Source organism: Microcoleus sp. S13_B4 (genome assembly GCF_036700885.1).
Lineage (GTDB): Bacteria > Cyanobacteriota > Cyanobacteriia > Cyanobacteriales > Microcoleaceae > Microcoleus.
In genome coordinates this window covers 1-57,671 of the sequence record NZ_JAUBPU010000017.1, presented here as the reverse complement: position 1 = coordinate 57,671, position 57,671 = coordinate 1, and the positions used below count along the sequence as shown (strand labels likewise).

Here is a 57,671-nt window from a genome sequence, read left to right as displayed (position 1 = left end):
CAGTCGCCCGCCAACTCTCCGCCGCATCCGTGCAAGCTTTGCGAGGCGGAGTCTACAAACCCCGCACATCTCCCTATTCTTTCCAAGGGATGGGAATTGAGGGACTCGAAATTTTAGCCGATGTCAGCCGGCGTTACGGTTTACCCGTGGTGACAGAGGTAATGTCGATCGCCCAAATCGCACCGGTTGTCACCTATGCTGATATGCTGCAAATAGGTAGTCGCAATATGCAAAACTTCGAGTTACTAAAGGCGATCGGTCAAGCCGGAAAACCAGTCCTGCTAAAACGCGGCTTGTCAGCCACAATCGAAGAATTTGTGATGGCCGCCGAATACATTGTCAGTCACGGAAATCCTGATGTAGTTATGTGCGAAAGAGGCATCCGCAGCTTCGACAACTACACGCGAAATGTATTAGATTTGGGTGCAGTCGTAGCGCTGAAACAGTTAACTCATTTGCCAGTAATTGTAGACCCTTCTCACGCCGTCGGCAAGCGAGAATTAGTCGCACCACTAGCCAAAGCAGCGGTTGCTTGCGGTGCAGACGGGTTAATTATTGAGTGTCACCCGCAACCAGAAAAATCGGTTTCTGACGCGCGGCAAGCTCTTTCTTTGGCAGATATGGTAGATTTAGTTGCGAGTTTGCGGGCTGTAGCCGCCGCCGTTGGGCGGTGCCTACCTGAGATTAATTTGCCGACCCAGGTATTAAGTTTGAACTGATATTCGTACCAGATAATGTATAACTTTTAACGTCAAACTCTACAGTCGGTTTTAACCGAATTGAGCTTTGAGGCAGGGGTTTAAACCCCTGCCGAAATCGGGAAAAGCGCGTGTTTCACGAATTTAGATTAAAATAAAAAATAATACTGTCATCTACGAAATCTTGCTTAATTATGGCAATACTACTTAACGTTCCTTCGATCGTCTGCTCTGGCTGCGCTGATACAATTACCAAAGCCATCAAAACTGTTGACTCCGGTGCTACTGTCAATGTGGATGTCGCAGCTAAGACTGTTACAGTAGAAGCTCAAGCTTCTGAAGAGTCAATTTCACAGGCGGTTGTTGCTACGGGCCACACCGTCGAAGATTGATATTGAGTTTACAGCAGGCAGCCAGAAACCGGGTTTGATGGGCGAGAATACTTCCTTACAGCCTGTAGATACGACAAAAAACCCGGTTATGAAGGTTTACACCAGGAAGGGGCGGGTTAGAAAATAGCTTCGAGGCGAGCGATATTAGTCAACCTGCCCCATGCTCAAAAGCTCATTCTGCTTCGTCTAAGTGTTCGGCGACTGCTTGGTAAAGTTCCAAAACGTGGCGATCGAGTAAACTATAAAAAACTTGTCTCCCAACCTTGCGGTAGCTTACCAACCGCATCGCCCGCAATGCCCGCAACTGGTGCGATACTGCTGATTCGCTCATACTCAACGCCGCAGCCAAGTCGCACACGCACAGTTCTTGTTTTGCCAAAACTGACAGCAGCCGCAGGCGATTCGCATCTCCCAAAAGACTGAAAAACTCTGCCATCCGCTGGGCTTTTGCGGTGTTGAGAACTTGTGTTTGGATGTCCCCGGCTCGCCAACAGTCAACTAGGTGCGATGAATCGCACGTTGGTGTATCGTTTTCTTGGTGAGGCTGACTTATCGCTCCATTAACAGCAGAGTTGGGTGACATCTTTTCCCGGCTAGTTTTAATTCTCATTTTCATTTTAGTGCGATCGGCAAACCTTTTGTTACAAAAGTTTTACATTCCCTTGACTAATGTCTGAATATGTGTTCAGATATTAGTAGAGACAAACAACCCCACCAGGAGAATCTAAAGTATGACTACCGCCACCCAAACAAAATGTGCCTGTCCTTCATGCGTGTGTGTTGTTAGCCTCAGTTCCCCCATAGAAAAAGACGGCAAACAATACTGTTCCAGTGCTTGCGCTGACGGCCACCCCAACGGCCAAGGCTGCGGCCACGCCGGCTGCGAGTGCCACAAGTAAATATTGGGCTTCACCAAAGATTAATCAACCACTCTAAAACCTATCTAAAGGGAGATGCGAACAGCGCATTTCCCAATTTTTGTGCTTTTAGGTTAAAGAAAAGTTAAAATAAAGCTAACTTAAGGTTAAGACTGCATTAATAGACTAAATACAGAGCGAAAAAGCACAATTGCTACTTACGCAATACAATAGAAGCAAGTTAGCGCCGCGATACTGAGTACCCATAGTGCTATTAAAAGCAGAGACCGAACCAAAAGTTGAATACCAAAAGTTTAATTAGGAGGGGGCAATGAAAGAGCGGGAAGATTTTTTACATCCTCGCAATCGCTACTACGGTGATTTCACGCCAGAAAACTTGGCGTTTAACGCCAACTTGCAGGAGTTTGCTCAAAAAATAACTTATATTTGCTCGCTGGAAACTGGGGGGAAAATTAGCGCTGAGAAAGCCTATAAAGATATTAAGATGCTTTGGAAAGACTTAAAATCCTCTAAGAAGCAATTGGGAATTGGTCAAAAACCCCCCAGTACCGACGAGCCAAATTCACCTTAAAGTCATCGCAGCAAACGCAGCGTTTGCAATCGAAAACCCCTGCGATTGCGAGCGCTGCGTTTTGCTGCGTACCCAACAAATATAAGGCAATACGCTTGGGTTAAAACTATTTATTCCTCGGAGATTCCCCTCGCATCCCCCTGGTTGTTGGGGGACTTTGAGTAAGTTCTTGTCCCCCCCTTAAAAAGGGGTGCGCCAGGGAGAGCGAGCTTAACTGAACCGTATTGAAATGTAAAGTGCTTGGTAGGCGCACTTTAGGAACTCTATGGTTTGGGATTTGGTGCAGTTTCTCCTGCAAAGGCAGTACAATTACCACCGAGGCCAGAAGTAATCGTGCAAGTATTAGTTTTCAGCATTCCCTGATATGTATCAGCACCAGTGCCGGGACCACCCAACTCGTCGCTGTAGAGTTCCTTGTCGGAAATTTTGACATTTGCCTCCCTCGCCACAGTCTGCATCAACTTCGGATTAGTTGTAGTTTCGGCAAAAATTGTCGGCACTCCTGCGGTCTTAATTTCTGAGGACAATTCGGCAATTCTTGCTGCTGTGGGCTGTTCCTCTGTCGTCACACCTTGCAAAGCTCCAGCAATCTCCAAACCGTAAGCATCGGCATAGTAAGTCAGAGCATCGTGAGTTGTTACTAATTTGCGTTTTTGGGCGGGAATTGTCGCAATCTGAACTTTTATCCAAGTATCTATTTTTTGCAAATTATCTGTTAAGATTGCTGCATTTTTTGTATAAAGTTGAGCATTACTGGGAGCGATTTTTTTCAATTCATCGCGAATAATTTCTACCATACGGATGCCATTTTGAGGGTTATGCCAAACGTGAGGGTCAGGGACTTTTTCGCCTTCTGCATCGGGTTTGTTTTCCGCTTTCTCTTCACCTTGTTCGTGCTCATGTTTGCCCATCAACGGTTTGGGAACAGCGAGTTCGTGGACGGCGATTTTGGGCGCGGAATTACTGCTAGATTCAATTAGCTTAATGATGCTGGGTTCGTGGTTGTAGCCACCGTATAAAATCAAATTGCCCGTTTCAATCGCTTTGCGGTCTTCCGGCTTGGTTTGGTAGGCGTGGGGGTCGTCTCCCGGCTTGATTAGACAGGTGGTGTCGATCGAACTTTGAGCAATTTCTTTAGTTATGTCGCAAATAACGCCAGTTGTGGCGACGACTTTGGGCAAGTTGGCGGCCCGACTGGCTTGAGTTTGAGTGGCGGCGGGACTCTCGGGCGTCCGATTGCTGGCGTTCTGTCCTCCACTGCACCCAACCACTCCGCAGCCAATTGCCAAAACAGTCGCACCCCACAATCTGGCGGTTTTTCCAGGCAACTTCTTTAACATTTTCACCTTTGGAACGATAATCGTTATTGCTTTTTCGAGTTATCCTATTCTAGTAGCTACGAACAAGAATCGTTCTCAAAATCTCTAATTATGCTAGAAGTGCAAGACTTGGCTGTCAATTATCGCGGAGTTTCGGCCCTCAACAGCGTGAATTTCCATTTAGAATCGGGGCAATTAACTGGTGTGTTCGGCCCCAACGGCGCGGGGAAAAGCACGATGGTGAAAGCCATGTTGGGATTGATCCCGGCCTGTCGGGGTTTGGTAAAATATCAGGGGCGGTTGTTGAAAACACAGTTGTCGCGGGTGGCTTATGTGCCGCAGCGATCGCAAATTGACTGGGATTATCCGATTACGGTGTGGAATGCGGTGATGATGGCGCGAACCGTTCAGACTGGTTGGTTTCGCAGCCCCTCGAAGCAGTCGCAAGAATTGGTCAAAGCTGCTTTGCTGCGGGTGGGAATGTGGGATTTGCGCGATCGGCAAATTGGCGAACTGTCTGGCGGGCAGCAGCAGCGGATTTTCTTAGCAAGGTCGATCGCCCAACAAGCCGATTTATTCTTCTTCGACGAACCTTTTAACGCGATCGACAAAGCAACAGAAGAAATTATTTTCGATATTTTTGCCGAACTAAAATCTGAAAATAAAACCTTGCTAGTAATCAGCCACGATTTAGGCGAAACTTTAAAACAGTACGACAATTTATTATTGCTAAATAAGCAGTTAATTGCAACTGGTTCCTGCCTGGAAGTCCTCACCGCAGCCAATATTCAAAAAGCCTATGGATACGATTTAAGTTTAGTTTCAGCGTAAGCAAAAAAAGATTTATCTTTAAAATTGATTCTGGCACAGGCGTCCCGCCTGTGCAGTTGATGGCGGGACGGGCGTCCCGCCTGTGCAGTTGATTGTGGCACGGGCGTCCCGCCTGTGCAGTTGATTGTAGTTGAAAAAATCCTATTATTGACCTAATTCAATGTTAAACCTACTAATTGAGCCACTCAACTTCGAGTTCATGCGAAATGCGATCGCCGTCGGCATTTTGCTAGGAATTCTCTGCGCGGTTGTCGGCTCCTACTTGATTGTACAGCAAATGGGAATGATGGTTGACATGATTGCCCATTCAGTATTAGCAGGATTGCCAGTAGCTTTTTCTTTAGGTTTCAATATTTCGATCGGCGCGTTTATATCGGGAATTATCAGCGCGGTAATTATGGCGTGGATTCAATCCCAATCTCGTTTAAAAATTGATGCTGTGATGGCATTAATTTTATCTACTTTCTTAGCAATTAGCGTCACGCTAATTAGCCTGTTGCGGACAACCAAATTAGATTTAGACGGGTTTTTGTTCGGGAATATCTTGTCAGTTGCACCTGCTGACGTGCAGCAGACTTTTGTCATAACTTTGATTATTTTGGTAGCGGTTAAACTCCTTTACAAAGAACTGCTATTCTATACTTTTGACCCGCTGGGGGCGCAAGCGTCCGGTTTGCCTGTAAACTGGATTTATTTGGGGATGATTTCGGCGATTACGCTGACGATTGTTGCGAGTTTGCAAACTGTGGGGGCGCTGTTAGTAATTTCTCTGTTAATCGGGCCGGGAATAACGGCGTATTTGTTGGTAAAAGAGCTACATTTAATGATGGGATTGGGAGCTATTATTGGGATTACAGCTAGCGTGACGGGTATGTATCTCAGCTATTATTTTAATATGCCGTCTGGGGCGGCAATTGTATTAGTTATTTTTGGGTTATTTTTAGGGGCCTTGCTGTTCAGTCCCAGTCAAGGAATTTTGACAAGAAAGAGAGGATAACAGTCCTGGACGCACTCTATCTGTTGTGCGATTGCTCGGTCGAGTTTATTTACTTCGTTTCAAATTTGGTAGAACGGGTGTTTCAGCAGGTGGTTTTGGTCGAGAATACTGTAGAGTTGTTCGAGAAATTGCTGTTGGGTGGTAATTGTCGATCGCCTTTGAGGATAGTGCAGTCACTAAAATGTTATTGTAATTTAGCATTTTGTCAAGACCAAGTTTTTAATTTTTATGTTTTGGTCAAACTGGTGCGATCGCCCTGCTACAAACTTAGCACCCCCTGAACTCTTTGTCGTCCATAGATTGTGACCAAACAAGCAATTCACCTCCACAGCCGCCCGCGGCGAGAAACTGGCCTGCGGGATGCCATGCGAGACAGGAAAAACCGCCCTCTGCACCTTCTAGAATTTGCAGCAATTGTTCTGCTTCAGACCACACACAAACTTGACCGTCTGCGGCTGCGGAAGCTAATAAAAATGTGTTAGGTTGAAAGGCGATCGCATTTACCACATTTTCATGCACTTCTAACGCCCAAGAATGCCAACCGACACTTTCATCAGCGTGTTTTTCCCAGACGGAAATGCCTTGAGAACTCGAAGCGGCTAACAAAGGTGCACCCAAAGAATTAGTTTTATCCGACCAAGCTAACTCCCGAACTTTCCCCGGAAAACCCTGCATTACCCAGGGTTCAAAATTGCCCCATTCATTAACAATTAAAGTATTGTCCATATTGCCACAAGCTAAATATTCCCCTTGTGGCGACCAAGCAATTGCACCGGTTGCAGAAGGTACTGATAAAATTTCCGGGTCTTCGTGCCAGTCTTCGCCATGCCAAACTTTGACACCTTGATAGCCGCTAACTGCCAGATATTGAACCATAGGATGCCATGCTAAATCGAGGATAGATGATGAGTCGAAATTCAGCGTTACTTCAACAACATTATCCTCAGCATTCCAGACTTGAACGTAGCGGCCCATGCTGAAAGCTAACTGATTGCAGTTGGGACTCCAAGCTAACTTGTCAACCCAGACGCGCTGGTTGTCCAAATCAGCAATTAATTCCCTAGAATTAACGCGCCAAATTCGTACTTTTCCATCTTGTCCGCCAGCAGCTAGGAAATTACTGTCGCGAGAAAAAGACAAGCAATCGGCTGATTTACCCGTGGCAGTTTGTAGCGTTTGCAAGGACAATTCATGAATTGCCCCTACTTTCGCCAGCATCACTTCGCCCGCAGCAGAACAAACTGCTAAAGTTGTGCCATCGGGCGACCAAGTAACAGCAGTTACGTAGTCAGACAGCATTGCTTTGGCATGAATTTCCAGGGTTTGTTCACTTTTCTTTGTCTTTTCTTTACCCATATTTATTGAATCTGAGATGTTGCACTATTCTTAAGAACTGGCAAGATGCCCGTTCCACAAGGAATGAATTTTATTCTTGTGGAACAGGCATCTTTCCAGTTCCTAAAAGGCTTATTAAAAATGGTTCAATATGTCAGTTAAACCAGACATTTATGAAAATCCTCTCGCAATTGATTTTCATTTAAATTGCGACCGATGAACACGAGTTCATTTTTCGGAGTTTCTGTAGCTTTCCAAGGTCTATCCAGCCGGCCATCGAACACCATGTGTACTCCTTGGAAAACAAATCGCTGGTTTTCTCCGGCGATATTCAAAATGCCTTTTGTCCGAAAGATATTCGGGCCTTGAGTTCGCAACAATTCCGCAATCCAATCGCTAAATTTGTTGCGGTCAAGGGCGCCGGATTCTACTATGGCTACTGAGGTAACTGTTTCGTCGTGTTCGTGAGTGTGTTCGCCCAAAAAGTCTGGTTCGATTTCTAATGCCCGGTTCAAATCAAACGCTTTAACGCCCAACAAAGCATCCATTGCTAATTCAGCGTTGCGGGTGCGGTGGATTTTGGCCATTGCATTCATTGCACGAATTCGCTTTTCTAATTCTGCCAATTCGTCGTCACTCACTAAATCAGTTTTGTTGAGTAAAACTACATCTGCAAAGGCAATTTGTTCTTGAGCTTCGTCTGCGTCCCAGTGCTGCCAGATGTGCTTGGCATCTACTACGGTGACAACTGCATCTAGCAGTAATTTTTGCCGCATATCTTCGTCTACAAAAAAGGTTTGAATTACGGGTGCGGGGTCGGCTAAACCTGTGGTTTCGATGACTATGTGGTCGAATTTGTCTCGCCGCTTCATTAAGTTACCGATAATCCGAATTAAATCACCTCGGACTGTACAGCAAATGCAGCCGTTGTTCATCTCAAAAATTTCTTCGTCGGCATCAATTATCAGTTGGTTGTCGATGCCTACTTCGCCAAATTCGTTGACGATGACTGCAACTTTTTTTCCGTGTTCTTGTGTTAAAATGCGGTTCAGTAGCGTAGTTTTGCCTGCGCCGAGATAACCCGTGAGAACGGTAACAGGAACTGATTCGATCGCCCCAGCAGTCACCATACTTGACCTCACTTATTGTACAATGATAACCATTATCGCTATTCTACACCAGACCTGCTGGCAGCGCCCACAATATTAAAGAATGTTAATAAATTGTTCGTGAGAGCTTGTAGGGGCGAGTTTTACCAATAATATTTGCTGCAATTCAAAATATCGATATACCCGCCCCTCTCAAATGACAATTAGTTGTTAATTATAGCTGCAATTCGATCGCGCTCTAACTCTCGACCGATCAGCACCAGTTTGGTTTGGCGGATCTCGGAAGGTTGCCAAGGACGATCGTAAAAATATTCTATCCGCGAACCCACACCTTGCAACACCATCCTCATCGGTTTCTTGGGAACCGCCACAAACCCTTTAATCCGATAGATTTCCTCCTGCTGCATCAAGGATTGCAGTTTTTTCACCAATGCTTCAGGTTCAAATTCGCGATCGGCAATAAAGAAAGTCGAGTTAATATCATCATCATGTTCGTGTTCCTCCTCAGTGTCGTGGTGACTCGGGCGAGACTCCAAATCATCCTCAACCGCCGCATTAAATCCCAATAGCACATCAGGGTTAATTTCGCCACCTTTGCAAGGCACAATTTTCACACTTGGACGCAACTCTTGTTGCAACCAGCTTTGGACTTTCTGGTGAGTTTCCGCATCTACGCGATCGACCTTCGTTAAAAGTACCATATCGGCACAGGCTAACTGGTCTTCAAACAATTCCTCGATCGGAGTTTCGTGATCCAAACTAGAATCAGCTTGTCGCTGTGCCATCAAAGCATCAATATCACCGACAAAAGTACCGCTAGCAATAGCTTCGCAATCGACAACAGCAACAACACCGTCTACAGTAGCACCCGTGCGAATTTCTGGCCAGCGGAAAGCTTGAATCAAAGGTTTAGGAAGTGCCAGGCCCGAAGTCTCAATTAAAATACAATCAATTTGTTCTCTGCGCTTCAACAATTCCTGCATAGTAGGCAAGAATTCCTCTTGAACAGTGCAGCAAAGACAACCATTTGTTAGTTCAACAATATTGCTGCTAGCATTTTCTTCTTCGTCGCAAACTTGGCAATCGCGCAGCAGTTCTCCATCAATTCCGATTTCGCCAAATTCGTTCACCAGAACAGCAATGCGGCGACCTTGATTATTTTGCAATAAGTGGCGAATTAAAGTAGTTTTGCCGCTACCGAGAAAACCAGTGATGACAGTAACAGGAATTTTGTGCATTGATAATTTTGTGCTTATTTGGTGGTGGGATATCTTGTTCCGAGGCTAGGCGTTCCCAGGCCGAGAGCGTAGGTGACAACTTAAGACTGAAATCTACAATAAAAGTCGCTTAAAAGCGAAGTCTAGATCCCCCTAAATCCCCCTTAAGAAGGGGGACTTTGAGAATATTTCTTTTCCCCCCCCTTATTAAGGGGGGTTAGGGGGGATCTAGATGTCGATAAAAACAAGAGAGACGATCGGTTTGACGTTAAGTTGTCACCAATGGGCCGAGCAGGGTAAGGAGAAAGGCTTTAATTTGGTAGTGGCGGAATCTTTGCTAAAACGCCTTTTTTCAGAGCTTGAGGACGCTCAGACCAAGGCAACAAACCGTCCGATTTAGCATAGTATTGACCCGCGCATTCGAGTACAGCCTCGACGCTTTCCGACTCATTTGCTGGTAAATCGCCAAACAGATAAGTGTACTTTCCAACAGCAGCAAAAGACACCGCACAAGAGTGACTGCAAGCACTCATGCACTCAACCTCTTGAATCTCAAACTTATCAGAAAACTCCCAATCTTTAGCGAGTTGCGACAAATTTTCCATAAATTGTTGACCGCCGCTTTTGCCTTCGCGCTTGCCGTTTTTCCAAACACTAGCGCAAGCAGTGCAAACAAATAGACTGTGCTTTGTGCGTACAGCCGTCTTAATTCCATCTATCATCCGTACCTCGCAGATGCATTCAAAAGTGAGTTAGATATCGGCGGGCATTCTGACTTGAGAAACCACAACAGTTTCATTACAGTTGCGGGACAGCGCCGGACTTGCACCGAACTTTCCCCGTTTCCTCTAACGGCTGCTCCCCGCTAGAACCGATCGCGAAATCACATCATACCGCACTTGCCGCCTTTTTGGAAAAAAGTTATGTTGGTAATCTCGATCCATCCAAAAAAAAATAACTCTTTGTGGAACAGGCATCTTGCCTGTTGCTGACAGGATAGAAACCCACGCCAAAAAATAACTCTTTGTGTAACAGGCATCTTGCCTGTTGCCGACAGGATAGAAACCCATTCAAAAAAAATTCACTGTTTGTGTAACAGGCATCTTGCCTGTTAATGACGGGCTAGAATCCCCTCCCACAAGAACATTACTACAAACTATATGAACGCCTTCCCCGATTTTTCCACTCACGGCTATCAGATTGAAAAAGAACTCGGACACAACAGTATCGGTGGCAGAGTTACATACTTAGCGAAAAATACGAATACTAAAAAATTAATTGTAATTAAGCAATTTCAATTTGCCCAATTAGGTGCTAGCTGGACAGAATACGAAGCTTACGAACAAGAAATTAAAGTTTTGCAAAATCTGGATTTTCCGGGCATTCCCCGCTATCTCGATTCTTTTCAAACTGACAGCGGTTTCTGCATGGTGCAGGAATACAAAAATGCCGAATCTGCTGTCGCGCGGACTTTTTCGCCGCCAGATATCAAGCAAATTGCGATCGCAACTTTAGAGATTTTAGTTGACCTGCAATCTCAGAAACCGCCGATAATTCACCGCGACATTAAGCCAGAAAACTTGTTAATAGATGACGAACTCAATGTTTATTTAGTAGACTTCGGTTTTGCTCGGATAGGAGGTGGAAATATCGCCGCTAGCAGCGTCGTCAAAGGCACGATGGGATTCATGCCGCCCGAGCAAATGTTCAACCGCCAACTGACAGAAGCATCCGACCTTTACGGTTTGGGAGCGACGCTGATTTGCTTATTAACTGGTATAAAATCGGGGGAAATAGGCAACTTAATTGATGAGAATTATAGCATTCATTTCCGGCATTTAGTCCCGCCGTTACAGCGTGGTTGGATGAACTGGCTGGAAAGGATGGTAGCGCCGAGAATTCAAGATAGATATCAGTCGGCTGCTGATGCTTTAGCTGCACTAGAATCTTTGGATGTCAGCAGCTTGCCGAAAGTGAGAATTGAGCGCGATACGCTGGAATTTGCCGCTACAGAATATGGAGAAACAATAACACAAACCATCGCAATTAGCAACCCAATTCCCGATACAATGCTTTGTGGCAGATGGGAAGTCGCGCCGCATCCGAATGATCCGCCGCATACACCTTACGATCACCCTTGGATCTCGTTTGAGCCGCAGAAATTTGAGAGCAATAATTTTGATGTCAAAATCCTAGTTGATACCAAACAATTGTTGGCAAGTCAAGCTTATGAGCGCTATATAATCTTCCATACAAATTCCGAACCCGACACTTATCAACTCAAAATTAAAGTCACAACAGCTCTCCTTCCTATACCAAAACTAACTACTTTATTGTCTAAGGGCAACCTGATTTTGATCTGCTGGTTGGTGTTATTCGGCTTTCTATTTAGTATGGGCAGCAACTATGACATTGCTTTGGGTATTATTATGAGCTTAGTCTATGGATTTGCAGTTGCTGAAATCACACTCTTAGCAGAATCACATGGAAATAAAAAAACTTGGGTAGGAGGAGTATTAGGATCGCTAATAGGATTAATTTTATATTTTTTCGTTTTGTCTGTTGTTACTGAAGTTATTCGTAATTTACCCCTATCGAACAATACAATTCTATCAATTGCTGCCTCGATAGGGATGGTAATTGCGCTGATATTCTTTAGTTTATGTGGAGCTGCACTTGGAAGTATGATGAATAGGAATTTGGCTATGATTATTGCTATTATCGGGCAATTTTTATTATTTGCATTGTTTGCATTGTTTTCTTTCGTGGCAATGATATTCGATGAGGCTTTCAATGCAGCATTTTTTATTTTCCTAAGCAATTTATGTTGCATGATAGTTTATTTGTGTTGCATGATAGTTTATAGGATTTTTCATAATCGGATTGACGAGCAGACTACCCTCAGAAGAATAATTAACATTTATAATGACAAAATAGCTTTTCTTACGACCGGATTTTGTACTAGCTTGGTAGTAGCATTTCGACTGTTTTTAAACGTTGTCGCCCAACGAGAATGGGTTGAACCAATGGAAATAGTAGCTGTAGGAGGAGCTATAATCGCCTCTTTAGCTGTCACTGGTATTCCATTACTTGAGATGAGTGTTTTTAAACCAAATAGAATCCTTGCTAAGTATCGCAAATTACAAGCAAGTTTAATTAAACCTTAAACAATTGCTCGCTTGTTTTACTCAGTTATTGAGGACTAAAGTCCTTACTAAAAACCTTTTTGTGACAGAACTTATCATTACGAACCTATGAATGATTTCCCTGATTTTTCCAACTACGGCTATCAAGTAACTCGCGAACTCGGACACAACCGCGCGGGCGGTAGAGTTACCTATCTCGCTACTGAAATTAATACAAAACGTTCCGTTGTTGTCAAACAATTTCAATTTGCCCAGACAGGTGCTAATTGGACCGAATATCAAGCTTATGAAAAAGAAATTCAGATTTTGCGAGAACTCGATAACCCCAACATTCCCCGTTATTTAGATTCTTTCCAAACTGCATCGGGTTTTTGCATGGTGCAGGAATACAAAAATGCTAATTCTCTCGCAAATTCCCGCCAGCAAACACCGCAAAAAACTAAGCAAATTGCTATTTCTGTGTTAGAAATACTCAAATACCTGCAAAATCGGGTGCCGCCTGTTATTCACAGAGATTTAAAACCCGAAAATATCTTAGTTGATGACAGGATGAATGTCAGCCTGGTCGATTTCGGATTTGCTAGAATCGGGGGGGGAGAAGTGGCTGCCAGCAGCGTTGTCAAAGGCACTTTGGGCTTTATGCCGCCCGAACAAATGTTCAACCGCCAGCTAACAGTCGCATCCGATTTATACAGTCTCGGCGCCACGCTAATTTGCTTGCTAATCGGCATCAATTCTACCGAAGTTGGCAGCTTGATGGACGAGACAGGGCGGATTAATTTTAAACATCGCTTGCCGCAGCTAACTCCAGAATTTCTTGACTGGCTGCAAAAAATGGTGGAACCAAATTTTAAACACCGCTATGCTTCCGCAGATGCGGCCCTCAACGCTTTGATTCCCCTCAATGTAGTTCGCCCGCCTAAAAAATCAAAACTTGCACTGATATCAGTCGGATTGTTGACAGCAAGTGCTGCTATTTTACTCCCATTTATTTGGAAATCTCAGGAACCTCAACAAGTAGTTAAATCCCAACCAGAAACCAGCAAACCGAAGTTAAAACCTGTGACTCAAGTGATGTTAACTAGCGAACTAAAATCGGATAAAATTATAGATTTTGTGTCTTTAAAAAAAACACATAAAGTCTATTTTGCTGTCAGTGTTACTAACTTTTCACCGGGAGAATATTACGGTACTTGTCGCGTATTTGACTCTCAAGGAAAATTGGCAGCCGACGGTCGATCTCATTTAAGAACAACGGCAGATAGACTAAATACTTGGTGCGGGTACAATTTTACAAAGGATGACAAGCCTGGGAATTGGAAGTTTGAATTTTATTTAGACAATCAAAGAATGACACAAAATAGTTTAAAGGTATTACCTTAAAATATTTGTACCGGGCGGGCAGTGAATTTCTGTGCCGTCAAAAGTTGGCTGTATCAGATTGAATTGATCCACCTCCTTTTCCGGCTCGCTTTCGCAGATTGCCGAAATAGTTATTAGTTGATTGCTAACATCTTTTTTGAAAGCAAATACTGCTCCTATATATACTGGATCGTAGTCTTTTTCGCTAACGGAATCCAGCTTTTTAGAAAATGCGATCGCGCTTTCAAATTGTGCTGGTTCGCGCTTATTCTCCAACGTTTGAACTGGGTTTATTAATAATGAGTCAATGTGGTAATAATATTGAGCTTTGCTGAGACCTTGTATAGCCAACCCTTCCAGGGAATCACTAAATTTGTTATTTTTTGCATAGTAATCTTCCTGCGCTTTATTGATCGAAGCCAGATCTGCTTGTAGTGCCGGAGATTTCGGACTACTTGAGATGACAATAGTATTGAGTTTGAAATTGTAAAAAGATGCTAGTATACCAGCCATAAAACCGCTGTAAATTACAGTCCGTACCAGCAAACTGGATAGTGAAACGCTGTATGTTTTACTTTTTTTATCTATATCTGCTGACATTTTTTTAGTGCCCTAAAATCTTGCTAAGTCTGTAGAGTGCGCGCCGCACACCCTACAGACTAGAAATTAAGCAGTTTCGTGCTGTTTGTGCCATGCGGGATGCCACAGCAATTCAGCAGTCGATCGCTTCTCGACCATTTCAGGAGTAATCATACAGTTAGCCACATCCTTGCGAGAAGGCAACTCGTACATGACATCGAGCATTAACTCCTCTAAAATGCTGCGGAGAGCTCTCGCGCCAGTTTTGCGACGATAGGCCTCCTGGGCGATCGCCCGTAGCGCTTCCGGCTGGAATTCCAACTCCACGCTGTCCATCTTCAACAGCTTTTGATACTGCTTCACCAGCGCATTTCGGGGCTCGGTCAATATCTGCATCAAAGCTGCCTCATCCAGCGGCGAAATCACCGTTACCACCGGAATCCGCCCCACAAACTCAGGAATCAAACCAAACTTGACTAAATCGTCCGGCTGTACCTGCTGCAAAATATCAGCGGCCCGCTTGTCTTTCGCCGGCAAAGTTGAGTTGCTATCGGTTTCTGTTGGCTGAATAAAGCCCAAGGATTTTTTACCCAAACGCTGTTCAACTATTTTTTCCAAACCGACAAAAGCACCGCCACAAATAAATAGAATTTTGCTAGTGTCAACTTGAATAAAATCTTGGTAAGGATGTTTGCGGCCGCCTTGCGGGGGCACATTAACCACCGTTCCTTCCAACATTTTTAGCAGCGCTTGCTGCACTCCTTCTCCCGATACATCCCTGGTGATCGAAGTGTTTTCGCTTTTGCGAGCAATCTTGTCAATTTCATCAATATAAATAATGCCACGCTGTGCCGATTCGACATCAAAATCGGACATTTGCAAAAGCCGCAGCAAGATATTTTCTACATCGTCGCCCACATATCCAGCTTCTGTCAGCGTCGTTGCATCGGCTACCGCAAAGGGGACTTCGAGCATTTGCGCCAAACTTTGTGCTAACAAAGTTTTGCCACAACCTGTGGGGCCAACTAGGAGGATGTTGGATTTTTGCAGTTCCACATCGCTGTCGGGGGAAGGCTTGTCGTTATCTTTAGCTTGGTCAACGCTCAAGCGCTTGTAGTGGTTGTAAACTGCGACAGAAAGAACTTTTTTTGCTGAATGCTGGCCGATGACGTGGTTGTCTAAATGCTGCTTAATTTCTGTGGGTTTCGGAATTTGAGCTAAAACGATTTTCGATTTATTCGATCGACCCGGGCGCCGCGTTCCTTGTCCCTGAGACTCTCGCACCTCTGATTGGGGAATCTGTTGACCAATTGTTTTACTGGAGTCAAAGAACTCCTCCTCTAAAATTTCATTGCAGAGTTCCACGCATTCATCGCAAATGTAGACGCCGGGCCCAGCTATTAACTTGCGGACGTACTCTTGCGACTTGCCGCAAAAGGAGCATCTGAGATGGGAGTCATATTTTGACATATTTGCCTCTTACTTTACGGTTGCGGTTGCTTGTTTCGACTTGGGAAGTTGCGGCGGGAGCGACCTTAGCTTTGCCCTAGAAGGGTTTCCCGATCGGACACCCAAGCCAGTCAAGCTTCGCGATCTCTATTTCTAAGTTAACACTTTTGAGGCTTTAGTCATTAGTTACGAGTCATTCGAGCAAATTTGAATTTTTCATTTTCACTTGAAAATAAAGCTGCACGGCCTTACCATTTTTTGTATTCCAAAAATTTTCCCGACATAATTATTTTCACTCGATCGCCTTTTGGGTCTGCTTCTTTCTCGACATCCAAAGTAAAGTCGATCGCGCTCATAATCCCGTCACCAAATTTTTCCTGAATCACTGCTTTGAGCGGCATCCCGTAAACCTTCATTATTTCATAGAATCGATAAAGCAGAGGGTCAACTGGAACCGAGGCATCCAAAGAACCTTTTAACGGAGGTTCACAGAGAACCGCAGCCGTCTCGCTATCTAGCCCCAAAGCCGAGACAATTTTCTCGGCTTCATCTGCTGATGCGGTAGCTTGACGGTAAATAACCGCGGCAATCCAAACTTCGTCACGCCCCAAAACTTTTTCCAAATCTGCAAAACTAATTCCTTGAGCTTTTTTAGCAGCCAAAAGCTTTTCTGTAATTCCTGAAATTGCCATTAAATACTCTTCCCTTCACTTCAGTGTCAGATGTGAATTTTATTTCATGTTTTGGTAATTTTGTCAATACCAAGTTGAGAAAAAAATCGAATTGATAGCTGCTCGGAACTTCAGCAAAAGCTGGTCTCGTCAACCCACAACTCATACAATTTGAGATTTGAGATGTTAGATGGGCACTGACTGATGACTATCAGGGTTTGGAGCTAGTCAACAGTTGCATTCGTTTTTTCCAACTGGTCTCACAACTGGTAAATCCTAAAATAACTCATAACTGCCCTGTGGCAATGGTACAGTTGGCAGTATATGTAATAAAAGTTACACACGCAAAGGCCTTCGGCATTCGGCAAACGGCTGAATTTTGATCGTGCTAGCCTGAAGCTCAATCCTCGCTCACGCAGCCAAAGCCCCTTTACCACTCAAAACCGGCAACTGACAAAAGTATGGAGATTCAGACCAAAGATTACACGCTCCAGTACGATCGCGCTACCCAAACAGTCACCTGTAGCGGCTCGTTCCGACTCAGCCAGGTGGAAGAATACGCACCGATCGTCGATGTGCTCAACGAAGTGGCTGACTCCTGCCCAAACATCGTTACTCTAGACTTGCGAAAGCTAGAATTTTTAAATAGTTCTGGAATTAATATTGTCTCAAAATTTGTGATCAAAGTGCGGCAGCAAAAAAATATTCAAATGGTCATCAAAGGTTCTAAACAGATCCCCTGGCAGATAAAATCCCTGAAGAACTTGCAGCGGCTGATGCCTTCCTTGCACTTAGAATTTGAATAGTAACGAAAAAGGTAAAGATGAATCCCCGGCTAAGTCGGGGAACCAGGAGGAGGGTGGCTGAAGTTAATCGGAATAAGTCATAGTTAAACTAGCACAAAACCCTAAAAAACTTCAGAACAGACTAAAAATTACCAATTTTCAATTGCTATGCAGGAAGAACCATCGACAGAACAGCTACTTTTCGACGTTCAGCGGCTGAGTGCGGAACTTGAAAACTTGAAGCGCGAAAAGGTTGACCTAGAACTTTTGCTGGAGACGACCACCGAACATTCAGATACGATGGAAGCTCACTTGCTGAGCAAAGCTCAGTTGGCGCTGCGTTCAAGCGAAGAGCAGTTTCGGGCGATCGCCTCGGCAACTCCCGTACCGGTATTAGTTTCTCGCCTCTGTGACGGCTTAATTCTGTATGCGAACGCTCAATTGGCTTCTCTCCTGAACATACCCCTAGAAAAATTGATCGGCTGCAGCACTCCAGACTTTTACTTCAACCCCGTCGATCGCCCAAAGGTACTTGAGGCACTTGCTAAAGAGGGATACCTGCAAAACTACGAACTCCACTGTAAAAAATCAGACGGCACCGCTTTCTGGGCGATGCTCTCGGTTCAGTCGCTGATGTTTAACGGGCAGGCGACGGCATTGTGCGCCTTGTACGACCTCACCCAGCGCAAGGAAGCAGAACAAACCCTTCAAGAGAGCGAAAAGCGTCTCCGCCGCCAGAGTTTGGCTTTGTTGCAGCTAGGTCGGCAGAGGACTCTCAATAGCGGTGCGCTGAATGTGGGAATTCGCGAAATTACCGAGGCTGCAGCCCGGACTTTGGATGTGGAAAAAGTCAGCGTCTGGCTTTACAACCATGGAAGATTTGGAACTCCCTACCCGACAGATCCCCAGCTAAATTTTACCGAGAGAGTGCTCGCCCAGAACCAAACAGAGCCACTCGATACAGAGGCCGCTGCCCCAGAGCAAGGCGAGGGGGTTAATCATTCTAAGTTTAAAATCCCCAACCTCAAATTAGTTTGTCTCGACTTGTACGATCGCACCCAGGAGAATCATTTGAGTCGGGAGTCCATATCGGCAAGCGATTTAAATTTATCAATTTTAGATGTTGAAGGCGACGCACGGGGCGAAAATTTGCGATCGGACAATGCTTTAGAACCTACGACAAAGACTCAAAAATCTCTACAAACAGATTTGTCCCACTCATCTTCGCTAGTCGAACATTCCGCGGTGCTGCCCAATGCCAGCAAACCTAATTCATCCATATTAAATGTAGCAATTAGGCTCGGTGGGCAGATCGTGGGTATCCTCTCTCTCGAACATATCGGCGCGCCCCGCCAGTGGGCTCTGGAGGAGCGCACCTTCGCTGATTCTTTGGCAAATTTGGTAGCGCTGGCGATCGAAGGATTTGAGCGCCAGCGGGCTCAGGAAGCACTCTCCAAAGCCAAAGCGCAGCTAGAAATGACCGTCGATCAGCGCACCACTCAACTCACCACCGCCAATAAACTGCTCCGCATCGAAATTGCCGAGCGCAAAAGAGCCGAAATAGCCTTGCAAGAAGCCTTACACAAAGCTGAAGCAGCTTCGAGAGCTAAAAGCACTTTTTTAGCCAATATGAGCCACGAGCTGCGGACGCCGCTCAACGCGATTATCGGTTACAGCGAAATGCTACAAGAAGAAGCACGGGAATCGGGACTCGAAGACATCATTCCCGATACCCAAAAAATTTATAACGCTGGCAAACACTTGCTGACTTTAATTAACGATATTCTAGACCTTTCTAAGATAGAAGCCGGTCGGATGGAGCTTTATCTAGAAAAATTTGACCTCAGCAATTTAATAGAAGAAGTCGTTGCAACTTTGCACCCTTTGGTCGAAAAAAATCACAATCAATTGCAAGTTTCTTGCTCTGAAAATTTGGGAGTGATGTATGCAGATTTGACTAAAGTTCGGCAAATTCTGTTTAATTTGCTTTCCAATGCCCTGAAGTTTACCGAAGGTGGAACGGTACTGTTGAGCGCGACTCGCGAACCAGCAGGCGGCAGCGATTGGGTTTATTTGCAGGTATCTGATACGGGGATTGGAATGTCGGCAGAACAGCAGCAGGGTTTGTTTCAACCTTTTATTCAAGGGGACGCTTCGACTACTCGCAAGTACGGCGGCACCGGTTTAGGATTGGCCATTAGTCGCTTGTTTTGCCAGATGATGGGCGGCGATATCATTGTTGAGAGTCAGTTGGATGTGGGCTCTACTTTTACTGTTCATTTAAAGACAAAAGTTGATATTAGTTAGAAGCAAGTTGGGCAACTAGCAATCTAGGGGATTTAAGGGATTTAACGGGTGGGGGTTTTGCCAGGAATTGTGTACCGGATTTAACGGATTTAACGGATGGCAAAAGATGGAATAATTCCCCCCTTCCCAATTTTCCCATTACCAATTACTCATTACCAATTACCAATTCGCTTTTTAATTGTGACACCGATCGCGATCAACCTCTGTTGTCGATCACACAGTAGCATTTTTTTTCAGCCTAAAATACCTATATTATCCAAAAATTGTCCTGCAGGCACGATCGGGCGCCTCGCTGCATTTACAAATCCCACCTCAACCTAATTAAGGGGGTGGGGGGTTGCTTCCAGACAGGCAATTTGGTAAAAGTAATGCTATGGTCGCGAAGCAGTAGAAGGCAAAAGTTAACAGGAAATCAGGAAGTTTCAAAAGTCTCTGGACGCAGAAACACAATTCTGCTTTTTGCCTTCATACTGCTTCTACTGGCGAGATAGCACTGCTGCTGAAAGCAATGCACAATTTCTCAGAATCAAAGGAGTGCATCTACATGATTAAACCTTGCAGTCAACCGCTAAAAATAAATCCTTTTACTTGTTATCGCGATCCGGCTACAGGCAGGTGGACTACTGTAGTTACAAGTGTTCCAAACACTTGCGAAACAGACTCTAGTTTAAAAGCAGAAGCCGAAGGCGAAAAGGAAGGTAAAGCAGAAACGATCCTTTCTGCTTCGCCTGCTGTATCGGGGTCGAGAAAAGTCCTTTCTTTCTCCTTGCCTCAGTTTAAACACCGTGCCAAAAAATCTGCTGTTAGTGTCAGCAGGTAGCTATCGCAGGGGTCTAATCTAGTTTCCACGGTTAGTCCCCGGCGCTCGCCAAATCAAACAAAACAAACTTATCCATAGCCTCAACTGCCAAAAAGTGATATACTGGCAGCAAACTTTCTCCTTCAATATCCGTGAAGTATTTGCTCGATCGCGCCGTCCAATTTGTATGGACAGACCGACCACTTCGCCAACGGGGAACAGTCATCGTTGCTATCCCCGTGATTTGTCTGTTTGCTTCGCTGATAGCAATTGCAGGCCTGCGGAATAGTAACCTACAGATAAGAAAGCGATCCGATACTAATAAGGCAATACTTCAGGAAACTAACCGCTTGTTAACAATGATGGTGGATGCCGAAACAGGCATTCGGGGTTACGGGTTGACGAAGCGCCGCGAATTTCTATCACCCTACTTAGAAGCCAAGAAGAGTTTGCCTCCGCTGCTGGCTAAACTCAAGGTTGCGGTTCGAGGCAATCCACTGCAAGCTCAGCGATTTGAAGAAATTAAAAAAAGTACCGAAGAGCAAATAAATTTCTTGCAAAACACTTTGAATAAGCTCGACAGTTCGGCAACAAGCGTGCAGTCGCCGGAAATAATTCAGGTGTTCGGTCAAGGTAGGTTGCAGATGGATAACCTGCGCGAAAAATTTAATGCGTTTGTTGATGTAGGCGAAGCCTACCAGAAAGCAGTAGATCGGCAAATACGGGAGTTGATAGATTTCACTAATTTTGTGCAAGTTGCTGGGTTGCTTTTCGGCTGTTTGGGTGGAGGGGCTTCCTGGTATTTATTTGATAGTTTAGAGAAGGAATTGAGGAAGCGGGAAGCTGGCTTGGAAGAAAGTAAAAGTCGTATTCAAGCTGTGGTAGACAATGCGGCTGACGGTATTATTACTTTGGACGCATGGGGAAATATTGAGTCTTTTAATAGGGCAGCAGAAAATATTTTTGGCGAGAAAGCCGATCGCGTAATTGGCTCGAACCTGCGGCGACTGATAGCTCAACCGCAGCCTTACAACACCGCAGGGGATTATTCTATCGAATATTTTGTGTTAAATCCCGATACTAAGCTGAAGACTTACCAGCAAGAAACAGTTGGAGTTCGCAGGGACGGAACTAAGTTTCCGATGGAGTTGGCTGTCAGCGAAATGCGTCTGGCAAATCAACAGTTGTTTATTGCGATTTGCCGCGATGCCAGAGGACGGAAACAAGCCGAGGAAACTCTGCGAAAGCAAGCGCAAATGCTGGATTTGGCGAACGATACGATCGCCGTACTAGACTTGAATGGGGCAATTTCTTATTGGAATTTGGGGGCCAAGTGGCTCTACGGGTGGCGGAAGTCGGAAGCAATAGAAAAAAATATTCACAAGCTTTTACAAACAGAATGGACTCAACCTTTGGAGGTAATTCAAAAAGTGTTTTTCGAGCAGGGTTCTTGGCAAGGAGAACTGGTGCGAACCAAGAAAGACGGCACAAAAATAACGGTGGCAAGCCGCTGGACTTTGCAGTACGACGATCAAGATCAACCCGTGGCTATTTTGGAAATTAGCAACGATATTAGCGATCGCAAACGCTCAGAAATTGCTTTAGCCCAAAGCGCGCAGCGGTTTCGCGCTACTTTTGAGCAGGCGGCAGTCGGCATGGTTCAAGCGAGTGTGGAAGGGAAATTTCTGTTAGTCAATCAAAAACTTTGCGAAATTTTGGGCTACAGCCGGCAAGAATTGGTGGAGAAAAGATTTCAGGAGATTACGTGGCCTGGAGATTTGGCAAGCGAACTGGAACTTTTGCGCCAATTGTTAGCAGCAGAAATTGAAAACTTCTCTCTGGAAAAGCGCTACATCCGCAAAGACGGAGAGTTGGTGTGGGCAAACTTGACGGTTTCGCTGCTGCGAGAACAAAATGGCACTCAATTTCTGATGGGTGTGGTAGAAGATATTAGGGATCGCAAACAAGCGGAGGAATCGCTGCGGTTGCGCGCTCAAGAATTGAGGTTGACAGCCCAAAACCTGGCTCAAACGACAAATGTTTTAAAAAAGCGGAATCAAGAATTAGACCAGTTTGCTTATGTAGTTTCTCACGATTTGAAAGCGCCACTCAGGGCGATCGCAAATCTCAGCAGTTGGATAGAAGAAGACCTCAGCGAGTCGATGACAGAGGATACTCTGCACCAAATGAACCTGCTGCGCGGCAGAGTTCACAGGATGGAAGGTTTGATTGAGGGACTGCTGCAATATTCCCGCGTCGGGCGCATTGAAGTAGCTTCAGAAAAGGTAAAAGTTGAGAATTTATTAGCAGAAATTATTGATTCGTTGGCGCCACCGTCTGAATTTGAGGTGAAAGTTGAACCGGGAATGCCAACTTTTGTGACCGAAAAATTGCCGCTACAGCAGGTTTTTTCTAATTTAATTAGCAACGCAATCAAGCACAACCGAGCTGAATCTGGTCACGTAACAATATCTGTTAAAGAGTTAGATGATTTTTACGAATTTTCTGTAAAGGATGACGGGCCGGGGATTGATCCTCAATATCACGAGAAAGTTTTTGTAATTTTTCAGACCTTGGAAGCTCGCGATAAAGTAGAAAATACTGGGATTGGTTTGTCGCTGGTGAAGAAAATTGTCGAAGGTCAAGGGGGCAGTATTTCCCTAGAATCTGCCGAAGGTGAGGGAGCAACTTTTCGGTTTACTTGGCCGAAGCAACCTATTAGCAAAGACGGCAAGTGAAAGAACTCTAAATGTAGGGTGTGCACCGATCACCGAGAACCCGAGAGCGACTGTTTAAACTGCATCACAACGGATTTCGATGATAAATCCATCAGGATCGTAAAAGTAAATGCCGCGTCCTGTAGCCCGAGTGACGGGGCCGCTGTCGATCGCAATTTGATTTGACTGTAGCACTTCCAGAGCGCGATCGAACAAAGTCGGCTCGATATCGAAGGCTAAGTGGTTGGCGCGAGTAAAAGCTTTCTCCGGGTCTGGGTTTGGCGGTTCCAAGTCGGGCTGCCAAAATAAGTCAATAACAGTGCCGTCTGGAGTGACGAAATTAGCGACTTTACCAGCGGCTACCATTTCTGTTAAAGTTGCGGGAATTTCTGCACCTGTTAGTTCGTGCAGGCCGAGAATTGTACCGTAGAAGTGGCGGGAAGCTTTCATGTCGCGCACGTTTAAAGCGATATGGTGAACGCGGCGCAAATTCCCCGGCCCGAGGGCAATTTTGACGTTGTTTTCGGTAGTTTGCATGATTGTCAAGGGCGAATGTTCAAATTGAATGCTGTTAGATTTATTCAGATTCTGTCCTGTAAAATAACCGTTTTAACTGGGTACTGAAAACTTAAGTCTTCAGATTTCTATGAGGACTTAAGTTTTCACTACAAGCACTTTTCTTAGGGTCGTGCCATCCCGCATACTATCCATTAGTATTATTATTTTTCTTTAGGAAAGGATGCCATGCCTACAAATAACATGACTAGACCGCCTGCAAGAATTGCGAAGGCAAGTACACCTACAACTAAATCTAATCCCGATGTATTCTCCATTAAATTAAACCCTTCTCCCCTTAAATAATAACATCATCGGTAATTGTTAATTGCTGAGGGCTGACAAACAATGGGAAGAGAAGAAAAAAATAAGCTCTCCAATTATTAGAAAAAAATCATATTAAGTTCTTCCCTTTTCCCTAAACATCCCTCGGTTAAATCCGTTAAATCCTGTACGCTGCTGCCTTGGCGAACTTCTTATTTTGCCAATTCTCGATCGATCGCAGCGATTAGTTCTGGCGAATCGGGGCCCACGCTGCTGCGGAATCTGGCAACCACTTCACCCTGTTTGCTAACTAAGAATTTCTCAAAATTCCAGGAAACCTCACCCTTGGGATCGACTGCACTCGTAAGCTTAGCGTACAGCGGGTGCTGCTGAGTGCCTTTAGCGCGTACTTTGTCAAATAATTCAAAGGTGACGCCGTATTTGGTAGTACAAAAATTGACGATTTCTGGATTACTTCCGGGTTCTTGAGCTCCGAAGTCGTTACAGGGAAATCCTAAAACACGGAGTCCAGCCGCGCTGTACTTTTGGCTCAATTCTTCGAGCCCTTTGTATTGAGGTGTATAGCCACATTTGGAAGCTACGTTAACTATCAAGAGTACCTTGCCCGCGTACTCTCCTAGCTGCTTGTCTTCGCCTGCGATCGTTTTTACTTTAATGTCGGAGATGGTGTTAGGCATTTTCCCATACTTTTAAATTTGACCACCAAAAGTTTACCGCAATTCGGTACAAATTTGTCGAGAGGCCCATCGCTAAAAATTTAAATATCCCGGTCGGGGCGGGTTTACGGATCTCAGGCTTATATAATAGATGTTCGTGAACCCGCCCCTACCAAAATTACGGTTAATTTACTGAACATGATCTTAGTAGATGGCGGTGAACTTTCTCCCTACCACGACTCGCCACAGTCCGCTCTTAGATTTAAGTTTCTTGCTAATAGCTAAAATCTAGAGCGAAAAGGACGAATATTTTAACTCTCTGAGTGGTGTTCCGTCATCCATTTTTGGTAAGTTTCCTCCAGTTGCTTGTCTTCCAAAACCAGTTCTAGGCGGACTTTAACGCAACCGTGGCGGGGTTGAGAGGCGATCGAATTTAAGATTTTGCTAGCTTTCTGGACAGAGGTAAATTCAGCCTTAACTGTCGGTTCCTGGCGATCGCTCTTAATCTCTGTCAAATCTATACCGGTGATGCTTCCCTCGCCCAAATCTATTTCGGCCAACACCTTCGGATCGTCGCCGACTTGTTCGACAATCAGCTTTTCCCACTGGATGGGTACTTGTACCATCCGAGTTTCAATTTCTTTACGCACTATGACTTCGCCAACTTTGCGCTTGCTACGATTAATCACCAATCGTTCTTCTAGGAGGCGAATTACTTCTTGATCGACAATATCTAAATTTTCCTCATCCTCATCTGTCTCCAAACTTTCATCGGTGCGATCGGCATCTGTTAGATTTGACATAACTTTTGAGGGCTTGGTTAACTCGGTGTTGTTAAATTCACTATGCGGTTCTGCTGAGGCATTTTCTAAATACGGACGCCCGCTATTGGTCGAAATTCCCGGCAGCAGTTCGACTTGCGCCGAATTTATACTTACAAAGAGGGATTTTTCGTGATAATCGACTTTTTTTAGCAGCTTAATACTTAATAAGAAAAGACGGGTATTTTCGCTGCCTAGCCCGGCTACCACAAAGTTTAACTGACCGTTATCATCAAAATAGACATCTTTAACTTTGCCTACCAAGTGACCTTGATTGTCTTTGACTGTAAAACTTTTTAGCTTAGTCCTGACTTTCTCGGGTACCCGGTTGAGAGGGGTAATTGATTTAGCAGTTGCTATCTTTTCGGCTGATGCTTGACCGTTCATTTTTTAAACTTTCCTGCTTAGGGATTTTTATTATGAATTGGTAAGGGCAAATGGGTAAAGGCGGGGAAAGTGCATAAACGTTGCCAAAACCAGACAAGTTTTGTACCCCCCCGCCCCTCACTTAGGAATTGCGCGATCGCTACCAATCCAATCAAACCTGCGCGGTGACAGAATTATGTCATTAAGGCGCAATTCCTATGCAATAGCTGTTGCGGTTGGTTTAGATCTTTGGATTTTTATTATCTACAACCGCAGTTCCATCAGTCTTAACGTCTAATTCTTCACGACGCAAGGTTTCTTCGCCCTCAACCGTGGTGCGAACAACTTCTTTTCTGACGTTGACTTCTTCCCGGACGAAAGCTTCCTTGTGAATGTCGGCCGTTTCTTCGTAGACTTCCATGCGTGCAACTTCCCCTGATTGGAAGTCAGCGTCACCGACTGAAACTACTCGACCAGCTTCTACCGGGGTTACTCGCTCGATTACAACTCGTTCTTTTTCAATAGGTACTGAAGCTCGCGCTGTTTCAGTTTCCACGCGCTTGCCAACTGCTACTTCGCCTGTTTTGGCGCGGTTTTTGTTGGCAATCAAGCGTTCTTCATAAAGCTTGAGATTTTGGTGCTGCTGTTCGTTGGTTTCGTAGAGGGGGCGGTCGATATCGTAGTTGTAGCTGCTGCGATCGTAGCTAGCAGGAGTTGCAGTGCTTGCAGCGGCAGTTCCTTGATTGCGGTAAACGCCTCTTACCTGTTCTTCGCGATCGTAATCTACTGATTCTAATTCATTGTAAGCAGGCAATTGTTCTGCTTGAGCTTTGTTGCGAAGGCCTGTTGCGTGGACGCGACGGGCTCCGTAGTCGAAGCGGGCCGAGCCGATTGGCAACAATACTTTTTTGCCAAAAATCCAAATACCGGTATCAATTACCAGATAGCGGAAACGACCCGTGTCATCAACCAAAGCATCATAAACCGTCCCTACTTTTTCATCAGAGTCGCCAGCATAAACATCAAATCCCTTGATGTCGTCTCCAGCAAAGATTTCTTCCTGATAGTTAGGATAAAATTCTGCTAATCTTTGAAGTGCCATGTGTTTTTTCCTCTTTGCTCTACTTAAGTTAATAGTAGAAATTAATTTGTTGACTTCCCTCTCCCTAAAGTCAGAAGTGTATAATTTAGGTTGTTTAATACTATAGGAATACTACGGCATCTCTTCTTCTGTGCTAGCTGACTCAGCTATTTTCAAGATTGTAAAACTCTACAATCGTCAATCTTATAACAAGTATTAAAACTCAAAGCCAACCGTAGAGACGCGGCATTGCTGTGTCCTACTCCCCCTGCAAAACACTCCTTTGCGCTCTGCCTACTGTTAATAATTGTTAACTAGGTGGTGAAAAATCAACATTACATAGTAATACCTAAATATTAAAGCCCCTCATTTTGCAGGAGAGGGGCTTCCGGAAAGCTAGAAAATTTAAGTTCAGAGTTGATTGAATTGAGTTCTGATAGCTTCTATCCGACTGCGGTTAACCCCCAAATCCGACTCTCCTAGACGCGAAGCCGATCGCACATGGATGACTTTTGCTCCATCATCTACCAAAAATTCAACGTCATCAACAAACCCCATCAAAGCACTGCTGAACTCCGCATATAGGTAATTATCAGTTGCCGTGATAATTTTAGTTTTTCCATAGGACTCGATCGCCCCTTTGAGCTTTGCCATCGCTTCACTCTGGGACGAAGTGTATGCCAAAGGCTCAATTTGGTGTTCGGCATCTTGACTGAAGCTGCTGACGCAGTTGGCGGAACTCGGGCACGCTGCGAGTTTTCCGGACACAATGCCGATATTGGCAGGTCTTTTTCCAGCAAACATTGTTTTTTCTCCGGGAATTGCGATAAAAGTAGCGATCGACAGTACCGCTACTGCTAGCAGCGATATTAAAATAGCCAGGACTTTTTTCAATGCTGTCGGCGATTTTGTTTCAACTGTTTGCAAAGGATTAGCCTCCTGAAAGTGGAAATTCTGTCTAATTTTAATATTAATTGAAATTTACATCAAAAATTTAAAAATATTTACTTTGTTCTTCAATCAACCAGTAAGTCAGCATTCTTCCTTTACCTTTAACCAAAATATGACCCCGTTCTTCAAGAACAAACTGCTCTTTCAAACGCTGGTAAGTCGGTACCGTCACTTGAATTTTGCCAGGCAATCCGTTCGACTCCATGCGCGAAGCAACATTAACAGTATCCCCCCACAAATCATAGCTAAATTTGCTAATCCCAATAATTCCCGCCACCACCGAACCGCTGTGAATTCCGATCCGCAATTGAAAATTTTCTCCTATTTTGGCATTAAACCTCCTCAAAGCTGCCTGCATCTCCAAAGCTAAAAGTGCGATCGCCGAGGAGTGATCCTCCCGCGCTGTCGGCAAACCCCCAACCACCATGTAAGCATCCCCAATCGTCTTAATCTTTTCCAACCCGTGCAACTCAGACAACCTATCGAACTCCGAGAAAATTCCGTTCAAAATTTCTACCAACTGCGTCGGACTTTTGTGAGCAGAAAACTCTGTAAAACCGACCAAGTCAGCAAACAATACGCTCACCTCATCAAAATGATCTGCTATCAACTTTTGCTCTTTTTGCAAGCGTTCGGCAATAGGTTTCGGTAAAATATTCAGCAGCAATTTCTCTGTTTGCTCTTGCTGCAATTTCAGCGCTGCCTCAGCTTGTTTCCGCTGAATCAGCGAACCGAGCTGCGTAGCAACCGCACTCACTAATTCCAACAAGCGCGGCTGACATTTCAGAACTTTCTCGCGATAAAAAATCAAAATAGCTAACACTTGGTTGTCTGCCAAGATAGGCACTCCAAAAGCCGCTTTCAATCCCACAGCCGCCGCAATTTCCGAGCGCAAAAAAACTTGTTTTGGTGCAGTAGAAACATCCTCGATCCATTCAGACTGCTGCGACTGCCAAACCCTCCCCGATAGCCCCACACCGGGAGCAAAAGTTAACTGCCAACTTGTTTGTCGGAATTGGGCAAAACTCAAGTCGCTAACGTACCGGCCTGTAGCGCATTTTAAAACGCCATCATTGCTAGGAATCCAAGCTTCGCCCAAATTCCATTCAATAGTTTTGCAAATTAAACCTAAAATCACATCTATAGCCGACTCAAAATCCTCCGACTTGCTAATAGCTTGAGTGGCCTTCAGCAGCAAGCTTGTTTCCATTTCAACCTGGCGGCGTTCGGCGATTTCCTGGTGCAACTGGACGTTTTGATCTGTCAATTTTTGATTTTTTTCTTGCAATTGCAGTTGCAATGAACGCACAGTAAGTTGATTGCTCACTCGCGCCAATACTTCTTTCACCTGAAAAGGTTTTGTGATATAATCTGATCCGCCCACTTCAAAAGCTTTTGCCTTATTTATTCCTTCTTCTAACGCACTGAGAAAAATGATGGGAATTTCCCTATATTGCGGTTCTGATTTTAATTTTTTACAAAGTTCGTAGCCGTCAATATCCGGCATCATAATATCGAGTAAAATCAAATCAGGTGCGCTAGACTGAATGGCATCTAACGCTGAAAAACCATTAGTAACAGGTCGAACTTTATAGCCATTTTTTTGCAAAATTCTAATCAACAGACGCAGATTATCTGGCGTATCGTCAACTACTAAAATATCTGCTTGATAGTCTTCAGTTTGTTCCGCCTTGAGCTGCATTATCTGATTCCTCCGCCTCGGCAATTAAATTGAGTATTTTCTGGTAATCAAAATTATCGAGATGACCCTGGAGGATTTCGGCAAATTCAGGATGAGCATCCCTTATTTCCTCGATTGTCCTGACAATTAAGTCAAAATCTGCACTGCGTATTACCTGCTTCATGTTGTCTATCCATTCTGCGGGAAGTTTGGGCAAACAAGCAAGCCCAGCATTAAAGTGGGTGGCAGATAGATTATTTCGCTCGCCTATTGAGATAAAGTCCCTTGAGTTAGAGTAGAGATACTTCACCCCCAAATGTTTGTTGAGGGTATCAAATATATCTGTTTTGCGGAAAGGTTTGCTAATAAAATCGTCGCAGCCGACCAATAAAGCAAACGCTTGCCTCCCTTCAATTGTACTAGCGGTCAAAGCAATAATCTTCGGAATCGGGGAGTTGGGATGGGAAATATTCATTTCCTCGTTTCCTTGCTGCTTTTGCTCTCTCTGCTTTATTCTGGTCTTAATTTGTTTAGTAGCTTCGTAGCCGTCCATCACTGGCATTCGCACATCCATCAAAATTAAGTGCGGATGCCAATTTTCCCACATTTCTATTGCTTCCTGACCGTTGGTGGCTTCTTGGAGTCCGAAACCCAAGGGAGAAAGCATTTTGAGTAAAAGTTGCCTGTTGTCTTCGCGATCGTCCACAATTAAAATTCGGTAGCACGGTTGATTTGGTTCCAACCCCGTAACTTCGCGGTGAATTTGCGGAGCTGGAATATCAGCAGCATAAACCGCACCGACTGGAATTTCAAATTTAAAAGTTGTTCCGAGTTCCAGTTGACTTTCTACTACAATTTCTCCTCCCATTAGGCGGACAAATTGACGGCTAATATTCAATCCTAAACCCGTGCCTTTCTGGATTTTTTGACCGGAAGCTGTTTGCACAAAAGCCTTAAAAATATTCTCCAATTCTTCCGGAGAAATGCCTACTCCTGTATCTTCAATTTCAAACAGAAGGAAAAACCCCCCAACAGTTAAATCCTCAACCTCTTCTTTCACTTCTAGGCGGGCCAAGTTAGTGCTACTTGTCGAAAATTCCCGAATACTTCTTGTGGTATCAAAGCAAGATGTGGGACTGTCCAATAAATCCATAAATCCCGATTTGTCTAACTTTATAACTCTTAAGATGATTTCTCCTCTTTGCGTAAACTTAATCGCATTACTCAAAAGATTAATCAGCACTTGTCGCAGTTTAATATCATCGGTTCGCACATACTGAGGAACCTCCGCATCGCGCTCGAAACGCAACTGCAATTCTTGAGTTTGTACCCGCAGTTGAAACATATCTTGTAAATCGTCAAGCAAGCGGTAGATGTCGAAGTTTTTCGGGTTGAGGGTCATCCGCCCCGCTTCGATTTTTGATAAGTCTAAGACTTCATTGATCAAGGTCAGCAAGTGTTCGCCACTGCGGCGAATAATTCTCATATTTTCTCGGTTTTCGACAGTAAGATTCGGGCTGGGTTCCATGATTTGTGCAAATCCGAGTATGGAATTGAGAGGGGTACGCAACTCGTGGCTCATATTGGCAAGAAACGTACTTTTAGCTTGGTTTGCTGCTTCAGCAGCTAATGCGGCTTGTTGCAGTTGTTCTGTGCGTTCGTAAATTTGGGCTTCTAAGGTTTGCTGGTAATCTGCTAGTATTTTTTCGGCTTGTTTACGATCGCTAATATCTTGAAAAGCTGCGATCGCATAAGCAATATTTCCGCTAGCGTCAAAAATCGGCGTGGTATTGATCTCGATCGCAATTACTTTGCCATCTTGACGGATTTCTACATCGTCAACCTTGACAAATTCTCCTCTCAGTGCGCGCAAAATTGGCAGATTCTCCGGCGGGTAAAGCTCATCAGTATTGGCAACATAAAGTTGATAAGTTGCAGCTAATTGTTCCGCAGTGCTTTCCGGGATAGTGTCTGCACCCAGCAAATCCCGCGCTGTCTGGTTGAAATAGGCGATCGAGCCATCGGGATTATAAACAGATACCCCCACTGGCAAAGCTTCTAAAAATTGACTCAGGCGGCTTTCACTCGCAGACAGCGCCTCATTTACTAGCTTTAACTCCTCGTTTACTTCTTGCCGCTTATGGATTTCATCTGTTAGCTTTTGGTCTTGCAAATAACTGTGAACTGCTTCTACTACCGTTAATTTTAAGTCTTCATTTTGCCAAGGTTTAGGGATATAACGGTATAATTTAGCATACTTGATAGCATTACTCAGGGCTTCCAAATCTGCTTGCCCCGTTAGCATAATGGTCAGCGTATCCGGCGAGCTTTCGTGAATTTTTCTAAGCAGTTCGTCCCCTTTAATATCCGGCATGATATAATCGGAAAGCACCAAAGCAATCTCGCATTCATCGGCCTTCAAATCTGCCAGCAACTCTAAAGCATCAGCCCCCCCTTCAGCGGTTTCAATAATACACCGATCGCCGATCGCCTTTTTTAGTTCAATCTTTAAACTGTTCAAAACGTCAGGTTCATCATCAATACAAACAATCACAGGTTTTTTCATAACTTAGCCAGCCCCGATTTTATAGTCTCTATTAAGTCTTTGCTTTGCCAGGGTTTGGACAAACAACAGTATAAATTTGCTTCTTTTACTGCCCGCTGAAGTGCCACTGCATCCGCTTGTCCCGTCAACATCACCTTAATAATTTTAGGATATTTTTGGTGAACTTTAATTAAAAGTTCGTCACCTTTAATTCCCGGCATCAGCCAATCAGAAACAACCACAATCACCTGATCTTCTTCTTGAAAGTCCTCAAGTAAATCTAAAGCTTCATCACCACTTTCAGCTAATTCATAAAAGTAATCATTTTTAAATTCATTTTTTAGCTGCATCTTGAGAGTATTCAAGATATCGGGTTCATCGTCAACGCAAATAATTACAGGCTTATTCATCTTTTCCTCTCTGCTTTAATTTTACTGGTTTAGCGACATGACTTGCTTATTACGTTATTGATTTTGCGGGGGGATGCAGGCTCTCTGTCCCCTATCTTATATCATTTTAGATTTTAGATTTTACATTTTATATGGAATGACTAATTTCATAAGGGGTTGGAGTACGGACATACAGTAAAAAAAAATTACTGGTATTATTTTCATAAAACTTGCGAACATAAACTCGGTTTACCGCCATAAATCTTGTCTTTGTCAGGGAGACAGCGACGAGTGCCACCGGGAATTAGCCGCCTACAGGTAATTTTTGTTTAATAGATTGGCAGCGAGACTATAAAAGTTGTCTGCCCCGGTACAGAATCTACAGCAATTCTGCCTTCGTGTTTTTCCACAATTTTTCTCACAATATCCAATCCCAAGCCGCTACCTTCGCCCGCAGATTTAGTCGTAAAAAATGGCTGAAAAATTTTGGGAATAACTTCTGGGGGAATGCCTTTGCCGTTATCAGTAAATTTGAGGAAAATATTTGCCTCTTGCTGCCGAGTTTCAATCGTCAATATACCTTTATAATCCATTGCTTGCAGGGCATTATGAAGGAGATTCGTCCAAACTTGATTTAAATCATCGGGATAACACATAATTTCGGGTAAATCTCCATAATTTTTAACTACTTCTATACCGTGTTTGAGTTGATTTTGATAAAGAGTTAACACCGTTTCAATGCCCTCGTGCAAGTTCGCCTGAACTTTTTCAGGCTTGCTATCGAAATGAGCGTAGGTTTTCAAGGCAAATACTACTTTTCCCGACTTCGCTGTCGCTCTTTGGATCAGGCTAATACTTTTTTTAAAGCTCGCAAACTGGTAAGCAGTATTTAAAACTACTTCCCAATCCGGCGATTGAAAAAGCGGCAACAACTTTTCTAGGTTGTCGTAGATTTCCATGTCAACTAAAGTATCGGCAATTTCATCGGCTTTTTCAACAGATTGTGCCATCAAAAACCCCGTCAACTGCTGCTTAAATTTCCGCTTTTCTTTGCTCGTAAACAAAGTTTCTTGATGTGTAGCTCGGTAGAGTAAATTAAAAAAATAACCTTGGTTTTCGTCAGAAAGTTCTTGAAAAGTTTTAGGAAATTTTTGTAAAAAGTCATCCGAAAAAGTAGCTATATTATTGATTGAGGAACCTATAATGCCTAGGGGGGTATTGATTTCGTGGGCAATGCCGGCAATTAGTTGTCCCAGGGCAGCCATTTTTTCCGATTGAATCAAATGCTCTTGGGTGGCTTGCAGTTGGTGGAGAGCCGTTGCTAAATCTTGATTTTTTTCTTGCAAAGTTTGTTGCAGTGAACAAATTTTTAAATGAGTTTCTATCCGGGCTAAAACTTCTTCAACATGAAACGGTTTAGTAATAAAGTCAACTCCGCCAACTGCGAAAGCTTTAACTTTATCCAGCACGTCATTAATCGCACTAATAAAAATAACAGGAATGTCTTTTGTGATTTCAGAATCTTTGAGTTGCTGGCAAACTTGATAGCCGTCCATTTCCGGCATCATAATATCCAGCAGGACTAGATCGGGGGGTATTTTTTGAGCAGCCGATAATGCTAGCTTGCCGTTGGGAACCGGGCGAACTTGATACCCTTTTTCGCTCAAAATTCCTGCCAGCAGCCGCAGGTTTTCTGGCGTGTCGTCCACTACTAAAATATTAGGTCGATTGGTTTTAGATAAAGTTGAATTCATCGGGTATTTATGGGTTATTTATGATATCGATTATGTTTAAAATTCTGTCATATTCAAAATTATTAATGCAATCTTGAAGCCTGTCCGCCAGAGAGGGATTAACACTGCTGATTTGTGCGATCGAACTAGCGATCGCCTCCATGTCCACGCTCAAAATATTTTGCTTGAATTCGGCCATCCAGTCTGGAGAAAGAGAGGCAAAAGCCTCCGGTGTCAGCGCCTCCTGACTTGACTCCCCCATACCTGCCCCACTGACTACGGTTGGATCTTCATAAATATAGCGTACTCCTAAATGTTTTCCCATTGCCACAAAAATGTCCTCCTCTCGGAATGGTTTCCGCATAAAATCATCGCAACCAGCCGAAAGAATCACCGCCCGTTCTTCCTCCAAAACGCTAGCCGTCAGGGCTACAATCGCCGTTGCTTGCCCGCCAGTTGTAGTTTTAATCTGTTTGGTTGCCTCGTAGCCGTCCATCACCGGCATTCTCATGTCCATCCAAATCAGATGCGGTTCCCACTCCATAAAAATATCCACCGCTTCTTTACCGTTACTCGCTTCTCTCAACTCAAAGCCGAGTGGACTCAGAAGTTTTACCAACAGTTGGCGGTTCAAAGGTTTGTCGTCCACAATTAGCAAGCGATAACTCGGCTGATTCGGCTCGAGGGCAACAACTCGGCGTTGAGTTCTTTTGCTTTCAATATCAGCAGATTCAACCCGATGAACTTGGATGTCAAACAGAAATATTGTACCCTTTCCGACCTCGCTGCTAACAGTAATTTCACCTCCCATTAATTGTACGAACTGCCGACTAATTGCTAACCCTAAACCTGTTCCTTCCTGAGAGTCTTTACCTGTTTGTGTTTGCACGAATGCTTCAAACAACTGATTTATTTCTTCAGCAGCAATGCCTGCACCGGTATCTTGAACTTCAAAATGCAGCGAGTAGCGATCGGGCAATTGGTCAGCGCTGTTTTTGTGTATATTCCGCCTTCCTCCTTTGACTTGCACCGCTACTCCGCCTTGTGAAGTAAATTTAATGGCATTGTTGAGTAAATTAATTAATACTTGGCGCAATTTGACTTCATCAGTGCCAATGTAATGGGGTACTTCGGCGTCCCGAGCCAACATTAATTGCAAGCCTTTTTCCTCAGCTTTGAGAGCAAACATCTCTTCTAAATCGTCGAGCAGCCTGTACAAATCGAAGTTTTTTTCATAGAGGGTAGTGCGTCCTGCTTCGATTTTTGACAAGTCTAAAACTTGGTTAATTAAAGACAGCAAATGTTCGCCGCTCCGCAGGATAATACCGACATTTTCTTGATTTTCAGGAGACAGAGTTTTACTGCGAACCATGACTTGAGCGAAGCCGATAACCGCGTTCAGGGGCGATCGCAATTCGTGACTCATATTGGCGAGAAACGTACTCTTAGCTTTGTTTGCGGCTTCGGCTGCTTCTTTCGCCTGCTGCATTTTAATTTCCGCTTGTTTGTTATCCGTAATGTCTTTAATAAAACCTTCGTAGTAAAGTAGATTTCCTGCTTCATCGCAGACAGCGCGACAATTTTCCGAAATCCAGATTATGGTGCCATCTTTGCGGTAAATTTCCGATTCAAAGTTTGATAGTATCCCGTACTCGTTCATTAGCGCTGCAAAGTCGTCGCGGCGGTTTGGTTTCACATAAAGCTGGTTCTTGAAATTGGGCTGTGCTGCTATTAATTCTGCGGGGGATTCGTAACCATAAAGCTGAGCTAAAGCGGGGTTAGCGCTGATGTATTTCCCGTCACTAGCAGTTTGAAAAATGCCATTCAAAGCATTTTCATAAATGTTGCGGTACTTTTCTTCTGCTTCCCGGAGGGCAGTTTCTGCTTGTTGGCGATCGGTAATATCGCTAGAAATCGACAAAAAACAAGCTTCTCCGTCAATATCGATGGTTTCTATCGACAGCAATGCCGTTCTTTCTGTACCATTTTTATTACGAAACCTGAGTTCATAATTGTGAAGAGCGGTCTTATTTTTTAACATTTGAATCATGCGATCGCGCTCTCCCAAACTCGCCCAAAAATTGAGCTGTACCGCTGTTTTTCCAATAATTTCTTCGTGACTGTACCCCATCATCCGACAAAAGCTCTCATTGGCTTCAATGTGGCGACCATCGCTAATTCTAGTCAGGGTAATCGCATTAGGACTTAAACGGAAAGCTTTAGAAAACTTTTCTTTTGCCTTGGCAAGATCGGCGGTACGTTCTGCAACTTGCACAGCTAAATTGTCGTTGTATTCCTTTAATAATTTCTCCGCTAGTTTGCGTTCTGTAATATCTTGAAAAGCGCACATCCCGTAGATAATATTTCCTTGAGCGTCATAAATAGGAGTTCCCCAAACTTGCAGGGGAACAGTTTTGTCAGCCGAGGAGATTTCTATGTCATCAACAGTTACACTTTTACCCTGCAAAGCATTTAAAATTGGGTCGCGTTCCGCCGGGTATATTTCCTGAGTGCCAGCTAAATAAACTTGGTAGGATTGACGTAAACTTTCGGAATCTGCTGGTACAATTCCTTGAGATAAAAGTTGGTCTCCGGTAGGATTAATGTAGTGAGGTTGACCGTTGGCATCTGCAATGAAAATTCCTAGCGGTACTGCATTGAGAAATTGTTTAACTCGGTTTTCGCTTTCCGAGAGAGAAGTAAATGAATGCTGCAATTGCTCGGCCATGCTGTTAAAAGCAGTGGCAAGTTCTCCGAGTTCATCTTCGCGATTCAGAGTGAGCTTTGTATCCCATTCATTCCGCGCCAAAGCTTTCGCAGCCGCATTCAATTTTAAAATCGGCTGCACCACCCATTTAGCAGTAAGAATACCCAGAAGTGTCGCCCCAATTAAAGCTGCAACCGACAGCAAAAAAGTCGTGCGCGTATTGGCGTTAATTTGTTCCATAAAGTCCGATTCTGGCACAACTACTACAATCAGCCAATCCAACCCTCGATTGTCTTTAAAAGGAGCTACCTGAATAAAATTTCGCTTGCCGTCAACATCAAAAGTAAGCTGTTGAGAATTATTGATTTTAGCTAAGCTGTCGTAGGATTTCTCTAAATGCTGTGCAGTTTGGCGAATTACCGGATTCTCGCTTTCTGAAGCTTTGATGCGTCTTGTTTCTTTACCTTCCACCACGACGAATTCTTGACTCGCCGTTGAAGTGGCAATTAACATCCCCGATCGCTCCATCACAAAAGTTTGTCCTGATTTGCCAATTTTGAGGCTAACGAGAAATTCTTTGATTCGGGAAAAGAGCAAATCGCTGCCCGCTACTCCTAACAATTTGCCAGCGTCGTCGTAGATAGGTAAAGCAGCAGTAATTGCCAGTTCTCTAGTCAAAAAATCTGTATAAATTGGAGTCCAAATAGGTTTTTTTGCCGCCGCTGCCGCTATGTACCACGGGCGAGTTCGCGGGTCGTAAATATGGGGTGATATTTGCACTAAGTGAAGGCGGTTTCCCTGAGAGTCCGCAGTATATCGAGCTAATTTATTGCCAGTAGAGCTGTCAGCAGCCGATATCAAAATCCTATCTTTAGTGCGGATTGCTCCCGAATGTTCTCCATTTTCTTTGCCTATGTAAATGATGCTGATCGAATCAAAATATTGAATTTGTTCTAGGAAATGATGTTCTAGTTTTTGGTTGTCTTCTAGGTTCAACTGCCCCAATTTTATGCCTTGAACGTTCAGGTGATTGACTATGTGGGGAATGGACATATAATTTTCCATGCGGTCTTTGATGCGATCGCTAATTTCTCCCCGCAACTGAGCCGCAACATCGTTGACCGCCCGCTGACCGTTTTGGAACGACAGCCAACCTACAACTCCTACCGTGCCCACAATTTGCACTAAAAAAGGAACCACGAGCACCGTTTGTAATGGAGCTTTGCCGATAATTTTGGTAGCAAAGCGATTGAGGGGTTTAGGAAACATATTCATCCTCAGAGGAATTGGGAATTGGGCATGGGGAATTGGGCATTGGTAATTGTTGGGAATTTTGATTGTAAATTATGTTCCCTTTGCCCTTCCTTTTCTCCTTCTGCTATAGTTTACTAACCACAGTACCGGCGATCAATTTAAATCAATATAGCGTATTTATACTAAGAGTTTTTTCGTAACTACTGATACAGATAATTGGGCGCGCTCGGCCCTAAGTCGAAATCATCTTATGTATTGCACCATTGTATTGCACCATTCTCAATAATTCTTGGACGGGCGGGCAGAATACCCACCCCACAAGAAAACTCATTCTTTGTCGAACAGGTCAGAAAGCCTGTTAAGCGAGAATGGTGCAAGATATCAGTTTTAATAAACAGTAGCTAACCCGAACTCCGCTCAAAAACCTGAATTTACCTGCGATTCAACTCCATTCTTTCACCGTAACGTAACAGCATATCCAAACTCTCCAAACGATTTTGCCAAGTTTGAACTTGATAGCTATTATCTGCCGAATGCAAGCGCATTGAAGATTGAAATTGAGATTGAAAACTCCCCAACAATCTTTTAGCAGTTGCTAAACTTTCCCTAGAAGGATTTGCGGCCAATGTGCTCAAAGCTTGCGCCAATTCATCCGATCGACTTTGCAAAACTTTCAGCTCAGATTCCGACACCCGCAACTGATTGTTAGCCAACAAAAAACTCCATTCCTGCTTGAGAGCAGTATAGCGCGAAGCTGCCGCCGCAAACGGCTGTCGGTAAGGAATCGGCTCTGCTGCAGAAGTGGAACGCACCGGCGGGCCTTGAGTGCGGTTAAAAAAGCCTTGCATCCCGCTGCTGATACTTTCCACCGCAAAAATAGCATAGCCCCCAGTCGGCAAATCGCGCAAAGCTTGAATTTGGTCGATCGCCACAACTTCCGGGAGAGTCAACAACTTAACCGCCGGAGAAATCAAAGCCGAACCCAGAATTTGTTCCTTTACCAACGGTTCGGTGATGCGCTGAAGTCGGTTCGTATCCAAAGCATAAGTCATCGGCACAATCAAATCTACAATACCTTGACGAGCCCAAACTTCCCAATTTTGCTGAATTTTGTAAATCCGCTGACTTTCCGGGTGCGGAAACACCGCCACCGACAGAATTGTGCGCGGATAATTCTGTCGCAAAAGCTGAGAAACTTCAGCTACAAAAGTATTAATTTGATTAGTTTTAAACTCAACCCACTGCCGCCACAAACTGCCGTCCCTGGGGGAAATATTTACCGGATCGGCACCAGTCAACTGCTTAAATTGCTGCCTCCCCGCAATACCGTAACCGTAAGTAAAATTCGCATTGTCATCTTGAAAAGGATAGCGAATATAGTCTAATTGCACCCCATCTACTTTGTAGCTATTGGCAATTTCGCTGACAATTCGCAGCAAATAATTACGCGCTTCCGGGTTAGCAGGATCGAGATAAAATTTACCATCGTTAGGATTTTGGGTGCGTCCTTTATTGTCAATATTTGCCCAATCTGGATGAGCGGAAAGCACCGGACCTGGATAAGAACTCGGCTTGCCAATTAAAGTATTGTGGCGCTTATTTCCTGTGGCAAAAACCCAAACCCAAGCGTGCAGTTCCATGCCTCGCTCGTGAGCTAATTTAACCGCAGATGCCAGCGGGTCCCAGCCAACGGTGAGGGGATTTTGTTGCGGTGCAACTTGACTGGGATAAATCGTATATCCGGCATTCAAAGTTTCAAAGAAAACAGTATTGATACCGGCGGCGGCGAGCCGATCGAACACTGCGGCCAAACCCTGTTCAGATCGCGCTGCGACGATCGTCCCGCGATCGAGCCAAACCGCCCGAATTTCCGCCCCAACGCGCTGTCCTTCCTTCGGGTAATTTTGCCACAGCAACTGCCGCGCTTCCACCCACTGCTTTCTAGCCTCCGCGTAGTTTTGCTCTTGCAGGAGTTGGTCAAAACTTTGCAAAACCTGTCGCGCTTGGGCGATCGCCCGCGCCGTTGCTCCTTGCAGAACAGGCGGGCGGCTGGCTGCCGGGCCGCCGGCACTGTTGCTTGCCGCTACCAGTTGAGGGAGGGTAGCAGCATTGAGGTTAACAGGCGTATTGGCTGAATTAGCTGCTGTCAGGGCGCTTTCAAATCTGCCGAGGAGGTTAGTGAGTTCTTGGCGCATCAAGTACGCTTCAATGCTGACGATCGGCTTATTGGAATTTGCCTGCACATCCAAACCCGCCGACGCCGACTGATCAGAAGGGTCTGTAAAAGTTGCAGGTACAGGATCGGAAAGCGCACCCGATGGAGAAAGTCGGCTCAGCGGGCTACTACGTGGCGAACTAGGGCTGTTTCTAGTGAGTCTGGACGGGGGATTGGGTAGTGGAGCGGTGGCAGCAGTGGGCGGCGCTAAAGGCCCAGAAGCAATTGTGCCTCCCCAGCGGGCGATCGAGGCTTGCAACCAAGCCTTATCTACATTTTCCGAACCGTCGCTACCCCAGCGCCAGCCGAGATAGGTAGCGCGATCGGTGGCGATGGCTGCGGAGGAACCGGAACTATCTTTCCAAGTAGCAATAGTTTGACTGTTCGCATCAGCCGGAATCAAGACACCGCCTTGGACTGAGGCATTTTTTTGTTCTGGTGGCACCCAATTGCTAGAAGTAGTGCAAGCAAGATCCCGACAGCGGCTGCGCGGTTGCGGGGTAGCTGGCTGGGTTAACGGAAAAGCCCAATAGGCCCCAAGGAGCGATCGCAAAGATTGGCGCACCAAGGCCGGGGAACTGCGACCGACTGGGCCCGAAGCAATCAAGCGACCGCCCTGGGATGCCCAAGCTTCTAAAACTTTAATTTGCGCCGGACTCAAGGTTTCAATATTGGGCAAAAACAGCACGTTAACGCCTGCTAAATCCGCCGTACTTTTGATTTCTTCGAGATTGATTGGTTTGTAAGCAATGCCACTTTCCCAGAGGCGCGTGGTAATCTTTACCCAATCGGGAGAATTCTCGGAACTGCGAACAACACCCAGAACTACTTCAGCGAAACTCGGAGAGGGAAATAGGATAAAGAGATTGAGTAATGTACTTGCTAGAGTGCCAATTAAGACTCTTTGCAAGAAAGTGAAAAAGCGAATTTTTTGAGCCTGAGAGCAGGCATCAGGCATTTGATGAGGCTTTTTGATTTGTTGCATCATAAATATGAGAATTACCCAGCGCACCGCTAGACAAAAATTCAATAACAATTAAGAGCGATCGATCGATCCGCACCATACAATTTTCTATCCTGCCCTGCAACCTGAATCAGGAAAATGTGCGATCGATCGATTTTAGATTTTAGATTTTAGATTTTGGATTTTAGATTTTGGATTTTAGATTTTGGATTTAAATCGGGATCTATTCCTCATGACAGTTGACTGTTGACTGTTTGGACATTTGGGCATTTGAACAATACCGATGCCACCGGAAACGATTTTAGATTAAAATCTGCGTGCATTTGGGTTGAAAAACCAAAAATACAATTTAGATGCCGGACAGCTTACAGCCAACAGCCAACAGTCAACAGTCAACAGTCAACAGTCAACTAATTTTCTGGCGTTGCAGCTTCATTCACCGGGAATCGATCGATTAACTGCATCGCCCGACAAGCATTCCTCCGCAAAGAATCCGAAACATGAGGAACATGAGGAATCTGAGACAAGAAATCCAAAGTCCGGCGCAAAATCCGCACCACATCCCCTTCATCCAAACTCGTATGGCTAATCAGTTCCAGCCATTCAACACCCAGAGCCCACTGTTCGACCAAAGTCACTAAATCCCGTTCCAGCCAAATCGGGATTGCAGCTTCATGACGGTACTGCACTTGAAACAATCGGCGACGCAAGCCTTTTTGCAGATTGTCCAAAGGTGCCAAAACTTCTGGCGACAGCGAGTAGTGAGTCCAACTGTCGGGCCTGGAAACTTCTGTAACTAAGGCCGCGCAAGCAGCAGCGAGGTGGTGGGGGTCGAGTTCGTCAAACTCCGCAGACATCAGGGACAAACCCAGCCACAGTTCGTTATCGCCGCGAATGGCGGCGCAAGCTTGGCCCAAGACTGTCGGCACCAACCTGTCGGAGGAGTCATCTCGGTTTCCAGTTGCCGAAACTACTCTTTCCAAGCAGCCGAAATTCAGCAAGATGTCGATTAAGTTGAGAAATTGCTCCCAGTAGCGAGCTCGCTGCTTTTCTAAGTCTTGTTCGCTTTTGCGGATTTCTTTTTTCAATTCTTCCCGGCGGCGCTGGCGTTTGAGCAAAGTACCGGGATTGCCCCATACTAGAACCGGGTGAATTTCTAGCTGAGCTTCTAGGGCTGCGATTTTCTGCTGTTGCTCGATCGCCTCCGGGCTCGGTTCCGGCGTCGGCAATTGTGGGATCGATGCAGCAATTGAAGCAGTTTCTTCAGTTCCCAAGCGGCACTGCCCGAGTCTCAGGGCCATTTCCGACGGCGGGTTCAAGGTATCTGCAACGGTCAAGCGAGGTAATTCGGCGTGCAGACTAGCGACATCGCTAATGGCGACGACATACCAGCGGTTATCTTTGCCCAAGCACACCAAATTTGGTGCTTGGCCGGAACCTGCGATTTTGGCAACCAATACGGCGGGTACAGGATTTGTGTGCGATCGTTTGGCTGTCGGAACGTGCTTACCTTTGAGACTCAGAACCGTACCGAGAACTGCAAAAGCCACAGCTACTGACATTTCCTTAAATCGCGCTTCTTCAGCTTGCTGCAATAGAATTTTGAGCAAACGTTTGTCTTCTTTGAGTCTTGCCTGCAATTTTTCGTAATGGGCGAGCTCTTTTTCCAGGGTGGAGACATTCCCTCCGGCCGCCAGGGACTGTTCAAGAACCGCCAATTCAGTTTGCAATCGGTCTAATTCTTCTTGCTGCGGCTGCAAGTACAAGGTAGACAGGTATTGACCGAAACTTCGCTCTACCAACTCTTGAGCTTCGTCAAGAGTGTGAGTTTGCAGCAAATTCAGCACCATGCCGTAGCTGGGCGTAAACTGACTGGCGAGGGGGTCGGCTTTGGCTGTTGCCAAATACGAGGCTTCTTTTGCGCCTTCAAAGCGCGTCTGAACTGCGACGACGTGCCCCAGCTTGTCCATGCCCCGCCGACCCGCCCGACCGGCCATTTGCAGGAATTCTGAAGCGTTTAGCAGTCGGTGTCCCTTGTCCGTGCGCTTGGACAGGGTGGAAATAACTGTGGTGCGGGCGGGCATATTAATCCCGGCTGCTAGGGTTTCGGTGGCAAATACGACTTTAATCAAACCTCTGCCAAAGAGTTCTTCTACTAAACCTTTCCAAGCGGGCAAAATGCCTGCGTGGTGGGCGGCGATCCCTTTTAAAAGTGCTTCTTTTTGACCGAAGCGTTCTGCTTCTGGGTTTCGCTGTAAAAAATCGTCAATGATGCGTTTGAGTTCGGCTGTTTCGGCTTCGTTAACCAGGGAGAAATTGCCGACTTCTGCGACTGCTTGGTCGCACCCGCGACGGCTGAAGATGAAGTAAATTGCTGGTAGCATATCTCGATCGTCCAACCGGGCCAAAACATCGGTCAAACTCGGAGTGGGGATGCTGCCTCTTTCTGCTTTTTGCTGCTTCTTTTTGGGGACTAACCGGATATTGGCTCTTTTGCCGGTCTCGTCTAATAGGGGAAATATCCCTTTTTGATTGGCGAAGTGGAATTGCAGCGGTACTGGCCGAAAGTCTGAGTAGACGAGCTCTGTGGGCCCGTGGACTTTGTTAATCCAGTCTGTGAGTTGGTCGCTATTGGCAACGGTTGCTGAGAGGGCGAGCAGTTGAATTTCGCTCGAACAGTAAATGATCGATTCTTCCCAGACGGTACCACGCTGGCGATCGTTCATGTAGTGACACTCGTCGAGCACCACGGTTTCGACTCCGGTGAGGGAAGTACCGACTTCTCCGATCGGCGTACCGTAGAGCATATTCCGAAATATTTCGGTAGTCATCACCAAAATCGGCGCATCTCGATTGACGGAGATGTCGCCCGTTAGCAAACCTACGTTGTCGTCTCCAAATTGACTGCGGAAGTCGCGCAACTTTTGGTTAGACAGAGCTTTGAGGGGAGTGGTATAGAAGACGCGCCGCCCCCTGGAGAGTGCTTGATGGATGGCGTATTCGCCGATTAACGTTTTCCCGGAGCCTGTGGGAGCGCACACAACAACGGATTTACCTGCATCGAGGGCGGCGATCGCCTCTCTCTGAAAGTTATCTAGCTCGAATGGAAATATGGTCTTCAGATCCAGCTCTGGGCGGTTCTGGGCAGTGTCTGGCACAAGGATTATTATAAGGTTGCAGGATAAGTATGCTTAAATCTTGCTGAAAGCAAGTCAGCAGAGGACTGTATTGATTTTAAACCTTCGCCACCAAATCGGCTATTAAGGAATAAGTCTGTTGGCAGTTGGCAGTTGGCAGTTGGCAGTTGACATAAAAAATTTTTGCCTTCTTCCCTCTTCCCTCTTCCCTCTTCCTTCTTCCTTCTTCCCTCTTCCTTCTTCCTTCTTCCCTCTCTATGATTCCAGTTATTTCGACTATTCCTGTGGTGCAGCTTGCTTCGGGCGATCGGCTTTCACTGCAAGTCTATCAGTTCCAAGGTGCGATTCCCGGGAAAAAAGCTTATCTCCAATCTAACCTGCACGGCGCTGAGATTAGCGGTAATGCTGTGATTCACCAATTAATTGAGTTTTTAATGTCTTTGGACAGCAGTCAGTTAATCGGAGAAATTTGGCTGGTTCCGGTTTGTAATCCTGTGGGTGTCAGTCAGCGATCGCACCATTTTTCCCCTGGTCGCTACAATCTTTATGATGGGGTAAATTGGAACCGAATTTTCTGGGATTTTGAAAAACAAGGGGAAGATATTCTGGGTTTTGCTAAGTCTTACATCCATCTCGATGCTGATACTGTCAAAGTTAATTACAGAAAAGCGATTGCTTTGAGTTTTGCGAAAGAGTTGGCAAAAATTAACGCTCCTAGCTGCCGCCCCTACAGCGAGCTTTACCGATATCAGCTACAATCTTTGTGTTTGGATGCTGACTATGTGCTGGACTTGCACAGTTCTACGAATCAAAGTTTAGATTACCTTTACTGTTTTAATTCCCGCGAGGAGAGTGCGAAAGCTTTTTTGCTCGATCGGGCAATCTTGATGGACGAGTACGACGGCGATGCTTTTGACGAGGCGTTTCTCAAGCCTTGGCTGGCGCTTGAGAAGGTTTTAGCAGAGTTGGGAAGTGCACTCAAATTTGACGTGGAAGCTTGGACTTTAGAATTAGGTTCAGGGATGGAAATGAATCCCGAGTCGGTGGCGAATGGCTTGCGGGGAATCAAAAATTACTTAGCAAGTAAGGGTTTATTGAAAATAGATGGATTTCCCCTCCCCGAAACTGCCGCCCATCAAGTTATTTTCACCCCCAAGAATTCGGCGATCAAATACTACGCGCCGGCGGGCGGGATGATACAAAATCGAGTGGAGTTGGGGAGTTATGTCAAAAAGGGCGATCGGCTTTATCAAATTCTCAGCTTTAATAAGAATGGGGAATTTCCGAGTTTGGTTGATGTTTCTGCTGAGTCGGATGTTTTCATTTTTGATGTTTCGACAAATCAGTCAGTAAATCAAGGAGAGTATGTGTTGTCTGTGATGGCAGATTGAGAATACCAAGAAACCCGGTTTCTTCAAGAAACCGACTTTCTGAAAACCTATTGGTAGTCGAAGCATAATTTACGATATACTATTGAATAGGGCTTGTTTAAATTCCGCTGCACTTTTATAATATATATGAGAATTGTCAATTAAAGCGCGATCTATAACGGTGGCTAGCGGTTGAGGAATCGCAGAAGTGCGATCGCGAACAGGCACAGCATCAGTTTGCAACACCGCCAAAAACGGGTCTTGACCCTGCAAATTGCGCGGGGAATATCCCGTTATCATCACATACAAACAAGCGGCCGCCGGCCAAACATCAACATCCGGTTGCGCGTACTTATAATTTACTACCTGCTGTCGCGGCATAAAATACGGCGTACCCACAACATTACCAGTCATCGTTTGACCACTTAAACCCGCTTGGTCAAAAGCCTTTGCTAACCCATAATCCCCAATTTTGGCAACTTGTTTCCCACCCACATTCGCCAGAAAAATATTGCCCGGTTTCAAATCCCGGTGAATCAAACCCCGTCCTTTTGCAAAACTACCATCAGCCAATCTGACATTGGGAATTTCTGCATTATGGGTGTAAGCCAAACCATCTAAAACTTGCAAAATAATAGCCACAGCCTCACCAATCGGCAAAGTGCTGAAACCGCGTTTTTCCATCAAATCCACAACACTGCCGCCGTCGCAGTATTCCATCGTGAAAAAGAAAGTTTCATCAGCATAACCAAACTCTTTTAATCCTACCACATTGGGATGTTTTAAAACTTTCATATTTTCAACTTCCCGCAAAAACCAATTAACAGCCCGCTGATTTGCCGCTACTTTTGGCAGCATCACTTTCAGGGCAACTTGTTCGTTAGTTGGTTTGTGGCGCGCCAAATAAACTAAACTAAAACCTCCCCTACCCAATTCTTTGAGCAAAACGTAATCGCCCAGAACTCCGATCTTGCTTTGATTCGCCACCGCTTTCAACAGAAAAGCTTGCAGCATTTCCCACAGATTCGCTTGATTTGAGGGAATGACAGGGGGTATTTGATGTTCGGCAGTTTTGACAATTTCCGGGTCAAGGGCAACGCCAACTCGAAAAGAAGTATGGCTGAGTGTAAATTCATCTCCCCCTTGCAAGTCGTATTCTGGGAATTGAATTTGAGCAGCTTCTTCGGGAGTTTGATGAGCTTCTCGCTGACCGATTTTTTCGCCGTTAACAAAAGTGCCATTTTTGCTACCGAAATCGCGCACCCGGATATCGGGAGGATTGATATCCAGCAAGCAGTGATAGCGGGAAATCGTGCGGTGTTTTTCGTCGTCGGGAATCTTAGGATAGCAATCTTTGGCGCGGCCAATAATGCAAGTTGTGCGGGTGTCAAAGGTAAATTCTCGGCCTTTGAGATTCCCGGAAGTGATGGTGAGGGTAACTTTTGAACTCATATCGATTTCGTATTTGGGATTTTGGACTATCGAAACTCTTACTCCCCCCCCTTAACAAGAGGCTAACTCTTACTCCCCCCCTTACCAAGGGGGGGCTGGGGGGGGTAAAAGAGTGGATGTTTTAAACGATTGAATCTAATCTACCCTCCTAACTCTTACTCCCCCCTTACCAAGGGGCTAACTCTTACTCCCCCCCTTAGCAAGGGACTAACTCTTACTCCCCCCCTTACCAAGGGGGGGCTGGGGGGGTAAAACACCCGATGTTCTCAGCGATTTAATCCCCTCTACAATAACCTCTAAAACCCCATCCAAATTATGATAAACATCCTCATTAGTAAACCTCAAAAAATTAATCCTTGCCGACTCAATAAACTCTTGCCTTTCTGCATCATATTCTACAGCGCCATCCACAAAATGGCTGTCACCATCAACTTCTAGTGCTAACTTGATTTCCGGCGAGTAGAAATCTAGCACAAATGCTGCTACGCTATATTGTCTGCGAAATTTACAGTTTTCAAGCTGTCTGTTTCTTATTTGTTTCCATAGCCGCTTTTCAGTTTCTGTCATTTCTGTGCGAAGCTTCTGTCGCTTGAATTTTTCTGAGGTTCTGTTGTAGAGTTTTGTCATTGTTATATAGGATTTTAACCCCCCCCAGCCCCCCCTTGCTAAGGGGGGGAGTAAGAGCATTTTTTTAGTTTTTTCCTTGGTTGTTTAGATTTTAACTCGCCCCCAGCCCCCCCTCTTGGTAAGGAGGGGAGTAAGAGCGTTTTTTTAGTTTGTTCGGTGGTTGTTTGGTTTTTTAACTGCCGAAACCATCCGAATGCTTCGCCCAATTCACGCGAGTAAACTCGAATCTTCAGGGTTATCACTAATCAGGGCGGGTTTACCAATATCTGCGGTGGGAAATCAGATCAATCGAATTCTAAAACATCGGAATTGTATCTGGCGCGGAGGCCAGGGCGAACCATTCGGGGAATATATTGTCGGTTTTGAAGCTCATATTTTTCGCCGAATGCTTCGCCCCTACAGTTAATAATAAAGTTTATCTTATAGTCATGGTAACTCGGGGTTTTAGGTATTAATTTAGAAGTGGCGATCGTGGTTTTGGGCTTTGTTATAAATCTTTATGAAATCCTGAAACGCTTAGAGGTTACAGTCTACAAGTCTCAACGCGAGAGAAGAGACGCCCCACCACCTCAAACCCAACCCCCACCCATACAAAACCTCCCCACTCAACACCCTCACTCCACTGGGGAGATGAGCTTCTGGTGCTAGCTCTGAAAAAGTGAGTTCGTCGTCGTACAGCCACTCGTTCTTTTTTCTCCACCAACCTACCCGATCGCCAAACCTTTCCCAAACTTCCTCATCATATTTCCTGGTTCCCCCCAGACTTTGATAAATGCGCTTCTGCACGCTAAAGCCGAAGCGCTGATTGCTGTATTTTAACCAAAGTTTGTCAATGGTACGCAAATCCTCGCAGGGGAATTTTTCAATATGTTCTACATCCAGCCATCCTTCTTCCTCCCTACCCGCCACCTTACACATCACTCTCTGTGTTTCCTCATCGGCTTCTTTCCACTTTTTAGCCGCCAATAAATTCCGCAAATTTATATAATCCATTCCCACGGCTGAAAGCAAATTAACCTCAACATCATTCGGTTTAGGTATCAGCAAATCCAACCATTCCTGCACCGACTGCGGGCGATTTTGCGGTTCCAACTCCATCCCTTTCATCATCGCCACATTCACTCTGTCGCTAATCTCAGAATTGAATTGCTTTGGCGGAGTTAAAGGAATATTTTGCTTCCTGAATTGCGACGGAAACGGCAACTCACCAGTCAACATGACATAAAGCGTTGCTGCTAGGGAATAAACATCAGTATAAGCACCAATCTCGGCCCGTTTTTCTAATAATTCGATGGGTGCGTAACACTCAGTCCCCGAATTGCTATTTGTCCTCAACTTCCCCGGTGCCGTCACCTGTCGCGCTAAGCCAAAATCAATCAAAACTGCACCCCCCTGACCCCCCTTATTAAGGGGAGAAGAAGAGAGGGGGGTATTTTCTCTTACTCCCCCCCTTACCAAGGGGGGGCTGGGGGGGGTTCTTAGCATAATATTTTGGGGTTTAACATCGAGGTGAGTCAATCCTTGCTGGTGAACAAAACTCAGCGCGCTTCCCACTTGTTGAATAATTGGCAAAGCTTTTTCTTCGGACAAAATGCCGTTATTTTCGAGATATTCAGCTAAGTCAATTCCGTGGATTAATTCCATCACCATGCACCACAATTCGATATTTCCTACTATTTCGGGAAATACTTCGTAAACTTGGACAACGTGGGGATGGCTGCACCGGGCTAAAGATAAAGCTTCGTTGACAAACTTGGTTTGGAATTCGCGAAAGTTTGGTTTACCTTGAACGTTGGCATTCAGGGTTTTGATGGCGACTACTTTACCTTCTTTGCGGTTTTGAGCGCGGTAAGTGACACCGAATCCGCCGCCGCCGAGGATTTCTTCGATTAGGTATTTGCCGTCGTGGAGTTGTTGTCCAGGGGGCCAGTGCCTCATGAGGGGTATGTGAGGATGGAGAGGATGGTTTTGATTATAGCTGAGATGGGGGAATTTTGTTGAGTTTTTTCTTCCTTGTACAGTCTTTTCGATCGCCCCTAGCCCCCCTTAATAAGGGGGGGGACAACAGTTTGTAAGCTGCGTCAGTGCGGAGATTCTCAATTTTTGAGAAGATAACGGACGCTGACGCACCCTACAATTTAACGTGACAGTTTATGGTTGAATGAAGATTCCGATCGCATTATGAACTCTCGCCGCCGTAGACGCAGGTCGATCGAGCAAACTACCTCCCAAATACAAACTCGTAGAACTTCCCCCATCCAAATTTAAAGCCTCCACAGCACCCATTTGCTGCAATATCTGCGCCAGTTCTGCGAAATTAGGGCCCGCCCCGCCCACGCGATTGTGCACGGCTACAATCAGCAAATTCCCCGCAGCATTCCGCCCGATCGCACTTCTAATTGCTGTCTGTCGAACATACGCATCGCTAAACCCTTCCGCCTTCGCATCCAGCACAACTCGACTATTTTTTACCAACATCGGCCCGCCGCCGAGAATGTACGGAAAACGGTTAAAATCCGCCGGAAAAGTGTTAGTTTGCAGACGTAATAAAGTGCCCGGTGTGAATTGAGGGGCGATCGACAAATCCGAACGCAAAGCCAAAATGTAACCGTTAGCTGGAATGGGAAAAATTGTTGTTCCCGTCGCACCTCCGGGGGATTGGCTGACAACTCGTGAAGCAAAGCTATCCCGTAGGGAATCGCCCGCAACTGTCACAACTATTTCATTGGCAGACAACGGAGTATAAGTTGTTCCCCAATCAGGAGTGTAGCGGCCGATTCCCGATTGCACGTAGGCACTATTGAGATGAGAAACAGGCAAAAATTGATTTGCCGGAGTGATCACAGTTTCTTGCAAAGTTAAACGATCGATCGCAAATTCTCCCCGATCGTTCCAGGCGATCGCCCCCCGGTTCAATATTGGCCCGGAAAGCCATTTATTGTCACCCCGAATTGCTCCTAAAGCTAACCGATTAATTCGATTAAAAAACCCTGCATTAATTGCCGCAGCCGCTCCCGAAATTTCCGCTGTTTGCAATAAAGGTGCAGTACCTTGATCAGTCGGTGGATTGCTGAGAATTGGTCGAATCTTTACACCGGGTTGACGCGGATTAACTTCTAGCCAAACTACTGGAAAACGAGCAGTTCCTAAATTTTGATACTGCTGCCGCCACTGCACACCCGGCGCCCAAACAATGTTTTTTTCTACTAACGAATCTGGCCGAATGTCGATCACTAATCGATTGGGATTTCCCAGGCTGAAAACTTGCGGCCGCCAACCTAAAGGAATCTTCACTTTGACTTTAGTTTGAGCGCCGTCAGGTTCGACTTTTAGTGATAGCAATTGTTTGCTGATTTGAAAAGTATCCTGAAGTAACGCCGTATCGACTTTGGCATCGATCGCGATCGACCATTCTTGACCGGCGATCGGCGCTGCGGGCGTTATTGGCAGTGGCAGGCCGGGTTTGGTCGGATCGTCTGGTGTTTCGAGGTTTGGCGCTGTGCGGAGGTTTTGCAGTGGGATAGCGGGCTTTGTGGGGTCGTCCGGGGGGTTGGGTGTGGGTGTCGGCGACGGGCTTGGTTTATCGACAAAGTTGACTTGCCAGGGAGTTGGTCGATCGAGATCTACAACAATGCGATCGCCCGATTCTATTTCTGCTTGCCGAATTCCGGTAACACTTGCAGTTTGAGAAGTAATTTTTAGAATATTCCCATCAGCAGATATCTCCCAGCCCGCAAGTCTAGCAAAATCTGTAACATCTAAGTAACGATACGAGCCTGTTGCCCGCGCTGCTAAGCTTTGATCGGCGGTTAAAGATACCGAAAACCACTGCACTGGTTGTTTGGCACTGTCGGCGCTGCTGAGCAAATCCACTCCCGCACTTTGCATCAATCCAACATCAGCAATCCAAGTTCGGAAATTCCCAGAAGTGCTGTTTGCCGGCTGCTGAGTCCAACTTAGGGGGAGAATGCGGCCGTTTAGGGACACTTGGCGGCCTTGTCTAATTATCGAAGATGGCGGTACAGATTGAGCCAAAAGCCTAGAGTCCGACAGGGGTTGAAACCCCTGTCTCATAGCTGAAGTTTTCTCAAAAGAACTATGGGTCAATATTTCAGTCGGTTTTAACCGACTTTCGCTATCAGCCAGGGATTTCATTCCCTGGCGGGAGATCGAAGCATGAATCAGCCCAGCCTTCTCCCCCTGTTGTGCTCTTGCGGGTTGATTCCAGATTAAAGACGGGGCGATCGCCAGTACGGGTAAAATCGAGACTGACAATATTGGACGCCAATAGAAAAAATTACGTTTCACAGCTTAAAACTCACAATTTCACTTCTAAACGCATGGGTGTCTAGAAACCCGGAATATCCGTATGTTTCTTCCTACTAAACCCGATATTTTTGACAATGACTACGATTGAGATGAAGCTCGGGAGCGAGTCTAGGTTAGCCGATCGCAATAATTGCGCTAAAGCCCTACTACAAACTGCTCACCCCGGAATAGCAATCACAAACTCCGAACCCTGCCCCAAAGAAGAATTCACGAGTAAGGTACCTCCATGTTTTTCCACAACAATTTGGTGGGCGATCGACAATCCTAATCCCGTTCCTTGACCCACAGGTTTGGTTGTGAATAAGTGGTTAAAGATGTTTTCCTTGACTTCCGCCGACATCCCCACTCCATTATCCTTAATGCGAATCAAAACCTGATTGTTGTCTTCGCTCAGAAGAGTTTGAACCGTAATTTGATTAGGTAGAGCTTTAATTTCACTAAAACTCCGCCCCTTATTTGACTCCTCCAGAGCGTCAATGGCATTAGCAAGCACATTCATAAATACCTGGTTTAACTGTCCGGGAAAGCATTTTACTAAGGGCAAGTTACCATAATCTCTCACAACTTCAATCGCAGGGCGGAACTCGCTCGCTTTTAAACGGTGCTTGAGAATCAGGAGAGTGCTTTCGAGTCCGTCGTGAATATTGAAAGAAACTGGTCGATCGCTATCTGCCCTCGAAAACGTTCTCAGACTCGTACTGATATTGCGAATGCGCTCGACCCCCTCTTTCATGGAGCCAATCAATTTGGGCAAATCTTCTCGCAAATACTCCAAGTCCATATCCTCAATTTCTGCTTCAATTTCCCCTCCCGGATTAGGAAACTTTTCTTGATACAAATCAATCAAATTGAATAAATCCCCCACGTATTCTTGAGCAGGTTGCAAGTTGCCGGCGATAAAGCCTACGGGGTTGTTAATTTCGTGGGCTACCCCCGCGACTAAATTTCCCAAAGCAGACATCTTCTCACCCTGCACCAATTGCAACTGCATCTGTTTGAGATCCTGTATAGAGTGCTCTAGTTTTTGACTGTAATCCTGAGATTGTTGATAAAGCTGTTGAGATTGCTGATACAAGCGGGCGTTTTCCAGCGAGATCGCAGCTTGGGAGCAGAGGATGTTGAGGAGGGCGACGCGATCGCCAGTGAATGCCCCCGTCGTCAGATTATTTTCCAAATACAGAATTGCCATCATTTTGCCTTGATGGATAATCGGAGTACATAGGATGCTCTTAGGTTGCTGCTGCTGTATATACGGGTCAGAAGTAAACATTAATTCAGTCTTTACATCATCGAAAACTAGGGTTTTATGGGTACGTTTGACGTAATTAATCACAGTCTGGGGAATTGATTGGCTCTCCTCGATCCCAATAGTTTCTTGCAGAAGACAGCCTTGGCGATCGGTACAGTGGACAGCAATTTTCCAGTCATCCTCTTCTTTCAAAATCAATACTCCTGTTTGAGCGCCTGCATTTTGAATCGCTACATCCATCAGGGTAGTGAGCAATTGTTCAAGCTTTATTTCGCTAGACAGAGCTTGATAAGCTTTGATAACCGTGGGTAAATCTAGGACTGCGATGCTGGTACTGCCAGTAATTGTTTTGTGATTACTAGAAATGAATGAAGTCTCATTGGAGCTAGTACCTTCCCCGAATTCCCCGAAGGAACGAGCTTTTTCCTGTTGTAAGATAGGGGCCAGAAGTTGGGGATAGCGTTGTTCTAGATCGTCGATTTTTGCTTTCGCTCCCCAACGAGCATAAGCATAGTAAGCATCTATTAGATATACCTGCGCCACTTTTTCTTTTCCCCATGCCAAGTAAAATTTAGCAGCCAATTCATTCGCCAGAGCTTCTTCGTTGAGATAATCGTTTTCTTTAGCAAGAAAAATGGCGCGATCGTAAGTTTCCATCGCCGACACATTTTCACCCAGCGATCGGAACAGTTCGGCTTCCACTAGGGAAAATTTGTGCGAGAAATTCATGGGGGCATGATGCGCCCATTTATGAAGGGTTTCTTGGTGGCTTTTCACTTTTTCCAGATGTTCTTGTTTCTCTTCGCAGGAATCCTCCTCCCTACAAACTCCCAGCCGTGCTAGAGAGTCATAAAAGTAGAACATCGGCACGTTGAGCATACCCGTCACTGCGTCTAAATACTGTTCGGCTTGCCGAGAATTTTCTAAAGCTTGCGCGGTTTCTCCAAACAGGTAACACACAAGCATTTTATGAAAGTAAAAATAGTGGAGGCCGTTGCGATCGTTTGCTTGGATGTGAAAGGGGAGCATTGTTTCTTCATTGTAGGCATCTCCCACAAATAGACAGGGATTTTCCGATCGCCCCAGCAGATTTAATAAAACCTGATGAACGATTTGAGTATAATTTAACGCTGCTTCTTGTTTGAATTGAACCAGCGCATGGCAATAGGTAGCTACTTCCTCTTCTAGCCCCGCGATTTCTCGACCGATTAAATATGAATATTGAGAGATTTCTTTGGCTGAATATCCCAATTCAAGTTCTCCCGTTTCCAGTCCTATCGCGTAACCCTCTTTTAAAAGAGGGATAGTTTCTTTGACATGATGTTTACCATGTATGATGTGAACCCCGACTGTATAAAATACTTTGGTTTTGAGGTAATTGGCATTAAATCGCTCTACAATGTTTAACGCCAATTGCCCAAACTCAAACCCTGTTTCAATGTCTTGAACTACACCGCTTAATACCAATCCATACAAGCCGTAAGCAAATGCCGATAAGGGAGCATTCCCATAACTAACCGATAAATTAACCATTTCCAAAATAACCAACGGCAGGAGAAGTGGAGCCGTGATGTAGGCTGGAGAAACTAAACCTGATAGAATCCGCAAGGCTGCTTGCTTTTGCAGATTTTCCATTTCTGGCAAATCAATAAACTCCGCGATTTTTTTACCCGCAAAAAGTGACGCGGTTTGTTCTAGTCCCTGCTGAATATCTGCCGGAGTTGGATTTTCTGGGAAGCAGATTCCCAAGAGTTTGAGAACTGCTAAGCCCATTTCAACGGCTTGTTTGGGTTTGACTTGCGCCGTACAAGCAGAAAGCTCGATTTCATACACTTTCACCTTATCTAGGAGCGTTCTGGCATTGTGCAGGACTAAATCGGCTAATTCCTCCATGTCCTGAAAATCATAGCTCAGGTATGCAGTTTCTGCCCCTAATACGTGGAGTTCGAGGGCTGTTTCATAGTGATTTTGCCAGCTATTGGGAGCTAGGATTTGCCTGCCAAAACTTAAATATTTGCGTGCCGCAGCATAAGCGGTAGCAGTCTTCGCCTTGCGTCCCGCGATCAAATTCAACTCAGCCAGTTCGTAACGCTGGGTGGGTTCGGCAATTAAATCAACACCATAATTCAACTGGTTGACTATATTAAAAATTTGCTCTTCCCTTTCTGTGGTCGGAGTATTAATCAACAAAAGTTGACCAATATTGAGGTGAGTGGATTGTTTCTGAGAGTCGGGAATCAAAACGTAAGCTGCTTGCTGTACGCGATCGTGCATAAATTTGTAATAACAGGATTCGGGATTTTGGAACCACGAGTCAGAAGTATTGCTTTCTCCTTCTGCATTCTGATTTATGAATTCAAACTCGTCTGAAGTGAAAAACTTATAAATTTCAGTCAGTGGAAGAATCAACCCTGCTTGCAAAGCAGGCCACAAGTTGGCTGCCGTCTCTGACGAAGATTTTTCACAAACTACCGCCAGCGTTGCTAAATCGAATTCGTTGCCAATGCAGGCAGCTAACTTTAAAACTTCTTGCGTCTGGGATGGCAACTTTTGCAATTGAAGCGCCATGAACTCGACAACATCATCTGTCAGGGCTAAGGTTCGTACTGTGGCAATATCGCACTGCCAATACCGTGCCTCAAAATTAAAGGTAATTAACCCATCTTCATGTAAAGATTTGAGAAATTGCGTGCTAAAAAATGGATTGCCTTGAGTTTTTTGATCGACCAGTTCTGTTAAGGGCCGAGCCAACGCTATAGAACAAACTAAGGTATCGGCAATTAAACAATTTAAATTGAAGCAATCGAGCGGCGCGAGGGTAATGGTGTTTACCGTAGCTCCCGTTTGTTGAATATCGGATAATGTCAGCACTAAAGGGTGTACGGGACTGACTTCGTTATCTCGATAGGCTCCAATTAATAAGAGATAGCGCCGATCGCGATCGCTCGTCAGAAGTTGAATCAACTTCAATGAGGCTGAGTCGGCCCATTGCAAGTCGTCTAAGAAGATGACGAGGGGATGTTCTTGGGTGGTGAAAAGTTGAATGAACTTCTCGAATAAGCGATTGAAGCGATTTTGGGCAGCACTGCCGACGAGTTCTGGTGCCGGGGGTTGCTCGCTGATAATCCGTTCTAGTTCAGGAATTACCTCAACGATTACCTGAGCATTCTCGCCCAAAGCTGCCAGGATCTGAGTCTTCCACTGCTCAACTTTGGCATCTATTTCGCTCAGCAATTGCTTCATTAAATCGCGAAAAGCTTGTACAAATGCTGAGAAGGGTTGGCTGCGCCCAAATTGGTCGAATTTGCCTTTGATGAAGTAGCCTCTAGCTGCGACAATCGGTTTGTGAACTTCGTTGACTACGGCGGTTTTGCCAATGCCTGAGAAGCCAGCCACCAGCATCATTTCGGCGCTTCCTGAACTCACGCGATCGAAGGCGGCTAGTAGGGAGAATACTTCGCTCTCTCTACCATATAATTTTTCGGGAATAATGAAGCGATCGCACAAATCTCGCGTTCCCAATTTAAAGGAAGTAATTTGAGCTGTCTCTTCCCATTCGTGCAAACACGTTTCCAAATCAAACTTGAGTCCGATCGCACTTTGATACCTATCTTCAGCATTCTTCGCCATCAGTTTGCTAACAATTTCAGACACCGCCCATGGAACGCTTTTGTTGACGTGATGGACTGGGATAGGCTGCTTGGCAAGGTGACAGTGTACTAACTCTATCGGATCGTCGCTTTGGAAAGGCAACTGTCTAGTCAGCAGTTCGTAGAATGTGACTCCCAGAGAGTAGAAATCCGTGCGGTAGTCAATGCCTCGGTTCATTCGCCCAGTTTGTTCTGGAGATATGTAAGGTAAAGTGCCTTCGAGGACGTTGGGATTTTGAATTTCTTGGGTTTGGCGCGGCAACAGGGAAGCGATGCTAAAGTCAATCAGCTTCACTTGTTTGCTGGCGGGGTTAATTAGAATGTTGGCAGGTTTGAGGTCTTTATGAATGACGTGGTGGCGATAAAGTCCGTCGAGCGAGTTAGCAATTTGAATTGCAATGGGAAGAAACTCGTTATACCAATTTTATGTGAAGTTGCATATAATAGAGAGATAGCTTGTATGGTGCGTTTATGAGTCGTAGTTTTAAAATA

General features: G+C 45.2%; 38 protein-coding genes, 1 pseudogene and 1 riboswitch (1 of these 40 running past the window's edge). Of the genes and pseudogenes, 13 read left to right on the top strand and 26 right to left on the bottom strand.

From position 1 onward, the window contains the following. Nucleotides 1-719, top strand: partial view of a 3-deoxy-7-phosphoheptulonate synthase gene (gene aroF, locus QT994_RS12425; protein ID WP_333174862.1) — the 3' portion only. The gene continues 142 nt to the left of window position 1, outside the view; only the last 719 of its 861 coding nucleotides appear in the window; its start codon lies beyond the left edge, outside the window; the stop codon is at nt 717-719. Between the two features lie 173 nt (nt 720-892). Next, nucleotides 893-1,090, top strand: coding sequence for a heavy-metal-associated domain-containing protein (locus QT994_RS12420; RefSeq protein WP_333174861.1), 198 nt, complete (start codon nt 893-895; stop codon nt 1,088-1,090). A 172-nt stretch (nt 1,091-1,262) separates the two neighbouring features. On the opposite strand, the gene QT994_RS12415 is transcribed toward QT994_RS12420, so the two are convergent. Beyond that, nucleotides 1,263-1,673: a metalloregulator ArsR/SmtB family transcription factor gene (locus tag QT994_RS12415; RefSeq protein ID WP_333047538.1), complete on the bottom strand. Its 411-nt coding sequence runs from the start codon at nt 1,671-1,673 to the stop codon at nt 1,263-1,265. A 148-nt stretch (nt 1,674-1,821) separates the two neighbouring features. On the opposite strand from QT994_RS12415, the gene QT994_RS12410 reads away from it, so the two are divergent. Continuing rightward, the gene (locus QT994_RS12410) at nt 1,822-1,989 is read left to right on the top strand and encodes a metallothionein (protein ID WP_333047536.1); all 168 of its coding nucleotides are present in this window, start codon (nt 1,822-1,824) and stop codon (nt 1,987-1,989) included. Between the two features lie 289 nt (nt 1,990-2,278). Further along, nucleotides 2,279-2,539: a DUF7219 family protein gene (locus QT994_RS12405; protein WP_333047535.1), complete on the top strand. Its 261-nt coding sequence runs from the start codon at nt 2,279-2,281 to the stop codon at nt 2,537-2,539. 263 nt (nt 2,540-2,802) lie between these two features. Here QT994_RS12405 and QT994_RS12400 read toward each other — a convergent pair whose 3' ends face one another. Next, complete coding sequence (locus QT994_RS12400) at nt 2,803-3,879, bottom strand: metal ABC transporter solute-binding protein, Zn/Mn family (RefSeq protein ID WP_333174859.1); 1,077 nt, start codon at nt 3,877-3,879, stop codon at nt 2,803-2,805. A 90-nt stretch (nt 3,880-3,969) separates the two neighbouring features. On the opposite strand from QT994_RS12400, the gene QT994_RS12395 reads away from it, so the two are divergent. Both QT994_RS12395 and QT994_RS12390 read left to right on the top strand, forming a co-directional pair. Continuing rightward, nucleotides 3,970-4,689 (top strand): metal ABC transporter ATP-binding protein, encoded by a 720-nt coding sequence (locus QT994_RS12395; protein ID WP_333174857.1) that lies wholly within the window; start codon nt 3,970-3,972, stop codon nt 4,687-4,689. Nucleotides 4,690-4,849: 160 nt separating this feature from the next. Further along, on the top strand, nt 4,850-5,686 hold the full coding sequence (locus tag QT994_RS12390; protein ID WP_333047531.1) for a metal ABC transporter permease: 837 nt from the start codon (nt 4,850-4,852) through the stop codon (nt 5,684-5,686). 267 nt (nt 5,687-5,953) lie between these two features. On the opposite strand, the gene QT994_RS12385 is transcribed toward QT994_RS12390, so the two are convergent. The 4 genes from QT994_RS12385 to QT994_RS12370 all read right to left on the bottom strand — a co-directional run bounded on the left by QT994_RS12385 (nt 5,954) and on the right by QT994_RS12370 (nt 10,069). Then, complete coding sequence (locus tag QT994_RS12385; protein ID WP_333174855.1) at nt 5,954-7,042, bottom strand: WD40 repeat domain-containing protein; 1,089 nt, start codon at nt 7,040-7,042, stop codon at nt 5,954-5,956. A gap of 137 nt (nt 7,043-7,179) precedes the next feature. Then, nucleotides 7,180-8,151 (bottom strand): GTP-binding protein, encoded by a 972-nt coding sequence (locus tag QT994_RS12380; RefSeq protein WP_333174852.1) that lies wholly within the window; start codon nt 8,149-8,151, stop codon nt 7,180-7,182. A gap of 182 nt (nt 8,152-8,333) precedes the next feature. After that, nucleotides 8,334-9,368: a cobalamin biosynthesis protein CobW gene (gene cobW / locus QT994_RS12375; RefSeq protein WP_333174850.1), complete on the bottom strand. Its 1,035-nt coding sequence runs from the start codon at nt 9,366-9,368 to the stop codon at nt 8,334-8,336. Nucleotides 9,369-9,658: 290 nt separating this feature from the next. Then, nucleotides 9,659-10,069, bottom strand: a complete 411-nt coding sequence (locus QT994_RS12370; RefSeq protein ID WP_333174847.1) for a DUF1636 domain-containing protein — start codon at nt 10,067-10,069, stop codon at nt 9,659-9,661. A 22-nt stretch (nt 10,070-10,091) separates the two neighbouring features. Continuing rightward, nucleotides 10,092-10,238, bottom strand: a riboswitch (cobalamin riboswitch). Between the two features lie 269 nt (nt 10,239-10,507). On the opposite strand from QT994_RS12370, the gene QT994_RS12365 reads away from it, so the two are divergent. Further along, the gene (locus tag QT994_RS12365; RefSeq protein ID WP_333174844.1) at nt 10,508-12,514 is read left to right on the top strand and encodes a serine/threonine-protein kinase; all 2,007 of its coding nucleotides are present in this window, start codon (nt 10,508-10,510) and stop codon (nt 12,512-12,514) included. Nucleotides 12,515-12,601: 87 nt separating this feature from the next. Continuing rightward, nucleotides 12,602-13,876: a serine/threonine-protein kinase gene (locus tag QT994_RS12360; RefSeq protein WP_333174842.1), complete on the top strand. Its 1,275-nt coding sequence runs from the start codon at nt 12,602-12,604 to the stop codon at nt 13,874-13,876. On the opposite strand, the gene QT994_RS12355 is transcribed toward QT994_RS12360, so the two are convergent. The 3 genes from QT994_RS12355 to cynS all read right to left on the bottom strand — a co-directional run bounded on the left by QT994_RS12355 (nt 13,868) and on the right by cynS (nt 16,575). Further along, nucleotides 13,868-14,455 carry a type IV pilin-like G/H family protein gene (locus QT994_RS12355; RefSeq protein WP_333174840.1) on the bottom strand — a complete coding sequence of 196 codons (588 nt, stop codon included), beginning with the start codon at nt 14,453-14,455 and terminating at the stop codon, nt 13,868-13,870. The genes QT994_RS12360 and QT994_RS12355 overlap by 9 nt on opposite strands. A 66-nt stretch (nt 14,456-14,521) precedes the next feature. Further along, nucleotides 14,522-15,904 carry an ATP-dependent protease ATP-binding subunit ClpX gene (clpX, locus tag QT994_RS12350; RefSeq protein WP_333174839.1) on the bottom strand — a complete coding sequence of 461 codons (1,383 nt, stop codon included), beginning with the start codon at nt 15,902-15,904 and terminating at the stop codon, nt 14,522-14,524. Between the two features lie 227 nt (nt 15,905-16,131). Then, entirely contained in the window at nt 16,132-16,575 is a 444-nt protein-coding gene (gene cynS / locus QT994_RS12345) for a cyanase (RefSeq protein WP_333174836.1), read from the bottom strand. 440 nt (nt 16,576-17,015) lie between these two features. Between cynS and QT994_RS12340 the strand changes: the two genes are divergently transcribed. The 4 genes from QT994_RS12340 (at nt 17,016) to QT994_RS12325 (ending at nt 23,183) form a co-directional block, all read left to right on the top strand. Continuing rightward, on the top strand, nt 17,016-17,360 hold the full coding sequence (locus QT994_RS12340; RefSeq protein ID WP_333047514.1) for a slr1659 superfamily regulator: 345 nt from the start codon (nt 17,016-17,018) through the stop codon (nt 17,358-17,360). A 147-nt stretch (nt 17,361-17,507) separates the two neighbouring features. Next, nucleotides 17,508-19,646, top strand: a complete 2,139-nt coding sequence (locus QT994_RS12335) for an ATP-binding protein (RefSeq protein WP_333047513.1) — start codon at nt 17,508-17,510, stop codon at nt 19,644-19,646. Between the two features lie 508 nt (nt 19,647-20,154). Continuing rightward, nucleotides 20,155-20,466, top strand: a complete 312-nt coding sequence (locus QT994_RS12330) for a hypothetical protein (RefSeq protein WP_333174834.1) — start codon at nt 20,155-20,157, stop codon at nt 20,464-20,466. Nucleotides 20,467-20,597: 131 nt separating this feature from the next. Further along, entirely contained in the window at nt 20,598-23,183 is a 2,586-nt protein-coding gene (locus QT994_RS12325; protein WP_333174831.1) for a PAS domain S-box protein, read from the top strand. Nucleotides 23,184-23,237: 54 nt separating this feature from the next. On the opposite strand, the gene QT994_RS12320 is transcribed toward QT994_RS12325, so the two are convergent. From QT994_RS12320 to QT994_RS12265, 12 genes are all read right to left on the bottom strand, one after another. Further along, entirely contained in the window at nt 23,238-23,699 is a 462-nt protein-coding gene (locus tag QT994_RS12320) for a VOC family protein (RefSeq protein WP_333174828.1), read from the bottom strand. Nucleotides 23,700-24,193: 494 nt separating this feature from the next. Next, nucleotides 24,194-24,679, bottom strand: coding sequence for a glutathione peroxidase (locus tag QT994_RS12315; protein WP_333047506.1), 486 nt, complete (start codon nt 24,677-24,679; stop codon nt 24,194-24,196). A 290-nt stretch (nt 24,680-24,969) separates the two neighbouring features. Continuing rightward, complete coding sequence (locus QT994_RS12310; RefSeq protein WP_333174826.1) at nt 24,970-25,866, bottom strand: DUF2382 domain-containing protein; 897 nt, start codon at nt 25,864-25,866, stop codon at nt 24,970-24,972. Nucleotides 25,867-26,086: 220 nt separating this feature from the next. Further along, on the bottom strand, nt 26,087-26,947 hold the full coding sequence (locus tag QT994_RS12305) for a DUF2382 domain-containing protein (RefSeq protein ID WP_333047501.1): 861 nt from the start codon (nt 26,945-26,947) through the stop codon (nt 26,087-26,089). Between the two features lie 390 nt (nt 26,948-27,337). After that, the gene (locus QT994_RS12300; RefSeq protein WP_333174824.1) at nt 27,338-27,853 is read right to left on the bottom strand and encodes a DUF1499 domain-containing protein; all 516 of its coding nucleotides are present in this window, start codon (nt 27,851-27,853) and stop codon (nt 27,338-27,340) included. Nucleotides 27,854-27,920: 67 nt separating this feature from the next. After that, the gene (locus QT994_RS12295; protein ID WP_333174822.1) at nt 27,921-29,579 is read right to left on the bottom strand and encodes an adenylate/guanylate cyclase domain-containing protein; all 1,659 of its coding nucleotides are present in this window, start codon (nt 29,577-29,579) and stop codon (nt 27,921-27,923) included. After that, nucleotides 29,554-32,124, bottom strand: coding sequence for a response regulator (locus QT994_RS12290; RefSeq protein ID WP_333174820.1), 2,571 nt, complete (start codon nt 32,122-32,124; stop codon nt 29,554-29,556). The genes QT994_RS12295 and QT994_RS12290 overlap by 26 nt, the downstream gene beginning before the upstream one ends. After that, the gene (locus tag QT994_RS12285) at nt 32,121-32,513 is read right to left on the bottom strand and encodes a response regulator (RefSeq protein ID WP_333174818.1); all 393 of its coding nucleotides are present in this window, start codon (nt 32,511-32,513) and stop codon (nt 32,121-32,123) included. The genes QT994_RS12290 and QT994_RS12285 overlap by 4 nt, the downstream gene beginning before the upstream one ends. A gap of 308 nt (nt 32,514-32,821) precedes the next feature. Further along, the gene (locus QT994_RS12280) at nt 32,822-34,246 is read right to left on the bottom strand and encodes a response regulator (RefSeq protein WP_333174816.1); all 1,425 of its coding nucleotides are present in this window, start codon (nt 34,244-34,246) and stop codon (nt 32,822-32,824) included. A gap of 7 nt (nt 34,247-34,253) precedes the next feature. Continuing rightward, a complete protein-coding gene (locus QT994_RS12275; RefSeq protein ID WP_333174814.1) occupies nt 34,254-38,201 on the bottom strand; it encodes a PAS domain S-box protein in 3,948 nt (1,315 codons plus the stop codon). Between the two features lie 416 nt (nt 38,202-38,617). After that, nucleotides 38,618-41,359: a family 10 glycosylhydrolase gene (locus tag QT994_RS12270; protein ID WP_445243899.1), complete on the bottom strand. Its 2,742-nt coding sequence runs from the start codon at nt 41,357-41,359 to the stop codon at nt 38,618-38,620. A gap of 416 nt (nt 41,360-41,775) precedes the next feature. Further along, nucleotides 41,776-44,523 carry an RNA helicase gene (locus tag QT994_RS12265; protein WP_333174810.1) on the bottom strand — a complete coding sequence of 916 codons (2,748 nt, stop codon included), beginning with the start codon at nt 44,521-44,523 and terminating at the stop codon, nt 41,776-41,778. Between the two features lie 236 nt (nt 44,524-44,759). Here QT994_RS12265 and QT994_RS12260 point away from each other — a divergent pair, with 236 nt between their 5' ends. Beyond that, nucleotides 44,760-45,893, top strand: coding sequence for a succinylglutamate desuccinylase/aspartoacylase family protein (locus tag QT994_RS12260; RefSeq protein WP_333174807.1), 1,134 nt, complete (start codon nt 44,760-44,762; stop codon nt 45,891-45,893). A gap of 69 nt (nt 45,894-45,962) precedes the next feature. Here the strand turns inward: QT994_RS12260 and QT994_RS12255 are convergent, their stop codons facing one another. From QT994_RS12255 to QT994_RS12235, 5 genes and pseudogenes are all read right to left on the bottom strand, one after another. Further along, nucleotides 45,963-47,324 carry a protein kinase domain-containing protein gene (locus QT994_RS12255; RefSeq protein WP_333174804.1) on the bottom strand — a complete coding sequence of 454 codons (1,362 nt, stop codon included), beginning with the start codon at nt 47,322-47,324 and terminating at the stop codon, nt 45,963-45,965. A 207-nt stretch (nt 47,325-47,531) separates the two neighbouring features. Further along, entirely contained in the window at nt 47,532-47,951 is a 420-nt protein-coding gene (locus QT994_RS12250) for an endonuclease domain-containing protein (RefSeq protein ID WP_333174801.1), read from the bottom strand. A gap of 516 nt (nt 47,952-48,467) precedes the next feature. Beyond that, a complete protein-coding gene (locus QT994_RS12245) occupies nt 48,468-49,889 on the bottom strand; it encodes a serine/threonine-protein kinase (RefSeq protein ID WP_333174798.1) in 1,422 nt (473 codons plus the stop codon). A 213-nt stretch (nt 49,890-50,102) separates the two neighbouring features. Continuing rightward, nucleotides 50,103-52,259, bottom strand: a complete 2,157-nt coding sequence (locus QT994_RS12240; RefSeq protein ID WP_333174794.1) for a phosphodiester glycosidase family protein — start codon at nt 52,257-52,259, stop codon at nt 50,103-50,105. A gap of 178 nt (nt 52,260-52,437) precedes the next feature. After that, a pseudogene (locus tag QT994_RS12235) lies at nt 52,438-57,594 on the bottom strand (trifunctional serine/threonine-protein kinase/ATP-binding protein/sensor histidine kinase); the annotation flags it as partial. Nucleotides 57,595-57,671: the final 77 nt, after the last annotated feature.

Excerpts from the sequence above, each read along its gene's own strand:
- QT994_RS12420 (WP_333174861.1), top strand. The coding sequence starts at position 893 with ATGGCAATACTACTTAACGTTCCTTCGATCGTCTGCTCTGGCTGCGCT.
- QT994_RS12415 (WP_333047538.1), bottom strand. The coding sequence starts at position 1,673 with ATGTCACCCAACTCTGCTGTTAATGGAGCGATAAGTCAGCCTCACCAA.
- QT994_RS12410 (WP_333047536.1), top strand. The coding sequence starts at position 1,822 with ATGACTACCGCCACCCAAACAAAATGTGCCTGTCCTTCATGCGTGTGT.
- QT994_RS12405 (WP_333047535.1), top strand. The coding sequence starts at position 2,279 with ATGAAAGAGCGGGAAGATTTTTTACATCCTCGCAATCGCTACTACGGT.
- QT994_RS12400 (WP_333174859.1), bottom strand. The coding sequence starts at position 3,879 with ATGTTAAAGAAGTTGCCTGGAAAAACCGCCAGATTGTGGGGTGCGACT.
- QT994_RS12395 (WP_333174857.1), top strand. The coding sequence starts at position 3,970 with ATGCTAGAAGTGCAAGACTTGGCTGTCAATTATCGCGGAGTTTCGGCC.
- QT994_RS12390 (WP_333047531.1), top strand. The coding sequence starts at position 4,850 with ATGTTAAACCTACTAATTGAGCCACTCAACTTCGAGTTCATGCGAAAT.
- QT994_RS12385 (WP_333174855.1), bottom strand. The coding sequence starts at position 7,042 with ATGGGTAAAGAAAAGACAAAGAAAAGTGAACAAACCCTGGAAATTCAT.
- QT994_RS12380 (WP_333174852.1), bottom strand. The coding sequence starts at position 8,151 with ATGGTGACTGCTGGGGCGATCGAATCAGTTCCTGTTACCGTTCTCACG.
- cobW (WP_333174850.1), bottom strand. The coding sequence starts at position 9,368 with ATGCACAAAATTCCTGTTACTGTCATCACTGGTTTTCTCGGTAGCGGC.
- QT994_RS12370 (WP_333174847.1), bottom strand. The coding sequence starts at position 10,069 with ATGATAGATGGAATTAAGACGGCTGTACGCACAAAGCACAGTCTATTT.
- QT994_RS12365 (WP_333174844.1), top strand. The coding sequence starts at position 10,508 with ATGAACGCCTTCCCCGATTTTTCCACTCACGGCTATCAGATTGAAAAA.
- QT994_RS12360 (WP_333174842.1), top strand. The coding sequence starts at position 12,602 with ATGAATGATTTCCCTGATTTTTCCAACTACGGCTATCAAGTAACTCGC.
- QT994_RS12355 (WP_333174840.1), bottom strand. The coding sequence starts at position 14,455 with ATGTCAGCAGATATAGATAAAAAAAGTAAAACATACAGCGTTTCACTA.
- clpX (WP_333174839.1), bottom strand. The coding sequence starts at position 15,904 with ATGTCAAAATATGACTCCCATCTCAGATGCTCCTTTTGCGGCAAGTCG.
- cynS (WP_333174836.1), bottom strand. The coding sequence starts at position 16,575 with ATGGCAATTTCAGGAATTACAGAAAAGCTTTTGGCTGCTAAAAAAGCT.
- QT994_RS12340 (WP_333047514.1), top strand. The coding sequence starts at position 17,016 with ATGGAGATTCAGACCAAAGATTACACGCTCCAGTACGATCGCGCTACC.
- QT994_RS12335 (WP_333047513.1), top strand. The coding sequence starts at position 17,508 with ATGCAGGAAGAACCATCGACAGAACAGCTACTTTTCGACGTTCAGCGG.
- QT994_RS12330 (WP_333174834.1), top strand. The coding sequence starts at position 20,155 with ATGCACAATTTCTCAGAATCAAAGGAGTGCATCTACATGATTAAACCT.
- QT994_RS12320 (WP_333174828.1), bottom strand. The coding sequence starts at position 23,699 with ATGCAAACTACCGAAAACAACGTCAAAATTGCCCTCGGGCCGGGGAAT.
- QT994_RS12315 (WP_333047506.1), bottom strand. The coding sequence starts at position 24,679 with ATGCCTAACACCATCTCCGACATTAAAGTAAAAACGATCGCAGGCGAA.
- QT994_RS12310 (WP_333174826.1), bottom strand. The coding sequence starts at position 25,866 with ATGAACGGTCAAGCATCAGCCGAAAAGATAGCAACTGCTAAATCAATT.
- QT994_RS12305 (WP_333047501.1), bottom strand. The coding sequence starts at position 26,947 with ATGGCACTTCAAAGATTAGCAGAATTTTATCCTAACTATCAGGAAGAA.
- QT994_RS12295 (WP_333174822.1), bottom strand. The coding sequence starts at position 29,579 with ATGCAGCTCAAGGCGGAACAAACTGAAGACTATCAAGCAGATATTTTA.
- QT994_RS12290 (WP_333174820.1), bottom strand. The coding sequence starts at position 32,124 with ATGAAAAAACCTGTGATTGTTTGTATTGATGATGAACCTGACGTTTTG.
- QT994_RS12285 (WP_333174818.1), bottom strand. The coding sequence starts at position 32,513 with ATGAATAAGCCTGTAATTATTTGCGTTGACGATGAACCCGATATCTTG.
- QT994_RS12280 (WP_333174816.1), bottom strand. The coding sequence starts at position 34,246 with ATGAATTCAACTTTATCTAAAACCAATCGACCTAATATTTTAGTAGTG.
- QT994_RS12275 (WP_333174814.1), bottom strand. The coding sequence starts at position 38,201 with ATGTTTCCTAAACCCCTCAATCGCTTTGCTACCAAAATTATCGGCAAA.
- QT994_RS12270 (WP_445243899.1), bottom strand. The coding sequence starts at position 41,359 with ATGCCTGATGCCTGCTCTCAGGCTCAAAAAATTCGCTTTTTCACTTTC.
- QT994_RS12260 (WP_333174807.1), top strand. The coding sequence starts at position 44,760 with ATGATTCCAGTTATTTCGACTATTCCTGTGGTGCAGCTTGCTTCGGGC.
- QT994_RS12255 (WP_333174804.1), bottom strand. The coding sequence starts at position 47,324 with ATGAGTTCAAAAGTTACCCTCACCATCACTTCCGGGAATCTCAAAGGC.
- QT994_RS12250 (WP_333174801.1), bottom strand. The coding sequence starts at position 47,951 with ATGACAAAACTCTACAACAGAACCTCAGAAAAATTCAAGCGACAGAAG.
- QT994_RS12245 (WP_333174798.1), bottom strand. The coding sequence starts at position 49,889 with ATGAGGCACTGGCCCCCTGGACAACAACTCCACGACGGCAAATACCTA.